The following is a 57066-nucleotide window of genomic DNA, read 5'->3' as shown; positions in this document are numbered from 1 at the left end:
CCGTGGGTCCGGGCCATGACGGCGCTGGCCCGCGAGCTGTCGGTGACCCTGCACGCCGGGTCCTTCATCGAGCTCCTCGCCGAGGCCGGGGCCGACGGCCGTCGCCTCGCCAACACCTCGGTGCTGGTCACCGCGGGGGGTGAGCGGACGGCATACCGCAAGATCCACCGGTTCGGGTTCGGGTCCGGCGAGCCCAGGCTCCTCGAGGCCGGCACCGAGGTCGTCACCGCGCGCCTCGCCCCGGCGACCGGGGGAAGCACGACGGTCGGGCTGTCGACCTGCTACGACCTGCGCTTCCCGGAGCTCTACCGGCAGCAGGTCGACGCCGGGGCCGAGGTCTTCGTCGTGCCCGCCGCGTGGCCGGCCGTGCGGGTCGCGCACTGGACCCTGCTCGGTCGGGCGCGGGCGATCGAGGACCAGGCGTTCGTCGTGCAGTGCAACACCGCCGGGACGCACGCCCGTACCGAGATGGGCGGGCGCAGCCAGGTCGTGGCGCCGAACGGCGACGTGCTCGCCGAGGCCGGCAGCGGCGAGGAGGTCCTCGTCGTCGACGTCGACCTCTCGCTCGTCGCGAGCGCCCGGGAGGCCTTCCCGGTGCTGGGCGACCGCCGCCTCTGACCGGCCCGGCGGGCCATTTTTGTAGAAAGTTTGTCGAAGGTGCATCCCTGGCGGGGTCCGGGGACGAAGTAGGGGCATGGACGTGCCCCGCGTCCCCGTCGAAAGGGAGCCCCACCATGAAGCCTCGCAGGATCCTCTCCGTTGCCTCGGCCGCCGGTCTCGCCGGCATGCTGTTCGCCCCCGCGGCGTCGGCCGCATCCACCGGCATCACCACGCCGACCGGCACCCGCAGCCTCGCCGCGGTCCTCACGGCTGACGGCAACCGGTTCGACCGCAACTGGTCCGACTACGACATCGTCACCGAGGCCGTGCTCGCGGTGGTGTCGGCCAAGCCGACCAGCCCGGTCGGCCTGCTCGCCGACGGCTCCGTCCCCCTCACCGCGTTCATCCCCAACGACCGGGCCTTCCGCTCGCTCGTCGCCGACGTGGCCGGCACGCGACTCTCGTCCGAGAAGGCCGTGTTCGAGGCCGTGGCCGGACTCGGGATCGCCACCGTGGAGACCGTGCTGCTCTACCACGTCGTGCCCGGCGCGACCCTGACCTCGAAGCAGGCGGCAGCGGCGAACGGCGCCAGCCTCACGACCGCGCAGGGCGGCACCATCGGCGTGCGCGTCTACCGGAAGTACGTGCCAGTCATCGAGCTGCGCGACAAGGACACCAACGACGCCAACCCGTTCCTCAACCCGTTCGCGCTCAACATCAACAAGAACAACGCGCAGATCGCCCACGGCATCACCGCCGTGCTTCGGCCCGTCAACCTCTGACACACCACCTGACCAGGAGAACCACCATGCGACACACCCGACCACTCACCGTCCTCGCCGTCTCCGCCGGTCTCGCCGCCGCGCTCAGCGCTCCGGCCCAGGCCGCGGACGCCTCGGTCTCGATCCTGCACGGCGTCCCCGGCGCCACCGTCGACGTCTACGCCAACGGAGACGCGATCCTCGAGGACTTCGAGCCCGGCACGCTCACCGACCCGCTGACGCTGCCCGAGGGGTCGTACGACCTCAAGGTCACCGCTGCCGGTGCCGGCCCCGACGGCGCGGCGGTCATCGAGGCCAACGACGTCGCCGTTCCCGGCGGTGCCAACGTCACGGTCGTGGCCCACCTCAACGAGGGCGGCACCCCGGTGCTCACCCCCTTCGTCAACGACACCAAGGCAACCGCCGCCGGCCAGTCGCGCATCACCGTGCGCCACACGGCGGCGGCTCCCGCGGTGGACGTCCGCGCCAACGGTGAGGTCGTCTTCCCCGGACTGACCAGCCCGAAGGAGGCCAAGGCCGACCTGCCGGCCGGCACCGTCTCCGCCGACGTCGTCCTCGCGGGCACCGACACGGTCGCCATCGGTCCGGCCGACCTCGACCTCGCGGAGGGCACCAACACCATCGTCTACGCGTGGGGTTCGGCTGCCGACGACAACCTCAAGCTCGCCGTGCAGACCATCAGCGGCCTGCACAGCGCACCCAGTGGTGTCCCCAGCGGGTCCGGTGGGCAGTCCGCCACCACGCCGTGGACCCCGGTCGGTGTCGCCGGTGGCGCGGCCTTCCTCGTCGGTGCCGTCGCCTTCGCGGCGACCCGCCGTCGCCAGGACGTCCGCGCCTGACGTGAGGCTCACCATGAGCTCCGGAGCGGGGAGAGCGGTCACCGTCGCGGTGGCCGCGCTCCTCGCCGGCGTGCTCGCCCTCGTGGCATATGCCGCCCTGTCACCGCAGAGGCTCACCGACCCCGCCGAGGCGCGCGCGGCGCTCGACCTGCCCTCGTCGACGACGGGGACGGTAGGCCCGCGCACCGCGACGCCCTCGCCGAGCGGGTCCGCCCCCACCCGGTCGGCCAGCCCGTCCGGCACCCCGTCCGCCACGCCGTCGCCGACGCGGTCGCCGAGCCGCGCCCCGGCCGGGCGGTCCGCGGCCCCGACGCCGGCTCCCGCCGTGCCGACGCGGCCCCCCACTCCGCCCGCGAGCTTCCGGGTGGAGATCCCGTCCCTGGACGTCGTCCTCCCCGTCGTCCCCGTCGGGGTCGCGAAGGACGGCCAGATGGCCCTGCCGAAGGACCCCGACCTCGGCGGGTGGTACCGCTTCGGCCCGAGCCCGACCTCCACGAACGGCGCGAGCGTCATCTCCGCCCACGTCGACTCGCGCGACGAGGTCGGGCCGCTCGCCAAGCTGCCCCGGCTCGACGAGGGGGCGCAGATCGTCGTCACGGTCGACGGCGCCCGGGTCGTGTACGTCGTCGAACGGGTCGACCAGTACGCCAAGACCGCCCTGGACGTTGACGCCCTGTTCTCTCGCTCCGGCCCGGCCCGGCTGCACCTCGTGAGCTGTGGTGGCGAGTGGAACCCGAGGACCCGCCACTACGAGGACAACGTCGTGGCCATCGCCAGAAGGGCGAGCGTCACCGAGGGGGTCGCCTATCGTGAGCACCGTGGTGAGTGATGCGCCCTCGGGGACCAGTGACACCGAGCTCATGCGGCTCGTCGCCGACGACGACCGCGACGCCCTCGCCGAGGTCTACCGTCGCTTCGGCGGGCTCGTCCACACCATCGCGCTCAGGTCCGTCGGAGGACACCACGACGCGGAGGACATCACCCAGCAGGTGTTCGTCGCCCTGTGGCGCAGTCGCCGGTCGCTGGACCCCCGCTCCGGTTCGCTCGCGGGGTGGCTGGCCACGGTCACCCGCCGTCGATGCGCCGACCACCACGCCGCACGCGCACGGCGTGAGCGTCACGAGCAGGTGTTCACGGTCGCGGTCCCCGACGGCGCGGTCGGCAACCACCCCGAGGACGCGACCGACCGGGTCGTTCTCGCGCACGAGCTGGAGGCCCTGGGCGACCCCCGCGCCACGATCATCCGGATGGCGATCATCGAGGATCGTCGACAGCAGGACATCGCCCACGCTCTCGACCTGCCGCTCGGCACGGTCAAGAGCCACATCCGCCGCGGTCTCCTGGACCTGCGCACCCGCCTCGAGGAGGTGACCGCATGACCCCCACGACCCCTGCACCCGGGGACCCCGTCGCCGCCGGCGGCCACATCGACGACGACCGCCTCGTCGACCTCACCCTCGACGAGGAGCCGTCCCGGGTCGAGCGCACCCACTTCGCCGGGTGCTCGACCTGTCGCGACGGGCTCGCGGCGCTGCGCCGCACGGTCGAGCTGACGCGGGTCTCGGCCTCGATCGCGACCGTCGTCCCCGGCCCGGACGTGTGGTCCCGCATCGAGGCCGAGCTGGACGACGACTCCCGGGTCGACGAATCCCGCCGGACTGAGGTCGTGGTGCCCCTGCGCGCGAGCACGCCGGCCGGGCCGCGGCGTCGACGCCCGCAGCTCGGGTGGCTCGCGGCGGCCTGCGCCGCCGGCGTCGTCCTCGGCGCCGGGGGGATCCTCGCTGCGGACCGCCTGCGCGACCCGGCGTCCGACCCCGGTGCCACCGTGGCCACGGCCGAGCTCGACACGCTCGACACCGGGCAGCGCCTCGGGTCGGCGACGGTCAGCCGGCAGGACGACGGGGTCACGCTCGCCGTCTCCGCGCGCGACCTCGAGGCCGGTCCCGACGGCTACGTCGAGGTCTGGCTCATCAACCGTGACGGCAAGCGGCTGGTGTCGGTCGGGGTGATGCGCGAGGGCGCGCAGAGCGCCTCGTTCCCGATCTCGCAGCGGCTCCTCGACGAGGGCTACGTCGTCGTCGACATCTCGCGCGAGCAGTTCGACGACAAGCCGCAGCACTCCGGCGACAGCATCGTCCGCGGGTCCCTCACGACGCCGGCCTGAGGCCGGACTCGGGCTCAGCGGTCGAGGTCGGCGAACGGCCAGCCGTCGACCATGCCGGGCGTGCGGCCGGGCTCGATGTAGAACTCGCTGCCGAACCACTGGACGAACAGCTCCGGCGGCATCTGCAGCATCATCCCGACGTCGCTGGTCTGGCTGGCGTGGCAGGCCAGGGCCCCCCGCTTGGCCTCGATGTCGGCGGACACGTCGACGCGCCAGTGGATCCCGGCCTCCGGTGTACCGATCGGCTCGCCGTCCTCCATCGGCCGGTCCGGGTCCCAGCCCTCGTCGCCCTCACCCTCGCCCGCGTCCATCTGCTCCCGGTAGGCCGCGCGCAGGGCGTCCCGGTTCATCGTGTTCTCGAGCAGGCGGGGCCGCTGCGCCGCGAGGTCGGCGGCGCGGTGGGCGACCCGGTGGATCTTGACGTGGTCGGGGTGGCCGTAGCCCCCGTGCCAGTCGTACGCGACGAGGACGTCGGCGTCCTCCTCGTCGAGCACCTCGACCAGGCGCCCGGCTGCCTCGTCGAGGTCGGCGCCGTGGAACGCGCCGTCGTGGGCGTTCTGCTCCCACCCGTGCATGCCGGAGTCGTGGTAGCCGAGCCAGACGAGGCGCTCGGCGCCGGTCACCGCCGCTGACGCCTCGGCCTCGCCCCGCCGGAACGCGGCGACGGAGAGGCCGTCGGGGAGGTCCTCGGGTGCCGTGCCGAGCTCGCCGCCGGTGCCGTAGGCCACGACGACCCGGTGACCCTCACGCGCCAGGCGCGTCATCGTCCCCGAGGTGCCGGAGGCCTCGTCGTCGGGATGGGCGTGCAGGAAGACGATCGTGGCCATGGCACCCATCCTGCCGGTGACCGCCGACAGGCCGGGGGGAGGCACGTCGCGCGCCGCCGGTCATCCCTCGAGGATCGCCGCCATGGCGGTCCAGCCCCTGGTCCGAGCGTGCTCAAGGGCCGTGACCCCGTCCTTGTCGGCGATCGAGCGGTCGGCTCCGGCGTCGAGCAGGACTCGGACGGCCTCCTGGTGGGTCGCCCCGCCGTCGCCGAGGACCACCGCCTCCAGCAGCGCGGTCCAGCCGAGGTCGTTGACGTGGTCGATGTCGATGCCCGTGCGCGCCACCCGGCGAACGTAGTCGACGTGACCGCGCTCGCTCGCGGGGATGATCGAGACCCCGCCGTAGCGGTTCCGGATGGTGAGGTCCGGCCCGGCGGGCAGCAGCGCCTCGAGCATCGGCACGCTGCCCGTCACCCCGGTGACGAGCCACGGGGTGTCGTGCCGGTCGTCGAGCGCGTCCGGGGAGGCCCCCATCGCCACGAGCAGCCGGGCCACCTCGATCCGGTCCATCGTCGCCGCGAGCAGCAGTGCCGTGCGCGCCTGCTCGTCGCGCGCCTCGATGTCGGCCCCCGCCCGCAGGGCGACGGCCACCCCGTCGGCGTCCCCGGCCCCGGCCGCCTCGAGCAGCTCGGCGTCGGGGTCGGCGACACCGACGTCGTTGCCTGGCGTCATGAGAACCCTCTCCAGGGCGTCGTGGCCGCGCTCCCTCGCCATCTCCAGCGGGGTGAGCCGTTCGGACCCGGACCGGCGGTCCAGCTCGACCCTACCGGCGACGAGCGCGCGCACCGTGTCAACGTATGCCGGGGTGTCCTCGCCCAGCCACACCGCCTCGTGGATGGCCTGGTAGCCGATCCGGTTGACATGGTCCCGGTCGATGCCTGCCCGGAGCAGCTCACCGACCACGAGGGCGTGCCCGCGCTCGGCCGCCCGGATGAGGCCGGTCCCGTTCCAGCCGTCCCGGGCGTCGACCTCGGCGCCGCGATCCAGGGTCAGGCGGAGCAGCTCGAGCCGTCCCTCACTCGTCGCGATGAGGTAGGCCGACTGGCGGGTCGAGTCCTGCGCGTCGACGTCGGCCCCGCGGTCGAGGAGCGCCCGTGCGGCGGGCACGTCGTCGTCCCACGCCGCCCGGCGCAGCGCCTCGTCGAGCTCGTCCTGCCCTGGGAGCGGCGGCGGGTCGCTGTTCGTGCAGGCCGTGACGGCCGTGGCCGCCGTGAGGCAGAGCGCCGCAGCGACGAGCATCGACCCGAGCCTGCGCACCACGCCGGACCTCCCTCGCCGACCGCTCACCGACACCCCCAGTGTGGAGGATTCCTAGGATGGCCGGGTGACCGATCGCAGCGCTGCCGTCGCCGAGCTCGTCTCCTCCCTGCCGGAGGGGGTGGTGGCGACGGCACCCGCGGCGCTGGAGAAGTACCGGCAGGACTGGGCCCGGGACCCCGGTGCCGGGATGCCCTGTGCCGCCGTCCGTGCCGAGGCGGCCGACCACGTGCAGAGGGCGGTGCGCTGGGCGGCGAGACACGGCATACCCGTGGTTCCCCGTGGTGCGGGAACGGGACTCAGCGGCGGGGCGTCGGCCGTCGAGGGTGGCCTCGTCCTCAGCCTCGAGCGGATGACGGCCGTCGAGATCGACCCGGACGCGCGGTGCGCCGTCGTCGAGCCGGGCGCGTTCAACGCCGCGGTCAAGGCGGCGGCGGCCGAGCACGGCCTCTGGTACCCGCCGGACCCGTCGTCGTTCGAGATCTGCTCGATCGGCGGCAACATCGCGACCAACGCCGGCGGCCTGTGCTGCGTCAAGTACGGCGTGACGACCGACTACGTCCTCGGCCTCGACGTGGTCCTCGCCGACGGGCGGCTCATCACCCTCGGCGGCAAGCGGGTCAAGGACGTCGCCGGGCTCTCGCTCCTCAAGCTCTTCGTCGGCAGCGAGGGCACCCTCGGCATCGTCACCCGGGCCACGTTGAGGCTCGTGCCGGCCCAGCTCGCGCCCTCGACGCTCGTCGCGACGTTCGACTCGGTGCGGGGAGCGGCCGACGCCGTCGTCGCGATGGGCCGGGTCGTGCGCGCCTCGATGGTCGAGCTCATGGACAAGCCGACGGTCAACCAGGTCGAGGACTTCGCACCCATGGGCCTGGACCGCGACCGGGCCCTGCTCCTCGTGCAGTCGGACGCCCCGACGGGCGCGCGTGAGTCCGAGATGGACGTCATCGAGGCGTCCTGCCGGGACGCGGGTGCCGTCGACGTCTTCGTGACCCACGACCCGGTCGAGGGCGAGTCGTTCGTGCGGGCCCGCCGGCTCGCCTTCCCCGCAGCAGAGGCGTCCGGGTCGCTCCTCCTCGAGGACGTCGGCGTCGCCGTCCCCCAGCTGCCCGACCTCGTCGCGCGGGTGGAGGAGATCGGCCGCGAGCGGGGAGTCGACATCGTCTGCGTCGCCCACGCCGGGGACGGCAACACCCACCCAATCGTCATGTACGACGCGGCCGACCCGGACTCGACGGCGCGGGCCCGGGCGGCGTTCGAGGACATCCTCACCGCGGCCATCGCGCTGGACGGCACGATCACCGGCGAGCACGGGGTCGGCCGGCTCAAGCGCGATGCCCTCCCGGCGATGCTCGGCCCCGACGTCATGGAGGTCACCCGGCGGATCAAGGACGCTCTCGACCCCACCGGGCTCCTCAACCCGGGCGCTCTCCTCCCGCTCGAACGTGCAGGTCAGCGGTAGAGTCGGGCACCGATCCGGGATCCCTTCACCCGGACACGGCCACAAGGAGTGACCATGTACATCGGACTCGGAATCGTCCTCATCGTTATCGGCGCGATCCTCGCGTTCGTCCTGCAGGTGGACATCCCCGGCATGGACGACGGCATGCTCGGCTGGATCCTCATCGCCGCCGGCGTCCTCGCGATCCTGCTGTCCTTCGCCATGCGCGGACGCACCCGCCCCGCCGGCTACACCGCGACCCGCTCCACGCAGGTCGACCCCGTGTCGGGCTCGCGCGTGGACGAGACCCGCGTCGACCCGGACTCGCGTCTCTGACCCGACTGCGCGGCGCACGTCCGACACCCCGGTGACCACGGTCGCCGGGGTGTCGCGCGTCCCGGGGTGGCTCGCCGCCACCGCCTCGTGCCAGTGCGGTCCCACCCGTCCGAGGGATGTTGGGCCCCGGGGGCGAGGTCCTACGTTCGACAGGTGGCCGAGCTGAGCATGAACGACATCATCCACGCGGCGGTGCGTCGCGACCTTGCGCGGTTCGAGTCCGCCCTGCGGTCCTTCCCCGACGGCGACGGCAGCCGGGCGCGCCAGCTGCGTCGTGCGTGGGCGACGGTGGACCGGCAGCTGCACCACCACCACGAGAGCGAGGACGCCTACGTGTGGCCCTACGTCCGGAGCCTCGACGTGGCCGACCCGGCCCTGCTCGACGCGATGGAGAGCGAGCACCAGGCCATGGCAGCCGGACTCGACGCGGTCACGTCGGCCCTCGACGCGCTCGTCGCCGACCCGACGGCCGCGACGGCGCAGGCAGCGGCGGACGCCGTCGCCGAGACGGCCCGCGTGACCGGACGGCACCTCGAGCACGAGGAGAACGAGGTCATGCCGATCATCAACGAACGGCTCGAGACCCCCGAGTGGAAGGCCGTCGAACGGCAGCTGCGCAAGGGCAGTCCCGCGATGGCCGGCGAGCTCTTCGCCTGGCTCCAGGACGGGGCGGACCCGACGGTGCTGGACGCGCTGGGCCGCACCGTGCCCTCGCCGGTGCGCTTCGTGCTGGCCCGGGTCATCGGGCGCAGCTACGGGCGGGAGGTGGCCCCGGTCTGGCGCCGGGCCTCCTAGGACACCTCGTCGCCGAGGTCGGGCTCGGGCCCGAAGAGCCGGAGCTCCTGCGGCCACCCGCACGCCTGCGCCAGCCGGCCCGCCCACATCTTCGCGGTCTCGATGTCGGGCACGTCGATGACGGTGAACCCGCCGAGGTGCTCGGCCGTCTCGGCGAACGGCCCGTCGGTGATCCTCACCGTCCCGCTCGTCGCGTCGGCCGCGAACACCGGGCCGTGCTCCTCGAGCCCGCCGGCGAAGACGTAGACCCCGGCCTCCTTCATCTCGTCGATCGCGGCCATCGATGGCGCCACCCGGCCGAGGAACCACTCCTCCGAGTGCTCGCCGACCCACTGCTGGTTGAAGTAGATGAGGTACGTCGCCATGTCTCTCTCCTCGCGTCGTCGACCGGGCCCGCTGCCCATCCCACCCCGTTGACGGTCGAGCCGGGGCGGAATCGACACCATCCACGCGACACCTGCCCCGAACGCCGGTATGCCGGCCGCGCAGGTGCGCGGCCGGCATACCGGGTCGGTCTGGGCGGGCTGGGTCAGAACGCCGACTCGGGCACGTCCATGAGGTCGTTGTCCGTGGCCTCGGCCATCGCGCGCTCGGCGGCGAGGCGGGGGAGGACCTGGCGGGCGTAGAACTGGGCCGCCGCGACCTTGCCGGTGTAGAAGTCGCGGTCCTTCTCCGAAAGGGACGTCCCGGCCCCCTCCCCCTCGAGCGCGGCCAGCGCGACGTCGGCCTGGCGCAGCAGCAGCCATCCGACGACGAGGTCGCCGGCGGACAGGAGCAGCCGCGAGGTGTTCTGCCCGACCTTGTACAGGTTCCTGATGTCGGTGTCCCCGGCTGCATCTCCTCCGCGCGGGTCGGACTTCATCAGCTCGCCGACCATGTAGCCGAGGATCCCCTGGACGTTCTCGAGGGCCTCGCCGAGCAGCTCGCGCTCGCGGTCGATCTTCCCGCCGTGCGCGCCCAGGTCCTTGGCGAACTCCTGGACCTGCATGGAGATCGTCGTCAGCGCCTGCGCCTTGTCCTTGATGATCTTGCGGAAGAAGAAGTCGAGGCCCTGGATCGCGGTGGTGCCCTCGTAGAGGGTGTCGATCTTGGCGTCGCGGACGTACTGCTCGACCGGGTAGTCCTGGAGGAAGCCGGAGCCGCCGAAGGTCTGGAGTGACTCGGTGCCGAGCAGCACCCAGGCGCGCTCGGAGCCGAGGCCCTTGACGATCGGCAGCAGCAGGTCGTTGACCCGGTTGGCCAGCTCGGCCGGCGAGCCGTGCTCGAGCGCCTCGGACCCGGTGCGCAGCTGCTCGGCGTCGACGACGTCCTGCTGGCTCGCGGTGTAGTGGACGAGCGCGCGCAGGCCCTCGGCGTACGCCTTCTGCAGCATGAGCGAGCGGCGCACGTCGGGGTGGTGGGTGATCGTCACGCGCGGCGCGGCCTTGTCGGCCTGCTGGGTGAGGTCGGCCCCCTGGACGCGCTCCTTGGCGTACTCGAGCGCGTTGAGGTAGCCGGTCGACAGGGTGGCGATGGCCTTGGTGCCGACGAGCATGCGGGCGTTCTCGATGATCCGGAACATCTGGGCGATGCCGTCGTGGACGTCACCCAGCAGCGCTCCGACAGCGGGCTTCTCGCCGCCGAAGGTGAGCTCACAGGTCGTCGAGACCTTGAGGCCCATCTTCTTCTCGACGTTGGTGACGTAGACGCCGTTGCGCTCGCCGAGCTCACCGGTCTCGAGGTCCACCTCGAACTTGGACAGGACGAAGAGCGACAGGCCCTTGGTGCCGGGACCGGCGCCCTCGGGGCGGGCGAGGACGAAGTGGACGACGTTGTCGACCATGTCGGACTCGGCGCTGGTGATGAAGCGCTTGACCCCGGAGAGGGTCCAGGTGCCGTCCTCGTTCTGGGCGGCCTTGGTGCGACCGGCGCCCACGTCGGAGCCCGCGTCGGGCTCGGTGAGCACCATCGTGCAGTGCCAGTCCTTCTCGACGATCCAGTGCGCGAGCTTCTTCTGCTCGTCGTTGCCGAGGACGTAGAGCAGCTTGGCGAAGCCGTACGAGGCGTTGAACATCGCGACCGCCGGGTTGGCGCCGAGGACGAGCTCGTTGACCGACCACCGCAGGCTCGGCGGCGCGACGGTGCCGTCGAGCTCGGCGGGCAGGTCGATGCCCCAGAAGCCGCTGTCCCGGTAGGCCTTGTAGGACTTCGCGAACGACGCCGGCATCGTGACCTGCTGGGTCTGCGGGTCGTAGACCGGCGGGTTGCGGTCGGCGTCCTGGAACGAGTCGGCGAGCTCGTTCTCGGCCAGCCGCGCGACCTCCTTGAGCATTTCGCGCGCGGTGTCGACGTCGAGGTCCTCGTAGGGGCCGGAGCCCAGCACGTCACCGCGACCGAACACCTCGAAGAGGTTGAACTCGATGTCGCGCAGGTTGCTCTTGTAGTGGCCCATGCCCTCATGGTGCTACCGGTGAGTAGCATTCGGCAAGGTGGGTTGCGGCATTGTGACTGAGCGCACGCTTAGTGGTGTGGGTCACACGCTGTGGGACGCGGCACCCGCGGATCGACCTCGTCCTCAGGACGGATGCCGTGTGCCGTTCGTGCGGACGGGCGCGGCGGTGTGGTTCGCTGGCTCTCATGCGCGACCAGGAGAGCCAGACCTCGACCGATGCCGCGCCCGACGCGCTGGCCGAGGCCACGGCGGCGATCGAGCGCCACGAGCTCTGGGTGGCCCGCGACCTGCTCGCGGCGCACGTGCGCGAGGAGCGCGACCTCAAGGCCCTCCGGCTGCTCGGCGAGGTCCACCACGGCATGGGCGACCTGCCCGCGGCCGGCGCCGTGTGGTTCGGTGCGGGCGTCAAGGGGCCCGAGGTCGACACGGCCGTCCGGGCGTGGCGCGAGTCGCACGGCGACGACTTCGGGGCGATGTGGCGCTCGGTGCCGCGCTCGGTCCGTCAGGAGCCGCGTTCCAAGAAGGTCGAGGCCCTGCGAGCCAAGGCGCTCGAGGCGCGGTCCGCCGGTGAGAGCACCCCGGACCCGGCCGGGTCCGCCGCCTCGTCCGGCGGTGGCATCGACGCGGCCCAGATCATCGCGTGGGTCATCGCGGCGTTCGTCATCGTCTGCGCGGTCGTGGGGCTCGTCGAGATCCTGCGCTGGATGGTCCCGGGAGGCTGACCCGGGCGACGGCACCCGCCTGCGATCGCGGGGATTTCGCCAATCCGTTGAGTCGCGTACGGCAGCGGGAGCACACTCGGGGTTGAGCCTCGACACACCACGGCCGGGGTGGGACGGAGACCCGCATGGGCGTGACCGAGGACGGGGAAGGGCCGGGAGCGGCCCCTGCGCCGGCGGGTGCGGCCGCGGTCGACGAGCACCGCGAGACCCGCCGGCAGCTGGCAGCCACGAGCGAGATCCTCGCGATCCTCGCCGCGTCCTCGTCCGCGCCGGAGGACGTCTTCGGGGCGATCGTCGAGCGCGCGCGCGTTCTCTGCCACGCCGACGCCGCCCAGATCCACCTCATGCGCGGCGGCGTGTTCCGACTGACGCGCGCCGTCGGGCTGAGCGCGGAGCTCATCGACCTGTACGCGGTCGAGCCCACGCCGCTCGACCGGAACTCGCTCATCGGTCGAGTGGGCCTCGACCACACGACCCAGCAGATCCACGACGTGCTCGCCGACCCGGAGTACAACCGGCCCGCCTTCCAGCGAATCGGCGGCTACCGCACCATCCTCGGTGCGCCGATGATCGTCGACGGCGAGGTCGTCGGCGTGCTGTCGGTGTGGCGCACGACGGTCTCGCCCTTCGACGACCGGATCTGCACGCTGCTCACGACGTTCGCGGCGCAGGGGGCGCTGGCCGTCCGCAACGTCGAGCTCATGCGCACGCTCGAGGCGCGCTCGGCGGAGCTGGCGCGCCGGGTCGACCAGCTCGAGGCGCTGTCGGAGGTGGGCAACGCGGTCAGCTCGAGCCTGGACGCCGACGAGGTGCTGGCCACCATCGTCAACGTCGCCGTCGAGCTCTCCGGCACGAGCGGGGGCTCGCTCGTGGACCTCGACGAGGAGTCCGGTCTCTTCAGCGTCCGCACGGCCACCGGGACCAGCGCTGAAGTGCTGCAGGCGTTGCGGGACAGCAGGATCCACATCGACGAGACGCTCATCGGGCAGGCCTGTCGTGAGCGCGCGCCGATCCAGGTGGCGGACCTCGCGTCCCTGGAGTCCGACCTCGACCCGCACCTGTCCATCCTGTATGCCGCGGGCTGGCGTTCCGTGGTCGCCGTCCCGCTCATCCGGTCCGGGAAGATCGTGGGCGCGCTCGTCGTGCGCCGCAAGACGCCGGGGGAGTTCAGCGAGGAGACGTGCGAGCTGCTGGAGGCGTTCGCCAACCAGTCCGCGATCGCCCTGACGAACGCCCGCATCCACCGCCAGCTGGAGGTGCAGAGCGCCGAGCTCGCCGAGGCCAGCCGGCACAAGTCGGAGTTCCTCGCGAGCATGTCGCACGAGCTGCGGACCCCGCTCAACGCGGTCATCGGCTTCTCGGAGGTGCTGCTCGAGCGCATGTTCGGCGACCTCAACGAGCGTCAGGAGGACTACCTGCGCGACATCCTCACGTCGGGTCGCCACCTCCTCGACCTGCTCAACGACGTCCTGGACCTCAGCAAGGTCGAGGCAGGTCAGATGGTGCTCGAACGGACGGACTTCTCGATCGAGGACGCCATCTCCTACGCCCTGTCGATGGTGCGCGAGCGGGCCGTCGACCACCGCGTCGCCCTGCGGACCGAGCTGCCCCGGGACCTCGGACTGGTCAACGCCGACGAGCTGCGCATCAAGCAGGTGCTGCTCAACCTCCTCAGCAACGCCGTGAAGTTCACGCCGGACGGCGGCACCGTCGTCGTCACGGCCGCCCATCGTCACGACAGCCTCGAGGTCACCGTGTCCGACACCGGGGTCGGGATCGCCGCCGCCGACCAGGAACGGATCTTCGACTCCTTCCAGCAGGGCAGCCGCGCCGCCCGCAAGGTCGAGGGCACCGGCCTCGGACTCACCCTCACCCGGCGCATCGTCGAGCTGCACGGCGGACAGGTCTGGCTGCGCAGCGAGCTCGGGCACGGCAGCACCTTCGGGTTCACCGTGCCCCTCTTCCGGGCACGCTCCGAGACCGCCTCGACGTCGCGGGACCCCCGGGGGCGGGTCGAGCCGGAGGACGCGACGGGACCGGAGCTCCCGGACGAGCGTCCTCGCGCCGTCATCATCGAGGACGACCCGAGCTCGGCCGAGCTGCTCTCGCTGCACCTGGGTGCCGCCGGGCTGCGCACCAGGGTGGTGTCCGACGGGCTGACCGGGCTGCAGGCGGTGCGCGACGAGCGCCCGGACGTCGTCGTCCTCGACATCCACCTGCCGGAGATGGACGGCTGGGACGTCCTCACCGAGATCAAGAGCGACCCGCTCGTGGCGGGGACACCGGTCGTCGTGGTCTCGGTGCTGCCCGACCGCAGCCGGGGCATGGCGCTCGGCGCGTCGGACTACCTCGTCAAGCCGGTCGCCCGGGACGAGCTCGTCGAGGCGCTCCGGCGGCTGGGGCCGCTGCGCACCGAGGAGTCGGGGCGCCGGGTGGCCGTGCTCGTCGACGACGACCCCACCGCCCTGGAGCTCGCCCGGCTCGCGCTCGACCCGGCCGGGTGGACGCTGCTCACCTGCACCGAGGCCGAGCAGGTCTTCGCCCTCGTGCGGGAGTCGCGCCCCTCCGTCGTGCTCGTCGACCTGCTCATGCCCCAGATGGACGGCTTCGAGGTCATCGACCGGCTGCGCAGCGACCCGGTCAGCGCGTCGGTGCCGATCGTCGTCCTCACGTCCAAGACACTGACCCCCGCGGACCGTCGCACGCTCGAGGGCCGGATCGAGTTCGTCACCTCGAAGAACGCGGTGGACCTCGGGCTCCTCGCGAGCCGGCTCAGCGAGGTCACCGTGCCGCGGGGGACGACGGGAGGTGCCGGCGCATGAGCGAGGGCCGGGCGCCGGGCAGCGTCGTGCTCCTCGTCGAGGACAACGAGAAGAACCTCAAGCTCGCGCGCGACGTCCTCGAGTTCGCGGGCTTCACGGTGCTCGTCGCGACGTCCGGGGAGGAGGCGGTCGACCGGGCCCGTGCGGAACGGCCGGACATCGTCCTCATGGACCTCCAGCTGCCCGGGATCGACGGGCATGCCGCCCTGGCCCGGCTGCGGACCGACGAGCGGACGGCCGACATCCCGGTCGTCGCCCTCACGGCCTTCGCGATGCAGGCCGACCGCGACCGGGCCGAGGCAGCCGGGTTCGACGGGTACCTCGAGAAGCCGATCAGCGTGCGCCAGTTCCCGGACCAGGTCCGACTCCATCTCCGAACGGAGCAGCCATGACCGCCGATGCCCCGGAAGGGGTCGTGCTCGTCGTCGACGACCTCGAACCCAACCGCAAGCTCATGGATGCAGTGCTCTCGCCGCGGGGCTTCGTCGTGCAGATGGCGGAGTCCGGGGAGGACGCGCTGGCCCAGCTCGGGGAGGCGCTGCCGGACATCGTGCTCCTCGACATCCAGATGCCCGGGATCGACGGCTACGAGACGTGCCGCCGGATCCGCGCGGACGAGCGGACGGCATACCTGCCAGTCGTCATGGTGACCGCGTCGGGTGGTGAGCAGAAGGTGCGCGCCATCGAGTCCGGCGCGGACGACTTCGTCACCAAGCCTTTCGACCAGTCCGAGCTCCTCGCGCGGGTGCGCTCCCTCGTCCGGATCAAGCGATACCACGACACGATCGAGCAGCAGGCGGCCGAGCTCGCGGCGTGGAACCGCGAGCTCGAGGACAAGGTGGCCGCGCAGGTGGACGAGCTGCAGCGGGTCGGGCGGCTGCGCCGCTTCCTCTCGCCGCAGGTGGCCGGTCTCGTCGTCGAGAGCGGGGACGAGGGGTTCCTCACGAGCCACCGCGCCGAGATCACCGCGGCCTACTGCGACCTGCGGGGGTTCACCTCGTTCGCCGAGACAGCCGAGCCCGAGGAGGTGATGGCCGTGCTGCGCGAGTACCACGAGGCCCTCGGTGAGCTCGTCTTCCGCTTCGAGGGGACGCTCGAGCACTTCGCGGGCGACGGTCTCCTCGTCTTCTTCAACGACCCGATTCCGTGCCCGGACGCGCCGGCCCGGGCCGTGCGGATGGCCGTGGCGATGCGCGGGCGGATCGAGCAGCTGGCCGAGGGGTGGCGTCGGCACGGGTACGACCTCGGGTTCGGGGTGGGCATCGCGCAGGGTTACGCGACGCTCGGCCGGGTCGGGTTCGAGGGGCGGTACGACTACGCCGCGATCGGCACGGTGACGAACACGAGCGCCCGGCTGTCCGCGTTGGCGCAGGCGGGCCAGATCCTCATCACGCAGAAGGTCGCGGCCCGGGCCGGGGACGTGGCGGTGACCCGGCCGGTCGGGGCGCTCGAGCTGCGCGGGATCACCAAGCCGGTCGAGACCTTCGAGGTCCTCGGCCTCGACGCCGCGCGGAGTGCCTCGTGAGCGTCGACGACCGCCTCCGGGGCGCTGAGCCACGGCTCCTCGCGGACCTCGACGAGGCCGAGCGGAACGCGGCCTTCGACGTGCTCCAGTCGCGGCTGCCCGACGTGTGGCGGTCCGTGCGGCTCAACGAGGCCGACGAGTCGGTCGTCGTCGTGCCCTCGGTGTCGCTGGACCGCGTCAACGCCAGGGCGGGGGCGGTCAACCAGGCCATGGAGGAGCGCTACCTCTTCCTCCTCCTGCTGCTGCGGCAGCCGCGGCTGCGCATGGTCTACGTGACCTCGGGGCCGGTCGACCCGGCGATCGTCGAGTACTACCTGGCATTGCTGCCCGGTGTCATCCCGAGCCACGCGTGGTCGCGCCTGTCGATGGTCTCGGTCGGCGACCTCACACCGCGACCGCTCAGCGAGAAGCTCCTCGAGCGGCCACGGCTGCTCGCCGACATCGCCGCGCTCATCCCGAACCCGAGACGGTCGCACCTCGTGCCCTACACGACGACGACGCTGGAGCGGGACCTCGCGATCGAGCTGGGGATCCCGATGTTCGGCGCGGACCCCCGCCACCTCGTGCTCGGGACCAAGTCGGGGTGCCGGAAGCTCTTCGACGAGTCGGGTGTCTCGTACCCCGTGGGGTTCGAGGACCTCGGCTCGATCGACGACATCGTCGACGCACTGGCCCGGCTGCGGGAGCGGCGACGGGACGCGTCGGTCGCCATGGTCAAGCTCAACGAAGGCGTCTCCGGGGCCGGCAACGCCGTCGTCGACCTCGCCGGCCTGCCCGCTCCCGGGGCCGCCGACGAGCGGTCCGCCCTGCTCGAGCGGGTGCGGGTGATGGAGCTCGAGGGCCGCACGGTCACGCACGACCTGTACTTCGCCAAGTTCGAGGAGAAGGGCGGGATCGTCGAGGAGCGGATCGTCGGCGACGAGGTCCTCAGCCCGAGCGTGCAGCTGCGGGTCACCCCGCTCGGCGAGCTCGAGGTGCTCTCGACGCACGACCAGATCCTCGGCGGGGCCACGGGCCAGTCCTACCTCGGGTGCACGTTCCCCGCGGCCCCGGGGTATGCCGTGCTCATCACGCGGGAGGCGGAGGCGATCGGAAGGCGGTTGGCCGAGCTCGGGGTGCTGGGGCGTTTCGCCGTCGACTTCGTCGTGGTCCGCAACGGCGGCGCGTGGACGGCCCACGCCATCGAGGTCAACCTGCGCAAGGGCGGCACGACGCACCCGTTCCTCACCCTGCAGTTCCTCACCAACGGGCGCTACCACGGCGACACGGGGCTGTTCACGACGCCGATGGGGCGCGAGAAGCACCTCGTCGCGACGGACCACCTCGAGGACCCGAGCCTGCGCGGGCTGCGCGTCGGCGACCTCTTCGACGTCGTCGCGCGGACCGGGCTGCACTTCGACCCGGCTCGTGAGACCGGTGTCGTCTTCCACATGATCAGCTCGGTCACCGAGGCGGGCCGGGTCGGCATGACCGCGGTCGGCGACTCCGCGCAGCATGCTCGGGAGGTGTACGACCGGGCCGAGCGGATCCTCCTCGCCGAGGCGCTCGCGTCGGTCGCCCCGCGGCCCGTGCGGGCGTGAGCGGCGGTCCCGGCCGGGTGTGACGGCATACGCCCTGCCTGAAAGGGTGAGGCGTGCACACGATCGTCATCGGCGGCGGGATCATCGGCCTCACCACCGCGTACCACCTCGCTCGTGAGGGCCGCGCCGTCACCGTCGTGGACGCCCGCGCCATGGGGCAGGGCGCCTCGGACGTCAACGCCGGCTGGGTCGTGCCCGCCGTCGCCGGTCCGGTCCCCGCACCGGGCATGGTGCTGTCGTCGCTGAAGTGGATGCTCCGTGCGGACAGCCCGCTCCACATCCGGCCGTCGGTCCGGCCCGACTTCCTGCGCTTCATGCTGGGGATGTGGCGGCACTCCAACGCACGCGACCACCGCCGTGGGTTCGAGGCGCACCTCCGGCTGGCGCACGGAGCGATGGACGTGCTCGACGAGTACCGCGCCGACGGTCTCGACTTCGAGATGCACGGCGACGGTCTTCTCATGGCGTTCCTCGACGAGGCGGGTCTGTCGCACTATGCGGCGGAGCTCGACCTGCCGCGCCGCCACGGGCTGGAGCCGCGGGTCCTCGTCGGTGACGCGGTGCGAGAGCACGAACCGATGTTGTCCGACCGGGTGCGGGGCGGCATCCACTTCCCGCACGAGCGGTACCTGGACCCGGGCGCCCTCGTGGCGGCGCTCCGTGCCCGACTCGGCTCCCTGGGCGTGGAGCTCGTCGAGGACGCGCGGGTCGACGACGTCACGGTGAGCGGCGACCGGGTCACGGCGATCTCGTCGCGCGGGCGGCGCCTCGACGCGGACACCTTCGTGCTGGCCGCGGGGGCGTGGACCGGCGAGCTCTCCGCGCGCTTCGGCGAGCCGCTGCCGGTGCGCTCCGGCAAGGGCTACTGCCTCGACACGGCACCCCTGCCGCTGCGCAGCGCCGTCAACCTGTCCGAGGCCAAGGTTGCGGTGACGCCGCTGGACGGGCGCCTGCGGCTCGCCGGGACGATGGAGTTCGGCGGGCTGGACGAGGCCGTCAACGAGGTCCGGGTCGCGGCGATCCGCAGGGCCCCCGAGGCGTACTTCCGGGACTGGGAGCCGGTCCCGAGCGCGACCGTCGCGCGGGCCGGGATGCGCCCCATGACGCCGGACGGCCTGCCGATCATCGGCCGGCTCGGACGCCTGACGAACACCTTCGTCTCCACCGGGCACGGGATGCTCGGCGTCACCCTGGCCCCGGGCACGGCCGCCGCGCTGACGGAGCTGATCGTGCACGGCAGGGCCACGCCGGTGCTGGAGCCCTTCGCGTCAGCCCGCTTCCGCGGCCGCTGAGGTCCACACCGGTGGGGGTGGAGCCGGGTGGCAGAGTCGAAGGCGCGTCCGGCACGCGAGCAGGATCGCGTTCCTTCAGCGTGAGCGCGTCTTCCGATAATCTCCGGGGGACGACGGCCCGGCAGTGGTGCCGATCAGAGGACGGTCAGGCAAGGAGACCTCATGCACGTCGTCCTGGCGTGGTTCGCCGACCGATCAGCTGCGCCACCCGGCGTGTCCCAGGGATTGCGCCGCTTCGATGACGCCGTCTCTTCGCTGGTGCCGGACACCTATGAGCGACACGACGAGGGCGGCGGTGACTGGGGAGTTGTCGTGCTGCACCCGCCGGCAACAGAGAGTGCGTGGCGTTGGGACACCTTCGCCGCGAACGCCCGCGTCACGGCGATCTCACTGGGTGTCCCGGTGGGCGCCGATGTTGCGGGCGGCCCCATCGCGCTCGCCCAGCGACTCCTCAACGGGGACGATGTTCACGCCGACGTGGTTCCGCCCTTCGGGCTGATGGCCCTCGGCGATGCCGGATTCGCGCTACAGCAGGATTGGCTGGGCATGTGTCGCGTCTTCACTGGCGAGGCCGACGGTGTGACGGCGTTCTGCAGTCGCCCGACGTTGCTGGCGAATTTCCTCAGCACGACCGTGACGCCTCACGACGAGGGGTGGGGGTCATATGCCGTCTGCGGTCACTTCGGTGGTGACTCGTCCCCCGTGGACGGAGTTCGTCTCCTTGGACCTGGTGAACGAGTCACCGGTCGACAGCGCGCCAGCGGCGGGTGGGACCTGCGGTCTCACACTCGATTCTCGGCAGACGACCTCGTTCTGCGCGGAATCGGCGTGCGCGAGCGAGGATCCGAGGAGGCGATCGAACTTGCTGCTCAAGGATTGATCAGCGCAGCAACGGGTGTTCATGACCTGTATGGAGGACCGATCACTCTTGGCTTGTCGGGTGGCAAGGACTCCCGGCTGATCGCTGCGTCGTTCATCGCCGCGGGCCACACCCTCAAATTCAACACCAACGTGGACGAGCCGGCCGAGGGCGAGATCGCCACGATCCTGACGGACATTCTCCGAGATCAGAAGGGCCTGGAGCCTGAACATCAGCTGGTCCGTGCTGGTACCCAAGAGGCCGTGAACGACATCGGGCTGCGTGAACGGATTCGTCGGCTGCAGTTGTTGTACGACTACCAGTTCCCGTCCACCTTCGTGGTCCGCTGGCCCGGGCCCGAGCGGCTGCCGGCGGCGGAGCGCCCCTTGTCGTTGACCGGCGCGGGGGGAGAATTGGCCGTCGGGTACTGGTACCCGAGAACCCCCGATGGCGATGGGCGGGAGACCGCTGAAACGGCAGTTTTCGCCCATCTCTTTGCGGCAGTCAATCCCTCAGTGGTGGTCGAAAGCGCCCTCGCGCGGGAACACACGCGCATCGTCGCTCTCCTTGATCATGGCGAGACGCTGGGTCTTGAGGGTGTGGAGCTGGTCGACTACGTCTACCTCATGGAACGGTGCCGTCGCTGGTACACGTCGGCTTACTTCGTGGGGATGGTCACGCCGTTCCTCGCGCCAGGCTTCGTCGCTGCGTCGTTCGCGCTGTCGCCGGATCAGAAGCGCGCTCGTGTTCTTCACTCAGAGCTCCTGCAGCGCTTCATGCCCGAATGGACGGACGTGCCGTACTTCACTGGCAAGACGGCACGCTCGACCGCGGCGCGGATCTGGGACGGTGATGGTGTGGAGGTCCTGCACACGTTGCTCGACACCACTCATGGAGACCTCACTCACCTCCTGCGACGCGATGTCGTGGCCACCACGCTGGTCCGATGCGCGACCAGTCCAGGTACGGCCGCACAGGAAAAGACACTGCAGCAGTTCGCCTGTCTGGCGGCCGCCTCTCAGAACTTGGAGCCCCACGGTGTGAGCGCCGCTGCTCAACCGCTCGCGCACTTCCTGGCGGCCAACGCGCGACCGCCCGTTCCCACGTGGGTGTCGTCCATCGCCCCCCGCCTGCGATTCCTCAAGGCCACCCGTCTGGGCAACTGGATCTGGACTGCGGTGCGCACCAGGACGATGAGAGGTTCCCTCTGATCACCGATCGCGTTGCGCTGGACGAGCAGGCCGAGACGGTCTTCGACGGGCGAACGAGTCGGTCCATGGACCGCCAGTCCGGGTGCCGGTCGGGAGCGGTGGGGAAGATGTCCTCTCGCTCTTGCCCTGGCCCCCACGTCGGAGCAGTGTTGGACCCGACGGTGGCACCGTCGGGGTGCTGCCCCGATCAGAGGAGATCGTCGTGTTTGCACGCACCACCACCATGCAGGCAGATCCCTCTCAGGTCGACGCCGGCATCGCCCATGTCCGGGACGAGGTCACGCCGGCGATCACCGCGATGGACGGGTGTGTCGGGATGTCGATGCTCGCGGACCGTGAGTCCGGCCGCTGCATCGCCACGTCGTCGTGGGAGTCGGAGGGGGCAATGCTGGACAGCGCGGAGAAGGTCGGACCGATGCGTGTGGGCGCGCAGACGAGCATGGGTGCCAGCACCAGCACCGTCGACACGTGGGAGGTCGCCGTCGTCCACCGTGACCACGCGATGCCCGACGGCGCCTGTGCCCGCGTCACCTGGCTGGGCGGCATGGACGACCACGCCGACCGCGCCGCGGACGTGTTCAGGATGGTCGTCCTCCCCAAGGTCCAGGAGCTCGACGGCTTCTGCAGCGCCAGCCTGCTCATCAGCCGCGAGACTGGTCGCGCGGTGGGCACGGTCACCTTCGAGCGACGCGAGCACCTCGAGGCCAGCCGCGAGGCCGGTGCCGCTCTCCGCGAGGCAGCGAGCAAGGACATCGGCGCGACCATCGACGACGTGGCCGAGATGGACGTGGCGTTTGCTCATCTGCACCTGCCCGAGATGGCGTGATGGCCTGACGAGGTGAAGGTCGAGGAACCGGGCGCGACGTGAGCCGTACAGCGGGGCCGCCTGTGGCGACGTCGTCGTGGCTGGTTGCGCGCCCGGGCCCTGTGAGTACGTGCGCTCCGCCCGCGTCCTCGTCGACCTCGGCTTCGCGCCGCTGAAACAGGACCCGAAAAAGACGGTGAGTATGCCGCCTGCTCGAGCGGGCGGCATACTCACCGTTTGTTCGTGGTCGGGTCGATCAGGCGAGGGCGGAGACTTCGTCCTCGCTCGACGGGCGGAGCACGATCCGGGTCCAGGAGCCCACGTAGATCCGGTCGTCGGCGTCGACCTCGCGCTTCTGGCCGGTCGGAATCGAGGTCGCGGGGAGGTCGCCGACCGAGTCACCGATGTAGGTGCCGTTGGACGAGGCGAGGTCCTCGACCCACCAGCGGGTGCCGTCGGTCGTCAGCTGGGCGTGACGCCGACTGACGCCGTTGTCGACACCGCAGTCGATGTCGGGGTGGATGCCGCGGCTGCGCGACACCCGGCCAATGAGGAGCGAGGTGTTGCGCAGGGCAAAGACTGCCGGCGGACCTTGGCTCGGCAGCGGGTCCGAGCTGCCCTGAGCGCTGTACCAGGCGGGGTCGATCCAGAGCTCGGCCACCCACGGCGTGGGAAGGCTCTTGGAAGTGTTGGCCGGTGCCTCAACTGGAGGGGTAGCCGCGGGGCCGCTGCCCGCGGCACGCGGGAGAGTGCCGGTCGTGTGGTCGTAGCCGCAGACCTCACAGAACAAGGCGTCGGGTGAGTTGGGTCCTCCGCAGTTGGGGCACGGCCGCGTCCCTGAGTCCGGTTCCGGAGCGCTCGCCGGGGTCGACGAAGCGGAAGAGTCAGAAGGAGGGGTGGCACCAGCCTCCATGGCGGCCCCGCAGACGTCGCAGTAGTCGGTGGCCGCGGAGTCGTGGCCATTGGGGCACGTCATGGCTTGCGGACCCGCGTGGTCTTCGTCGACGCGGTGTCCAGGGCCATCTCGTCGGCCTTCTCGACAGCCTTCTTGAGCTGGACCGTGCCGGCGTCGGCGTCCTCGATGTCGACGACCTTGCGCAGCTTGGCGGTCGCCTCGTCGTTGCCGGTCTCGGCAGCCAGCTGCACGGCGCGACCGAGCTTGGTCGTCGCGGTCTCCTCGTCGCCGACCGCCTTGGCGGCCAAGCCCTCCTGGATCACCTGGGCGAGCTCGGTCTGGCCCGTGAAGTGGGCGACCTGCTGGTCGATCCGGGTGGTCAGTGCGGAGTCGTCGGACCACTTCGCCTTGACCAGGCCTTGCGCCTGGACCTCGCCACCCGCGAACACCTGGACCCGCGCGGCCAGCTGCTCCTGACCGATCGCCTTGGCTGCCAGCCGGATGGCCACGTGGTAGTCACGCGACTCGTCGGACCACGCACCGGTCGGGTAGCCACCAGTCAGGTCGTTGACGACCGCACGCCGGCCGGTGAGGTCGTCGACGGTGGGCGAGACCTGCTTGACGAAGACGACCTGCGAGCCCTGCGGAGCCCAGACCCGCAGCTCCGCGTCGGCCACACCACGCGACATGGACGTGCGCATGATCGCCTCGAACTCGGCCCGCAGCTGGGCGGGCGCCGGGATGATGTCGATGGTGCCGAGCAGGGCCTGGGCGATCGGCCTGATGTCGGCCACCCTCCAGTCGACGCCGATGCCACGGCAGTCGCACTGATAGTGGCCGGTGGCTCGGTCGATGGCCTTCTGGAGCACCCCGGGAGCCTCGTTGTTCTCACCGTCGGTGAGCAGGATCGCGTGGCGTTGCCGGACCTCGGGCACCGAGGCGAAGAGGACCCCGGCGAGGTCGAGCCAGGTGCTGATCACGGTCCCGCCGCCAGCTCGCAGCTGCGCGACCGCAGCGGACGCCTCGGCGCGCGAGCTCGCCGACATCGCGACCATCCCGGGCCCGCTCGACACGAACGGGTAGACGAGGAAGGCGGCGCCGTTGCCGGAGACGACGGCGAAGTAGGTGCCGTCGACGATCTCGGCCAGCGCTGCCGTCGCCGCCTGCTTGGCGGCCTCCATCGACTCCACGCCCATCGACCCCGACGTGTCGATGATGATGATCTCGCCAGCCGCTGCCGAGCCATCCTGACCGGCCAGGCCAGCCCCCGAGCACGTGACCGAGACGATCGCGTTGACGTCGGTGCCTCCGTCGGGGAGGAACTCGTTCTGGTAGACCGCCGCGGTGAACTCAGCCATGGACCTGCCTTTCGTCGTTCGTGACATTCTCCGGCACCGGGCCGACCCGGGCCAGCGCGACGGTGATGTTGTCCTGCCCGCCCTGCTCGTTGGCCCAGGCCACGAGTGTCGAGGCGAGGGCGAGCGGCTCCGTCGTGCCTGCGGCGTCGATCCGAGCGCGCAGAGCCGCCGGCTCCGAGGCGTAGTTCCACAGGCCGTCCGAGCAGACGAGCAGCCAGCCGGGCTGGTCGACCGTCACGGTGACGACCCGAGGGACGACGTCGGGGCTGTCGGTGCCGAGCCACTTGGTGATCGCGTGGGCCTGAGGCGATGCCTCGGCCTGCAGCCGCGGGTGCCCGGCATCGATGAGGGCCTGGGCCATCGAGTCATCGGTCAGCAGCTGGGTCCCGCCGCCTGCATCGGGGAGGAGGTAGGCACGGGAGTCGCCGATGACGGCGCACCGCACCGTCGGACCGTCGACGAGGCCGACGACGAACGTGCACGACGCGGGTCTGCGCGAGGACGGCTCGGTGTGGGCGATGACCGCGGTGTTGGCGGCGGCGGCCGCCGTCGTGAGGACCCGGGTGGCCGCGGCATCGGCGCTGGCCGCACCACCGATGCCCCTGGGCAGTGGCGGCCGAAGCACCTCGAGGGCGGCGCGCGCGGCCGCCAGCGACGCAACGTCGGAGTCGTCGGAGTTGGAGACCCCGTCGCACACGATGAGGACGGCACGCCCGCCCTGGGCCGGCTCGGCATACAGCGCCATGGCGTCCTCGTTGCGGGAGTGCTTGATGCCGCGGTCGCACACTCCGGCAACCCACGCCGCCGGTGCCTCCTCGAAGTGGTCGCGCTCCGACGGAGCCTTGGAGCCGCAGACCGTGCAGTACCCGTCGTCGCCGACCGGCGACCCGCACTCGGAACAGCCGCGCGGTCCAGCGACCGTGCGCGGCGCAGAGGCGACCGTGTTGCGCGCCGTGGGCGTGCTGATCGGGCTGAGGTCGTCGAGGGGCGACTGGGGCCCGGACTCGACTGCATCCGAGACGCCGGCCACGCTGGCGCCGCATGCCTCACAGAACTGGGCACCCGCCGCCAACGTGGCACCGCACGACGGGCAGGTCGACCGGGCCGCCTGCGCCGGGGCGTGCGGAGTCAGGTCGTCGGGCGCCGGCACCTGGGTCACGTGCGCGTCCAGGGGCGCACCGTGTTGGCCCGGTCGACGAGGGCGATCCGCTCCTCGCGGGTGCGAGCCTCACGGGCCAGGGTCCGATAGCTGCCCTCGAGCGCGGTGCGCAGGGTCTTGTCGTGGGCGGCATACGGCCCGATCGTCACGGGTTGTGGACCGGTCTCGCTGATGATGGCGATCGCCTTCTCCAGGATCCGGGCGGTGAGGCCCTCGCGCTCGACGGTGTCCAACCGGACCCCGTCGACGCTGGTCAGCGCCTGGCCCAGTCGGCCGAGGTCCTTGCCGGACCCGGCGAGGAGCACGTCGGCGCGCAGTCGGCGGGCCTCGCCGTAGCCGCGGCTCGTCGACGGCACGAGGTCGAGGGCCCGGACAGCGCCCTCGGTGTCGCCCGCCGCCGCGCGGAGCCGGGCCATCCCGAAGGCGGCGGGGGCGACGTAGGCCGCATCGGTCTGGGCGCACGTGCGGTAGAGGCCTTCGGCGACGTCACCCTGGCCTCCCGCCTCACAGGCGACGGCCAGCGCCAGCTTGGGTGCCAGCTCCCCGGGGACCTGTTGGTAGACGGCGCTGAACGAGGCCTGCGCATCCGCCCAGTCGGCGGACTGCAGCGACGCCAGTCCCTGGAGCCACAGCGCCCGCCAGTCCCACGGGTCGAGGGTGAGCAGCTGCCGGGCCTGCTCCTTGGTCGCCGAGCCGTTGCCGTCGAGGAGGTACTCGGCGCCGCGGGCGAGGTGGACCTCGGCCGTCGCCTCGGGGGCCTTGGCGAGGTCGGCGAGCCGCTCCGTGGGCTCACCGGGGGCCAGGCTGACCAGCCACGCGTACTGGGCGTCGGTCGTGTCGGGGCGCAGGGACGGCAGCTGGTGCCAGTCGATGCGGGCCGTGGAGACCGCGGGGGTCGTGAAGCTCACCGAGGCGGCGGAGGTGGTGCTCGTGCCCACGGTGCGGGCGGCGACGACCTCACGCAGCACCCCAAGGGCCTGCGACCGCAGCTCGTCGGCGGACGCGAACCGGTCGGCCGGATCGGGAGCGCAGCACTTGGCGACGAGCCAGTAGAACGAGTCGTGCTCGCGGAAGACCGGGGTGGTCGCCGGGTCGGGCAGCGTCGACAGGTAGGTCGACTGGTAGCCGCGGAACTCCATCGTGAGGACGACGAGCGTGCGGCCGATCGTGTAGATGTCCGAGGCGATCGACGGCCCGGACTCGGCGACCTCGGGCGCCTGGTAGCCCACCGTCCCGTAGATCGCCGACTCGTCGTCGTCGATCCGCCGCACACCGCCGAGGTCGATCAGCTTGACGGCGTCCCCGACCTGGATGAGGTTGTCCGGCTTGAAGTCGCAGTAGACCAGCCCGAGGTCGTGCAGGTACTGGAAGGCCGGCAGCATCTCGACGATGTAGGCGAGGGCCTGGTCGACGGGGAACGGGTCGTAGGAGCCATGGGCGCGCATCCGATCCTTGAGCAGCCCCTTGAGCGACTCGCCGCCGACGTACTCCATGACGATGTAGCCGGCCTCGTCGTGGGTGACGAAGTTGTAGATCTCGACGATGCTCGGGTGCTCGACCTGGGCGAGGAACCGCTGCTCCGCGATCGCCGCGGCCAGCGCGTCCTTGTCGCCGGAGTTGAGCAGGCCCTTGAGGACGACCCACCGGTCGGAGACGTTGCGGTCGCGCGCCAGGTAGATCCAGCCGAGCCCGCCGTGCGCGAGCGCGCCCGCGACGAGGTACTGGCCGGCGACGAGGTCGCCCGACGTGAGCTTGGGCGTGAAGCTGTATGCCGTGCCGCACTTGGGGCAGAAGCCCTCCGGTCTCCCGGGCTGGCCGTCGATCGAACGGCCGACTGGCGCACCGCAGTGGGCGCAGCTGCGTTTGTCCTCGGGCACCGACGGGTTGGTCTTCACGGCCTTGGCCGCGTCGACGGGGGGCGCCGGCGGGATCGTCGTGAGGCCCGCTCCGAGGCGGGCGGCGCGGGTTCGTGACGACCCGACCCGGCGGGTCGCCGTCGAGCCGGAGCCGACACGACGGGAGCCGATGGCGGCCGACTGGATCCGGTGCGAGGTGGAGGCCGTCGAGGCTGTACCCGCGACACCCGCGGGTGCGGATCCGGCCCCGCTCGAGGGAGTTCCGCCCGGCGTGCCGCAGACGTCGCAGTAGCCGTCGACGACGGTGCCCGAGCAACCGGGCTGACCGCACCGGGTGCCGTCGGTCGCGGTGGACGCGGTGGACGCGTTGGACGCGATGGGCGCCGCAGTGGCGGCCGCGGCCAGCTCGGACGGCGGCATCCCGCAGACGTCGCAGTAGCCGTCGACGACAGTGCCCGAGCATCCGGGCTGCTCACACTTCACGAGGTGGTCCTCCCAGCACGGGTCGCCGGTGCGGACTGCCCGGCGAGATCGATCCACGCGAGATAGGCACCCACGAGGTGCTCGACCACGGCGACCGGGGTGGGTCGCCGCTCGAGCAGGTCTTTCGCCAGCCGACCGGCAGCCACGACGTCGGGCTGGTCGGTGACGCCGGTCGCCTCGGCCTTGACCCGGGCGGCCGCGAGCCGGTCGACGAGGGCCGACCGGGCGGCCAGCGCCGCGGCATACCGTTGCTCGGCAATGTCCATGGCCTGGCCGACGCGGACAAGCCGTTCTCCGTATGCCGCGAGCGCACCCGGGTCGGTCGGTGCGTGACCGAGGAGGGAGACATCGGGTACGGCGTTGCGCGGGGCCGGGACAACGGTGGCGACCGCTTCGTCGGCCAAGGCGGTGACGTGCGCCTCGCGGGTCGTGAGGTCGGCGCGCAGCCGCTCGAGCGCAGCGAACTGGTCACGAGCCTCACGGCGTTGCACCCCACCGACGATGAGGTCACGCTCGGTGCGGGAGGCGTCGTTCTCGAGCGGACCGAGCAGTCCGCCGATGTCGCCCCCGCGCTCGAGCCGGATCACGACGTCGGCGACACGGGCTGCCAGGGCGTCGAGCCGGCGCTGGGCGGCGGGCCGGGCGGTCGGGGGCTCGAGGGCGACCTGGTCGTGCAACCGGTCGAGCTGGGCGCGCAACGACCGCAGCCGACGCGCGCTCTCCTCCACTGCTGGGGCCAGACCGAGCCGGGCCCGCAGCGCGCCGGCGAGGGCGTCGGAGAGGCGACACGCCTCTGGCACCGAGACCAACGCGCCGGCGGCGGTGGCCGCCGCGCTGTCGAGACGGCCCCAGATGAGCACGGCGATCCGGTCCAGGTCGCTGGCGTCGACACGACCGCCCGCGAAGGCTGTCTCGATCTGGTCCCGGCGGTCGGCCACCGACTTCCACAGGGCCATCGAAAGCACCACATCACCGGAGACCTCGTCGCGCCGCGGCGACGTGAGCGCGGCCCTGTCGATGTCGTCGAGCTCGGCCCGACGCCCGGCAACCCAGGCGTCGAGGTCGCCAAGGTAGGCCAGAACCGCTGCGGGAGTGGGCCGCTCAGCCAGTCCACCCGGAGCGGCGGGCGCGAGGACGTCGCTCACGGTGTCGGCCGGCCGTAGGACGGCGTCGGCTGCCCGGTGCCCTTGCCGAGCTCGGGCGCGAGCCAGGTGTTGTAGGACTTGGTCCACTCACCCGACGTGCGCTCGTTCTCGAGGACCGCGTTGACGAACCTGACCATGTCGACCTGATCGGCGGGGATGCCGACGCCGTAGGGCTCCGCGGTGAACGCCTTCTCGCTCAGCACCACGGCATACGGATCCTGGGAGGCGAGCCCGGCCAGGACCGTGTCGTCGCCGGTGATGGCCTCGACCTTGCCCTGCTGGAGGTTGACGAGACACTCGGTGTGGGTGGTCGCGGGGACGGGGGTCGCCGTCGGCGCGAGTCGGACAAGGTTGCTCAGGCTCGAGGTGCCGGTCGGCGCGCAGACCTGCTTGCCGGCGAGCGAGGCCAGGCCGGTGATGGTCGAGCCCTTGCGGATGAGGATCTTCTGGCCCGCGCGGTAGTACTCAGCGGAGAACGCGATCGTCTTCCACCGGTCGCAGGTGATCGTCATGTTGCGGACGACGACGTCGACCTCCTTCTTCTCCAGGACGGGGAGCCGGTCGGCGGCGGTGATGACCCGCAGCTCGACCTTGGCGCCGGGGCCGAGGATGGCGTCCGCGATCTGCTGGACCAGGTCGATGTCGAAGCCCTCGATCCTGCCCAGGAGCGGGTTGCGTGAGCCCAGAAGCCTGGTGTCGGCCGAGACGCCTGCGATGAGTCGCCCGCGGGCCCTGATCCTGCCCATCGTCGAGGTGGCGGCGATGGCGCCAGGGGCGGGCAGCGCGCCGTCCGGGGCGTAGGACTGGACCGCGTTGGTGCAGGGCTGCGCGGTCGGGGCCCCGCCGGCGGTGGCCGTCGCGGACGGCGTCGCGGATGGCGTCGCGGATGGCGTCGCGCTGGGCAGTGGTGTGGGCGTGACCGTCGAGCACGCTCCGACCCCGACGGCCATGGCTGCCGCGAGGGCGAGGGGTGCGGCGACCCGGGTCAGCCTCATGCGTACTCCTCGATCCGCGTGGTGACCCCGCGCCAGGCGGAGGCCGCCCCGGCCAGGCCCGCTGCGAGGGCGAGGACGAGGGCACCGAGGAAGAGGAACCGACCGCTGTCCAGGTCGGCCGTGGTGCGGCTGCCGGCGGCGTCGACGACCTCGCGCAGGGAGGAGTCGAAGGCGGTGAAGCTCGCGGTCGAGCTGCCGCCGGCCGAGCTGGTTGCCGCCGCCACTGCCTGGTCCCAGTTGCCCTCGGTGTCGAGCGCAACGATCTCGGCGTGGTCCTCGGCATACGTGCGCCACTGGCCCGCGACCGACCCGAGGGCACTGCCGGAAGTCTTGGCGGCGACGGTCGTGGCGGCCGCAGACCACTTCTTCTCGTAGGTCGCCCCGCTGCCTCGGGAGACGAGTCGCAGGGACTCGTTGGCCTTCGCGTCGTTGGCGGCACTGCGGGCGATGACTCCGTCGACGACCGTCGCATACGAGCCCTTGAGCAGCCTGCTGTCCTCCGAGCCCTGGTTGGCGGCGGCGACACCAGCGAGCCCCACCATGGCCAGGGTCGCAGCCCCGGCCGCGACGATGCCGACGTTGAGCCGACGCTTGAACCGACGGGCCAGCTGCTGGTTCAGGTAGCCGAGCGCGAGGAGGGCGAGGAGCCCGGGGATGACGACGAGGATCCAGGGCAGTGGCGACATCGCGTCGCGGGAGCGCTGCTGGTTGGCCGTCACGAGGTTGTCGACGAGCGGCAGGGCGGTGCTGCGCAGGCCGGTGCTGGCCTGGTTGAGGTAGGCGGCGCCGACCGGGAACCCCTGTCGGTTGTTGGCCCGCGCGAGCTCCATCGACGAGGTGTAGGTGAGAACGGCCTGGTTGAGGGCGGCGAGCGCGGCCCGGTCGGCCGGCTGGGCCTGCGCCGCATCGGTCAGCGTCCGCTCGACCTCGGCCAGCGCGGAGTCGTAGGCCGCGCGCTGCTCGGCGGGCTCGAGCCCACCGACGAGGAAGGCGTTCGTGGCGAGCGCGTCGGCACGCAGCAGGTTGACCTTGATGGTCTGGACCCGGACGAGCTGGGCCGTGTCGGCGGAGGCGGCTCGGGTGGCCTGCCACGTGCTGAACAGCATCAGAGCCGTGAGGGCGGAGGCGACGATGCAGACGGAGGCGATGACCAGTCGCCACTGGGCCATCCAGCCGGGGGTGGTGGTCGCGGTGCCGGCCAGCCGGCCGGCACCGGCTGCGGGTGCGGACGGCGCCGTTGCGGCGGGAGCCGGCGGACCGGCATACGGCGTCGTCGACGTCGCCTGCGCGACCCCTGCCGACTGACTCATGACGCCTCCTCCCCAGTGGCCTTCGGCCCAGTCTGCAACATGTCGGCCGGCACGGGTGCCGGTCCGTCAGACAGGTCCTCGGCCTCCAGTGAGCGCAGCTGCTCGACGGTGGGCTCGTCGATCTCCCGCAGCCGCCAGGCCTGGTGACCGACGGCCGCCTCGAAGGCGTTGCGCGCATAGCGGCCATTGCCGAACGACGCGTCCCGGGCCTGCTGGGCGAGCAGCTCGCGGAAGCGGGCCTCGACGGCGTCGGTGACGTCGTAGTCGGCACCGGTCGCGATGCCGCGGAAGATGGCGACGAGCTCGTCGTCGGTGTAGTCCACGAAGTCGATCGTCGTGCGGAACCGGCTGGCCAGGCCGGGGTTCTGGGCGATGAAGAACTGCATCGGAACGGGGTAGCCGGCAACGATGATGACGAGGTCGTCGCGCTGGTCCTCCATCTCCTTGACGAGGGTGTCGACGGCCTCGGTGCCGTACTGGTCGCCGGCGAGGGAGTACGCCTCGTCGATGAACAGGACCCCACCGATCGCGGACTTGACGACCTCCTGGGTCTTCATCGCGGTCTGCCCGAGGTAGCCGGCAACCAGCTCGGAGCGGTCGACCTCGACGAGTTGGCCCTGGGAGAGCAGTCCCAGGGCCCGGTAGATGCCGGAGACGAGCCGGGCGACGGTCGTCTTGCCGGTGCCGGGGTTGCCGGTGAAGACGAGGTGCCGGGTCAGGTCGGGGGTCTTCAGGCCGGCGGCGGCGCGCTTGGCCTCGATCCGCAGGACCGCGACCTGGCGGTGGATCTCGCCCTTGACGCCGGCCAGCCCGGTCAGGGCGTCGAGATCCGCGAGCAGCTCCTCGACCGACTTCTGTGGTTCCTCCGGTTTAGCCTGCTCCGGAGCGGGCGCCTCCGGCGGCGAGCCTGCCGTCGCGGTGTCGTTGGCGCCGCTGGCGTCGCTGGCGTCGCGGGGACTGGTGAGGTCGGGGAAGGCACCCGGACCCCACGGGTCGGCCCGGGGGTCGAGGTCGAACGGCGAGCCCGCGCGGTCGCCGCCGAGTGCCGGACCGCGGCGGACCTCCTCGGTGCGGGTGCGCAGGGTGTCCAGCTGACCCATGACGTCGTCCCAGAGACCACGAACCCCGCGGGTGAACTCGTCGGTCGGGCCGGGCGAGGTGGCCACCGGATCCACGAGGTCAGGTGGGGTCGGCGGCGGCACGGTCGGCGTGGGCTGGAAGGCACCGAGCTGGGCGGCGGCGGCCTGCGAGGCGTTCCCGATGGTCCGGGTCGTCGGGCTCCCGAGACCGGCACCGGCCGTACAGACCAGGGCCAGGGCCTTCGCGTATGCCGTTGCCTCGGGTGACCGCTCCGCGGCCAGTCGGGCGAGGGTCGGGGTGGGTGTCGATCGCCACCGACGGCCGCGGGACGCTGCCGCCGTGAAGTCCTCCGCCGACCGGTCGCCGCCGGTCTGGGCGACCCAGTCGACCCACGCACCGGTTGCCGCCTCGGCCACCGTTGCTGCCAGGGCCTCAGCCTCGCCGCGGGCGTCGGTCTCCGGCACACCGGCCGCTCTCGCCACCTCCAGCAAGGACGCCAGAGCGACAGACAGGGTCGGGACGGAGCTGGCGGAGTTGGTCATGGGGTCGCTCACTCCAGGTCGAGACTGTTGGTCGACGGTGACCGTGGTGATCCTTCAGACGACGGGCCGGGGAGGGGAGTTCCCGAGGGCACCTCGAGCGCGCCGCCACCACTCGGTGCGCCGAACTTGGCCTCGAGGAACCTGCCGTGGGCAATGAGCGCCTGGGCGTCGGAGCGGTTGGCGGCGTCGAGCACCTTGTCCATCGTCGAGCCGAGCAGCTCGAGCTGGTCGACGAGCACCATCAGGGCCGTGCGGCCGGCGTCGATCGGCCGCGTGTCGGCCCAGTCGCGCGGCAGCCGCAGGTAGCCGGCCACCGCCTCGGGGAGGTAGCTCGTGGCCGTCGCGACCACGGCATACGCATCGGCACTGCCCAGCCCGAGCGCGGCGAGACGGGGCAGCGTGGCTCGCACGAGGCGGTCGATCCGGGCCACGCGCGACCGGATGAGCGCGGACGCCCGGGCGTCTACGAGCGCCGCGGACACCGCGTCGAGGGAGCTGAGGACGTCGGCCTCGGTGGGCGCCGGGGGCACGCTGGAGGCCGGGGGCTCGGGTTCCCCGCGCAGCCAGTCCCGAAGGCCCACCGCGGCTCAGGCCCCGTCGAGATCGAGGTTCTGGGTCCCGCGCGCGTCCTGGTTGCGAGTACGGGCGAGGTACTCCTTGGACTTGTCGACCTCGGTCTCGAGCACCCCGATCGTCTGGGCCATCGTGTCGAGGGCCTTGAGCTTGAACTGGTCGATCGAGTCCATGGTCTGGTAGATGTTCTGGAACGCGGCCTGCAGCTCGGCCACCCCGATCGTCGAGGACGCCGCCTGCTCCTGGATCTGGGCCGAGTTGTCGCGCAGCATCTCGGAGGTCCGCTGGATCATGCCCGACGTCGTGACGTTCAGCGCCGTGATCTGGTCGAGGACGAGCTTCTGGCTGCCGAGGGCCTGGGCGACGATGACCGCGGTCCGCAGGGCCGAGATCGTGGTCGTCGAGGCCCGGTCGACACCCTTGATCAGCTCGATGTTGTTCTTGATGATGATGTCGATCGCGAGATAGCTCTGGATCGAGACGGCGAGCTGGGTGAGCAGGTCCTGGTGCTTCTGTCGCACATAGAACAGGACGTCCTGGGACAGCGCCTTTGCCGTCTCGGGGTCGCTCAGCTCGAGCTCGGCGACCTTGGCCGCGAGCCTGGTGTCGAGCCGCTCGGCGATGTAGATGTACTGGTTCAGCCGGCCCATCGCGGCCCAGAGGTTGGTCTTCTCCAGGTTGAGGGCGACGTTGTCCTTGGTCAGCTCGTCCTGGCCGCTGCGCAGGCTGTGCAGGATGCCGTTGAGCTGGCTCTGGGCGGACTGGTAGCGACGGAAGTAGTCGGTGACCTTGTCGCCGAACGGGATCATCCCGAGCAGCTTGCGGCCCCCGGTCATCCGTCCCGGGTCGAGGTCCTCGACCGTCCGACGGAGCTCGAGCAGGGTCTTGCCGACGTTGCTCCCCTGCGACAGCGCACCCTCCTTGAGCGCCTGGACCGGCTTGTCGAGCAGCCGGTTGGACGTCTCTGCCGCGCGCCTGATGTCGGCGTCGCCCATGGTGCGGACGTTGTCGGCCTGCTGGGCGAACTCGGGGCTGCGGGGCGCGGCCCTGGTCAGGGCGTCCATGAACGACTCGACCTTGGCGTCCAGACCGGGCACGGCTTCCGCCGTCACCTGGGGCGCCATCTTGGGGGCCTGGGTCTCGACGACCTGCTTGGGCGCCTCCGGAGCGGTCAGGGTGAGGGTCTGGTCGGGCGGCTGGAGTGGCGCGACGGCTGCGGATTCGTCAGTGGCTGACATGGTGAGTCTCCTTGCGGGAGTAGACGATCGCGTATGCCGGTCAGACCGGCGGTTGCTCGGACGAGGGCTGTGACTGAGGCTGGGCCTGGCTCTGGGGCGCGGCAGGAGCGCCCGGCGCGGCCGGAGGCACTGACTGCGGCGCGTCGGACCCGACGTGCGACTGCGGCGGTGGGATGGTCGTGTCGCGCTGGCCGAAGTCGACCTTGACCGCCTCGCGCGCCTCACCCTCGGCCTCGAAGTACTCGGCCCGCTCGATGTTGAACAGCCCCGCGAAGATGTTGCTCGGGACCGTCTCCACCTTGGTGTTGAGCTGCTTGACGGCGTCGTTGTAGTGGCGCCGGGCCGAGGCGATCCGGTCCTCGGTGCTGGTCAGCTCTGCCTGCAGCGCGAGGAAGTTCTGGTTGGCCTTGAGGTCGGGATAGGCCTCCGCGACGGCGATGAGGCGGCCGAGGGCCTGGGTGAGCACGCCCTCGCTCTGGGCCTGCTGGCTAGGTGACTGGCCGCCGGCCATGGCGGCGCCGCGGGCACTGATGACGTCCTCGAGGGTGCCTCGTTCGTGCGCGGCATACCCCTTGACCGTCTCGAGGAGGTTGCCGATCAGGTCGTGGCGGCGCGTGAGCTCGACGTCGATCTGCCGCCAGGACTCCTCGACGAGGTTGCGAAGCTTGATCAGGCCGTTGTAGATCGCGACCGCGACGAGCACGAGCAGAACGACGATGACGAGAGCGGTGATGAGCGCCTTCACATGCCCTCCCCTCTGGCTAGGTGACCTGTCCGAACTCGATCCTATGCGTGGCGCACGGGACCGCATCGGGTTCGGGCGGCATACGTCAGCGTGACGCGCTCTGGGCCACAGCTCAACGGGTGGCGGTAGGGATTGGTCTCCTTCACGTCGCGGAGATGGACCATGGCGTCGGAGAGCTGCTCGGACGTCATGAGCGGCGCGGCGATCGGGTGTGCCCGCTCAGCCCGGGAGGCGTCGAGCATCAGGTGGAAACACCCGGCCGTTCGCCCAGATGAGGTTGCCGATCGAGCCAGGTCTCAGCCCGATGCGCGGGCTGCTCCGCGAGTCTGCGACCTGCGCTCACGTGCTGGAGCCGGTGACGGGAATCGAACCCGCGTGTCCAGCTTGGGAAGCTGGCGCTCTACCATTGAGCTACACCGGCAGGCGCCCCCCGAGCGGTCGTGCAGGCCCCGGGACGGTGGCGCGGCAGGAAGTCTAACCCGATGACCCACCGCCACCACGAGGTGACCCGACCACGCTCGGCGAGCACCCGGCACACGCCCTCGGGTTAGTCTCTCCCCGTGCTGCTGAGTGACAAGGACATCAAGGCCGAGGTCGACGCCGGGCGCGTGACCCTGGACCCGTGGGACCCGGAGATGATCCAGCCGAGCAGCATCGACGTGCGGCTCGACCGCTACTTCCGGCTGTTCGACAACCACAAGTACCCCTACATCGACCCGCGCGAGGACCAGCCCGACCTCACGCGCCTCGTCGAGGTCGAGCCGGACGAGCCGTTCATCCTGCACCCGGGCGAGTTCGTGCTCGGGTCGATCTACGAGACGGTCACCCTCCCCGACGACGTCGCCGCCCGCGTCGAGGGCAAGTCGAGCCTGGGCCGCCTCGGGCTGCTCACCCACGCGACCGCGGGATTCGTCGACCCCGGCTTCAGCGGCCACGTCACGCTCGAGCTGAGCAACGTCGCGACGCTGCCGATCAAGCTGTGGCCGGGCATGAAGGTCGGCCAGCTCTGCTTCTTCCGCCTCTCCAGCCCGGTGGACAACCCCTACGGGTCCGCCGCGTACGGCTCCCACTACCAGGGCCAGCGGGGCCCGACCGCGAGCCGGTCCTTCAAGAACTTCCACCGCACCCAGGTCTGAGGCCATGACCAGCGATCACGGCATCCTCGAGGTGCGCATCGCCGCGCCGGCCGAGCACGCGGCGCACATCGCGCAGCTCCTCGTCACCGAACGTCTGGCCGCCTGCGCCCAGGTGCTCCCCGGCATGACGTCGACCTATCGCTGGGACGGCGAGGTCGTCAGCTCCGACGAGCACCTCGTCATCGCGAAGTCGCACCGCGGCCGCTTCGACCGCATCTGCGAGCGGGTGGGCGAGATCCACCCCTACGAGACGCCCGAGATCATTGCCGTTCCCGTGATCGACGCCAGTGCCTCGTATGCCGCGTGGCTGCTCGCCGAGATCAGCGCCGGCGAGCCCTTGTGACAGACCCGACAGGCCAGCCGGACCCGACGGACGACGCGGTCGCGCACGAACTCAAGGGCAGCACCCCGGACGCACCCGAGGCCGTCGTCCTCGTGCTCCACGGCGGCGGCGAGACCGGCTACGGCCCGGTCGAGTGGATGCGGGGACCCGTCCTGCGGATGTGGCCGTTCGCCAAGGCGATCGAGCGCCGGGCTGGCGACCGGCTCGCCGTGCTGCGCCTCAAGAACCGCTACTTCGGCTGGAACGGCTCCGACGCAACGCCGTTGGTCGACGCACGTTGGGCGCTCGACCAGGTGAGGGAGCGGTATGCCGGGTTGCCCGTCGCGCTCGTCGGCCACTCCATGGGTGGCCGGGTCGCACTGCACCTGGCCGGTGAGCCCGACGTCACCGTGGTGGCCGGTCTGGCGCCGTGGGTGAACGGCGGGGACCCGGTCCACGGACGCCCCGGCCTCGACGTCCTGCTCATGCACGGCGTGCGCGACCGGATCACCGACCCGCGGCGGAGCAAGGCGCTCGCCGAACGCCTGCGGGCCCAGGGCGCGAGCGTCACGTGGCGGCCGGTCGACGGCGACGGGCACGCGATGCTCCGGCACCCGCTGACGTGGCACCGCGAGGTCGCGGACTTCGTCGCCGGCTCGATCCTGCCCTGAACGCGCGCCTCGTGTGCCCCTGAGGGTGCTAGAGCGCGCCCTCAGTCACACGAGGGGAGGTCTTGGCGAGGCCGAACCAGCTCACGACCCCTCCGACAGTCAGCAGCCCGGCACAGATCACCATCGCCGCGCGGAAGCCCGACGTCATCGCGCCGGGGTCGAGGTAGTCGTCCCCGGACAGCCCCACGAGGGCCGGGAGCGCGGCGACGGCGAGCAGTGAGCCGGCGCGCGCGACGGCGTTGTTCACCCCACTGGCGACACCGGCATACCGGTCGGGTGCAGCGGCGAGCACGGTCGCGGTGAGCGGGGAGACGAGCAGTGCCAGACCGAGCGAGAACACGATGAGGCCGGGCAGGACCGTCCACCACGTCGCACCTGCGCCGGCGGGAAGCAGGAGCAGCACCCCAGCCGCGCAGATGGCCGGGCCGAGGGCCATGGGGATCCGTGGACCGATCCGCTCGGAGAGCTGGGCGGCCCTCGAGGACAGGAACATCAGCGCGATGGTCGTGGGCAGCCCGGTGAGCCCGGCCGACAGCGCCGACCAGCCCGCCGAGACCTGCAGCTGGAGGACGAGGATGAAGAAGACGACACCGAGCGCGCCGTAGACGACCAGCGTCATGCCGTTCGCCGCCGAGAAGACCCGGTCCCTGCAGAGGCCGAGCTGCACCAGCGGTGTGCGAGAACGCGACTCGACGACCACGAAGCCCACCGCCGCCGCGACGGCAAGCACCGACAGGGCCACGAGCAGGCTGCGGCTCATCGACGCCGACGCGGTGAGGGCGTAGGTGAGCGCACCCAGCGACAGCACGGTGAGGCCGCCACCGAGGACGTCGAAGCCCCGCCCGGTCGCCTCGGTGTCGCGGGTCTCGGGTGTCGTCCACAGCGTGAGGGCGATGACGGCGAGGCACAGCGGCACGTTGATCCCGAAGATCCACCGCCAGCCGCCGTTGTCGACGAGCCACCCACCGACGAACGGGCCGATCGCCGCGGAGATGCCCGACAGCCCGGCCCACGTGCCGATGGCGGCGGCCCGGTCCTCGCGGGCGAAGACCGACTGGATGATCGCCAGCCCACCGGGGGTGAGGAGCGCCGCGCCGATTCCCTGCAGCACCCGGGTGGCGATGAGCTGCCCGGGCGTCTGGGCGACGGCGCACAGGACGCTCGCGACGAGGAACCAGCCCATCCCCCAGAGGTAGACGCGACGGCGTCCCAGGCGGTCACCGAGCGCGCCCCCGACGAGGACGAGCGAGGCGAGCGCCAGCATGTAGCCGTTGATGACCCACTGCAGCTGCTCCAGTGACGCGTCGAGCTCGGTGCCGATCGTCCGCAGGGCGACGTTGACGACCGACCCGTCGAGGATCGCGATCCCCGAACCGAGGGTCACGGCGGTCAGGGTGAGGCGGCCACGCCGCGAGTCACGGGTGAGGAGTTCGGTCACGCGCTCATTCTGGCCCCCACGGGGACACACGAACGCCCCCTCGAGATCCGGGCTCTCGAGGGGGCGTTCGTGTGCTCGGGAGGGTCAGCCCACCGAGTCGTTGTACTGCTTGATCTGCGCGCTCAGCGACTCCGCGGCCTTGGTCATGGCCTGCTGCGGGTCGGTGCCGTTGAGGGCGGCCTCGAGACCGTCCTCGGAGGCCTTGCGCGCCTGCGGCATGACACCGAGGAGGCAGCCCTGCGTCGCCTTGCTCAGCTTGGTGTTCTCGAGCTGCTGCACGGCGACGTCGAAGAGCGGGTTCGCCTTGCGGTAGGTGACGTCAGCGGGCTCCTCGAGGGCGCCCTTGCTGATCGGGAAGTAGCCGGTGCCGATGTGCCACTGGGCCTGGCTCTTGGGGTCGGCGAGGAACTTCACGAAGCGCCACGCGGCCTCCTTGTTGGCGTCCTCGTGGTTCTCCCCGTTGATCCACAGCGAGGCGCCGCCGATGATCGGGCCGCCCTCGGTGCCGGCCTTGATGTGCGGGTAGTTGGCGGCGCCGAGCTCCCAGCCGCCCTCCTTGGCCGCCTTGCTGTAGCCGCCGAGCTGGCCGGTCGACTCGAGCGTGATGGCGAGCTGACCGGACTTGAACGCCGCCTGGGCGGCCTTGGTGTCGCGGCCGGTGTTGGAGGCATAGCCGTCCTTGACCATCTGCTGCCACCACTTGACGACCTCGACGGCCTCGGGCTGGTCGAAGAGCACCTTCGTCGCCTTGCCGTCGCGGCCGTTGCCCTGGTCGCAGTACTCCTTGCCGTCGGTCGCGATGAACTGCTCGAGCAGCCAGCCGTAGATGGCGGCGCCGAAGCCGTAGTCGGCCGGGCCGCCGCCCTTCTTGGACAGCTTCTCGGCGGCGGTGCGGATCGCGGCGAGGTCCTGCGGCGGCTTCTCCGGGTCGAGCCCGGCGGCCTTGAAGAGGCTCTTGTTGTAGTAGAGCACCGGCATCGAGGTGTTGAACGGCATCGAGTTCAGCTTGTCGTCGATGCTGTAGTAACCGGTGATGTTGGGCTGGAGGTCGGTGACGTCGAGCTTGTCGCGCTCGATGAACGACTGCATCGGGATGGTCTGCTTCGCGTCGATCATGAAGCGGCTGCCGATGTCGTAGATCTGGATGACGTCCGGCGTCGACTTGCTCTGGATCGCCGCCTTGTACTTGGTGATCGCGTCGTCGTACTTGCCGGCGTACGTCGCCTTGACCTCGATCTTGCCCGTGTTCTGGGCGTTGAAGTCGGTGACGAGCTTGGTCAGCGCCTCGGCGTTGGTGCCGTCCATCGCGTGCCAGAACGCGACCGTCGTCACGCCGCTGGCCTTGTCGAGGACGTCGGCGGCCGGAGCCCCTCCGCTGGCCTTGTCGCCGCCCTCTCCGGTGCTCCCGTCACCGGTGTCGCCGCCGCCGCAGGCGGCGAGGAACAGCGACGCGGACACGATCCCCGCCGGCACGGCATACCTCAGTCGGCGTCGGCTGTGGACGCCCCTCGTCGTGGTCTTCACGTCGAACTCCTTCATTGACTACTTGACGGCGCCCGTGGTGAGCCCACGAACGATGAAGCGCTGCCCGAAGATCACGAGCAGAAGGGTGGGGAACAGCGCGAGCATGACTCCGGCGAGGACCATCCCGGGGGAGTCCGAGTCCGAGCTCTGCAGCTGGCTGATCCCGATCTGGATTGTCTGGTTCTCGGGGGCCTCGGTGGCGAGAAGCGGCCAGAAGTACATGTTCCAGGCCGAAAGCGCCGACCAGATGCCGAGGGCGGCGAGGCTGGGACGGCTGAGCGGCAACAGGATCGAGAAGAGGAACCGCACGTGCCCGGCCCCGTCGACTCGCGCCGCGTCGCGCAGCTCCATCGGGAACGAGAGGAAGGACTGGCGCAGCAGGAACGTCCCGAAGCCGGTCGCGAGGAACGGCAGGGTCAGCCCTGCGATCGTGTCCTTGAGTCCCCACTGCGAGATGAGCAGGTAGTTCGGGATGATGATCGACTCGAACGGGATCATCATCGTCGACAGGAACACGGCGAACCAGAACCCGCGCCAGCGCAGGTTGAGGAAGACGAACGCGTATGCCGCGAGCGCGCTCGTGATCATCTGGCCGAGCGTGATGCCCAGGGTCTGCAGGACGCTGGTGAGGTACTGGTCGCCCAGCGGGATGATGTCGAGCGCGTTCGAGTAGTTCTCCGGGTGGACGCCGTTCTTGGGGTAGAGCGCCGGCGGGAAGCTGTTGGTGTCGCGCTCGCCCATGAGCGAGCCGACGAGCCCGTAGTAGACCGGGAACAGCACGATGAGGAAGAGCACCCCGAGGATGAGGTAGGTGCCGATGTTGCTCTGGCGCCGACCGGCCCTGGCCTTCTTCGGCGCGGCCTTCCCGGGTGTGGCGACCGGTTCCTTCGTCACCGATGTCACCGGTAGAACACCCGCCTCTCGAGCACGCCGAACTGCAGCGCGGTGATGATGAGCACGATGACGAGCAGGACCATCGCCTGTGCCGACGCGTAGCCGTAGTTGCTGTTGTTGTTGGCGAACGCCTGCTCGTAGATGGAGTAGACGAGCGTCGTCGTCCGGTCCTCGGGCCCACCGACGGTGAGGATCTTGATCTGCCCGAAGCTCTGCAGCGAGTGGATCGTGCCGACGACGACGAGGAAGAACAGCTGCGGGGTGAGCAGCGGCATGACGATCGAGCGCTGCAGCCGCAGACCGGAGGCACCGTCGAGCCGCGCCGCCTCGAGGACGTCCTCGGGCAGCGCGCCGAGCCCCGCCGAGAGGACGAGCAGGTTGTAGCCGATCTGCATCCACACCGTCGCGCCCGAGACCGACCACAGGGCGAGGTCGGGGTTGGTGAGCCACTGCACCTTGTCGATGCCGAAGGTGTTGAGGATGCCGTTGAGGACACCGGATGCGGGGTTGAACAGCACCCCGAAGATCACCGACGCCGTGGCCACCGAGAAGGCGAACGGCAGCGCGAAGGCGGTCCGGAAGAACCGCACACCCTTGATCCGCGACTGCAGGAGCAGCGCGATGAGCAGGGCGATGGCAATGCTCGGGATGACCGTGAGGATCGTGAACGCGAAGGTCACCCACAGCACCTGGAGGAAGTCCGGGTCGCTGAACAGTCGCGTGTAGTTGACGAGGCCGACGAACCCGCTCGGGTTGCCGAGGATGTCGGTGCCCTGGACCGACAGCAGGATCGACTTCACCAGCGGCCAGAAGATGAAGACCCCGAAGACGACCAGCGCGGGCAGGAGGTAGAGGAGGGCGACGAAGGGTTCGCGGCGCGCCTCGCGGCCCACGGGGGTCGGCGAAGGGGTCCCGCTGCGCTCTCCGGGATCCTCACCGGAGTCGTGCTCGGGGAGCACCTTTTCGCCGGACGTCGTCGTCACGTCGTCTACCTCGTCCCTCTTCGTTGCGGGTGTGGCGTCATGCTAGGCGGAATTGGGGATTTTCTGTCCACCCGTGCGTGCCGCGGTGTGATTTCTTCGGCCGCGATTCCCGGTCCCTGAACAGCGCGTATGCCGTCCCTCCCGGTTAGTTTGGTCGGACCATCCGCTCGGCGAGGGACTGACGCATGATCCGGTTCGACGATGTCACCAAGCAGTACCCGGACGGCACCGTGGCCGTCGACCACCTGACCCTCACCGCGCCGACGGGCAAGATCACCGTCCTCGTCGGACCGTCCGGCTGTGGCAAGACGACGTCGCTGCGGATGGTCAACCGGATGATCGAGCCCTCGAGCGGCACGATCACGCTCGACGGCCAGGACACCGGGCGCATGGACGAGGCCGAGATGCGCCGCGGGATCGGCTACGTCATCCAGCACGCCGGACTCTTCCCGCACCGCACCGTCCTCGACAACGTCGGCACCGTCCCGCGCCTGCTCGGCTGGGACAAGAAGAAGACCCGCGACCGCTCGCGCGAGCTCCTCGAGCGGGTGGGCCTGGCTCCCGAGCTGGCCGACCGCTACCCGTCCCAGCTCTCCGGCGGGCAGCAGCAGCGGGTCGGTGTGGCCCGGGCGCTCGCGGCCGACCCGCCGGTGATGCTCATGGACGAGCCGTTCAGCGCGGTCGACCCCGTCGTGCGCGACCAGCTCCAGGACGTGTTCCTCGACCTCCAGTCCGAGCTCGGCAAGACGATCATCTTCGTCACCCACGACATCGACGAGGCCATCAAGCTGGGTGACCAGGTGGCGGTGCTGCGGGTCGGCGGCAAGCTCGCGCAGATGTCCGACCCGGCCTACCTGCTCGCGCACCCGGTGGACGACTTCGTCGCGGACTTCGTCGGACGCGACCGGGGCTACCGCTCGCTGCAGTTCCAGCCGGCTCCGCGGCTGCCGCTGCGCTCCGAGCGCACGCTCGTGGTCGGGGAGTCGACCGAGGGACTCTCCGAGCCGTGGGTGCTCGTCGTCGACGACGAGCGCCGACCTCTCGGCTGGGTCGAGCCCGCTCGCATCAACGGCGACGTCACCTCCGAGGCGCTGCACCGCGGCGGCACCGTCGCGCGGGCGTCGGGTTCGCTGCGCGGCGCGCTCGACGCGGCGCTGTCGTCGCCGTCGCGTCGCGGCGTCATCGTCGACGACTCCGGGACCCTCGTCGGGACGGTGCGCGGACACGAGGTCCTCTCGCTCATCGAGTCGGCCGATCGCCCGGACGTGGACCGACCGGACGCCCTGGCCGGACACCGCGGTGAGGGCCCGGCGTGACCTGGGTCAACGACCACTGGGGCGAGATCTTCACGCTCGCCCGCAGCCACGTCTGGCTGTCCGGGGTGCCGCTCGTCCTCGGACTGCTCATCGCGCTGCCGCTCGGCTGGGCGGCGCGACGCTGGTCGCGGCTCTACCCCGTGCTCATCTCGACGTCGGGCCTGCTCTACACGATCCCGAGCCTCGCGCTCTTCGTCCTCATGCCGATCCTCCTCGGCACCAAGGTGCTCAACCCGGTCAACGTCGTCGTGGCCATGACCATCTACACCGTGGCCCTGCTCGTGCGCACCGTCGCCGACGGTCTCGGGTCCGTCCCGGACCACGTCCTCCAGGCGGCCCAGGCCATGGGATACGGCGGACTGCGCCGCTTCTTCGGGGTCGAGCTCCCGCTGGCCGTGCCGGTCATCGCGGCCGGGCTGCGGGTGGCGGCGGTGAGCAACGTCAGCATCGTCTCCGTCGCGTCGTTGATCGGGGTGCCCCAGCTCGGCAACCTCCTCACCGACGGCTACGACCGCTTCATCACGGCCGAGATCATCGCCGGCATCGTCGCGTGCGTCGTCCTGGCACTCGTGTTCGACGGCCTCATCCTCTTCGGGGAACGCCTGCTCACCCCGTGGCGTCGAGCCCAGGGGGCACGGTCGTGATCCCCAGCATCCTCGAGTGGCTCACCTCGTCGGCCACGTGGTCGGGTGACTCCGGGCTGGGCGCCCGCATCGTCCAGCACCTCTGGTACAGCCTGCTCGCCGTGGCGATCGCCGCGGTCGTCGCCATCCCGCTCGGGCTGTGGGTGGGACACACCGGGCGCGCCAAGTGGCTCGTGACGCTGGCCAACTCCCTGCGCGCGGTGCCGACCCTGGGGCTGCTCTTCGCGGTGGCGCTGTGGCTCGGACCGAAGTTCTCGTCCGACCTCGCGTTCCTCATCCCGAGCGTCGTCGTCCTCGTCGTCCTCGTCATCCCGCCGATCCTCTCCGGCGTGTATGCCGGCGTGGAGGCCGTCGATCCGGCCGCACGGGACGCGGCGCGCGGGATGGGGATGCGGGGGATGCAGGTCGTCCGGCAGGTCGAGATCCCCAACGCCCTGCCGCTCATCCTCTCCGGGCTGCGTTCGGCGTTCCTCCAGGTCATCGCGACGGCGACGGTCGCGGCATACGTCGGTCTCGGGGGTCTGGGGCGCTACCTCATCGACGGCATCAAGACGGGCGACTACGTGTCCACGGCCGGTGGGGCGATCGTCGTCTCCCTCCTCGCCCTGGCGGTCGACGGACTGCTCGCCCTGGTCCAGCGGGCTGTCGTCTCGCCCGGCCTGACCCGCGGGACGGGCGGTCGCTCCCGCCGTGGGCGCCTCCTCCCGGAGGACGCCACGGCCACGGGCGCGGTGGGTGAGCAGGCAACGGAAGGGTCGCGGGGCCCTGCCGATGGAATGTCCGAGGCCGGAGGAACAGTTGACACCCCCAAGGCCTGATCACGGGTCGCCCTCGACCGTGCCTGCGGGCGCGGCCGTGGTCGCACGACGTCGCACCACTGCTCGACGAGCACCACGCCACAGCACCGTCTCAGCGAAGGACACCACATGAAGCGCATGACCTCGGTACTCGCAGTCACCACGGCCGCCATCCTCGGACTGAGCGCCTGCGGCGGCGGCTCCGACCCCCTCGACACGTCCTCGCCCGCGGCCAGCGGCAGCGCGTCCAGCGGTGGCGCGGTCGTCATCGGCTCCGCCGACTTCCCCGAGTCCGAACTGCTTGCCGAGATCTACGCGGGCGCGCTCAAGGCGAAGGGCATCGACGCCTCGACCAAGCCGCGTATCGGCTCGCGCGAGATCTACCTCAAGGCGCTCGAGGACGGCTCGATCCAGGCCGTGCCCGAGTACACCGGAGCCCTCGGCTTCTTCTACGACAAGGCGTTCGCCGAGACCGACCCGGAGAAGGTCTACACCTCGGTCCAGGGGCTCCTCCCCGCCGAGTTCGCGATGCTCGAGAAGTCGGCCGCGGAGGACAACGACTCGATCGTCGTCACCAAGGAGACGGCCGACTCCCAGAAGCTGAAGACCATCGCGGACCTCAAGGACAAGGCCGGCGAGCTGTCGCTGGGCGCGCCGCCGGAGTTCAAGGCGCGTCCGCAGGGCGTCCCGGGGCTGACCAAGACCTACGGCGTCACCTTCGGGTCCTTCCGTGAGCTCACCGGTCAGGCGCTCGTCCAGGCCTTGAAGAACGGTCAGGTCGACGCGGCCAACATCTTCACCACGGACCCGTCGATCGCCGAGAACGGGTTCGTCTCGCTCGAGGACACCGACAAGCTCTTCGGGTCGCAGAACATCGTCCCGCTCGTGGCGAAGGACCGGTCCGAGGAGCTCGCGCCGGCGCTCAACGCCGTCTCGAAGGCGCTCACGACCGAGGTCATCTCGGGCCTGCTCAAGCAGACGGTCACGGACAAGAAGGACGCCAAGGACGTGGCGGCGGAGTTCCTCAAGAGCAACAACCTCGGCTGACGCGACGCACAGATCCGTCACCCACGGCGCCCCTCCCGACTCCGGTCGGGAGGGGCGCCGCTCGCGTCCCGGAGCGTGCAGCACCGCAACCCCGGCGCCGAGCGCGTCGGGGTTCGGGTCGGGGTCATCGTCGGTGGTGGGTGTCGTCGCCGGAGGCGCGGTCGAGGCCGGAGTCGAGCCGGGCCAGCGCGTGGTCATAGGCACCGCGGGTGCGGTCCCAGACGATCTGTTCTCGTCCGTGGGGGTCGCGGTCGAGCCACCCGTGGAAGCCTTGAGTGTGGACGGTCGTGTGGTGTCGTTGGCAGAGCAGCGCGGCGTTGGTGATGTCGGTGGCTCCGCCGTCGACCCAGTGGATGAGGTGGTGGGCGTCGCACCAGGACGCGGGGGCGTCGCACCCCGGATAGGTGCAGTGCCGGTCACGCAGCCAGAGCCGCTTGATCTGCGCCGGGGTGAACCACCGCTCGGCTCGACCGAGGTCGACGACCTCCCCGCGGCTGCCCAGGACCGTCGGGATGATCGTCGCGTCGCAGGCCCAGCGCCGGACGGTCTCAGGGGTGGCCAGCTCGCCGGTGGTCAGTCCGCCCAGCAGGGTCGCGCTCCCGGCCCGCCGCTGCAGGTCCTCGAGGGAGATGGTGACGAACACCTGGGCCTTCGTCGAGGACCACGTGCGATCGCCGGCGGCCTGCGCGCGGGCGATGACCGTGAGGAGGGCCTCGGCGCGGCGCTGGTCGTGCGGACGCAGGTCGGGCTCGCCGTCCACGGGCGCCGGAGCAGAGAGGGGCCCGATGGCTGCCTCGAGGATGGCCCGCCCCGACCGGGAGACACGCAGGAGGTACTCCCACAGTCCGGGCGCGATCTCCTTGCCGGCGGACAGGGACACTCCTCGGGCGGCCCGCTCCTCGCTGTCGTCGAAGGAACCCTCCGCTCCGTACCGCGCCAGCAGTGCCTCGCGCAGCCGCCGGACCGTGCGGGCGTCGTGACGTTCGCCGAGAGTCATCAAGCCCTCCCACACGCTGTCGACGGCCTCGGGGTTGAGGTGGGGTTTGAGCAGACGCATCTCCGAGAGCGCGACCTGCGCGGTACCGACGCTGACGCGACCGGACACCACCGCGTCACGAAGGATCCGGTGGCGCGACTCCCGGCAGGCCGCAGCGACGTGGACGAGTCGGCTCGCACCGGCCGCCGCGTAACGGCGGTGGTGAGCCGCAACCCACTCGCGCGCGCTCTGTGGCGGGGCCTGCGTCCCGGGTTCACCGCGCTCGAGGGCCTCGATCGTGATGGCGACCTCGGCACCTTCGGCGACCGCTGACAGCTCGCCCAGGGCCTCCATCCCCTGCGCGAGCTCGGTCCCACTGGCCTGCCACAACACGGACGGGAGGGTCGCCGCGGCCTCCCGCGCAGCCCGCATCCGCTCCACGCACTCCGCGTAGGTCAGCTGCGTCCCCGTTGCCATGAAGAACACACTAGGGGTGCCCACTGACACTCCCCTGACCGCGAGCAGGACTGTGTCGCAGGTGTATCCGGCCGGTCGCATGCCAGAAACCTCACTCGTCACAGGTGGCTCAGGCGTTGCGCATCATCCGGGAAACGTCACGAACGAGACGCATGGAAATTCATCGAGCCCCACCGACGCGGCGGTCGGTGGGGCTCGAAAGTGTTGACGGCGAGTCAGTCCCAGGGGTCAGGAGCCGCGAGGAGCTCGTCGGCGTTGGCCGGCTTCTCCACGCCGGAGCTCGACGCCCCAGGCGCCTCCTCGGACGACGCCTTGGGCGCCTCTGACGCCTCGATGGTCTCGGCGGTCGGCTCGGCCCGGACGGCCGGGTCCTTGTCGTCCTCCGCGGGTGCCGCGTCGTGCGCCGTCGTGTCTTCCGAAGCGGCCGACTGGGTCGCCGCCTCGGTCGTCGCCGCGGCACGCTCGGCGAGGCTGCCCGCGTCATCCCACGGGTCGGGCGACGAGAGGAGGGCGTCGGCATCAGGCGTGGGCCGGTCCTTCGCCGGCTCGATCGTGGCCGGAGGCTCGGGCGCGGCGTCGTCGGCTTCCTTGAGGGCGCGCGATGCAGTGACTGGCGCCGCAGGTGCTGAGCCGGTGGGCTCGTCCCACGGGTCGACGTCGGCGGGAGTCGGCGCGGACTGCGAGGTCTCCGCCTTGGGCTCGGAGTCGGTGTCCGCAGCCTCGCCGGCGTCGGCGACCGTGGACGCCGCGGCAGGTGCTGAGCCGGTGGGCTCGTCCCACGGGTCGACGTCTGCGGGAGTCGGCGCGGACTGGGCGGTCTCGGTCTCGGTTTCGATCTTGAGCTCGGAGTCGGTGTCGGTGTCGGCAGCCTCGCCGGCGTCGGGGACCGCAGGCGCCGCGGCAGGTGCTGAGCCGGTGGGCTCGTCCCACGGGGCGGGAGTCGGCGCGGACTGGGCGGTCTCGGTCTCGGTTTCGATCTTGAGCTCGGAGTCGGTGTCGGCAGCCTCGCCGGCGTCGGGGACCGCAGGCGCCGCGGCAGGTGCTGAGCAGGTGGGCTCGTCCCACGGGTCGACGTCTGCGGGAGTCGGCGCGGACTGGGCGGTCTCGGTCTCGGTTTCGATCTTGAGCTCGGAGTCGGTGTCGGCAGCCTCGCCGGCGTCGGGGACCGGGGACGCCGCGGCAGGTGCTGAGCCGGTGGGCTCGTCCCACGGGTCGACGTCGTCACTCGACGCGGTCGCCGCCTCCGGGTGCGTTGCTGCCTCGGTACCTGCGACGGGCGCCGACGGCGACGCCGGCGTACCCGCGGGCGCTGCGGTGCCGGGGCTGTCCCATGGGTCGACGTCGTCCGTCGAGGCTGCGGCCGCCCGCTCGGCCTTCTCGGGGGAGGGCTCACCCTCGGAGGCGCCGGCTTTCTCGGTGGGTGTGGCGGGTGCGTCCCAGGGGTCGGCTTCGGCGGTGGGTGCCGGGGTGTGGACGTCCGTGGTGGTGCTCGGGGTGGGTGCGTCCCAGGGGTCGGCCTCGACCGTCGGCGTCTCGCCGCTCGGTGTCGCCGGTGTCGCAGCGGCGGCACCGGCGTCGCTGTCGGCTACGACGACGACCGCTGCACCCGCGCCAGGGGTCGCGGCGGCAGGAGCGGGACCGGAGGGAGCAGCGTCACCGGACGTGACGGCATACGCGGGTTCGGTGACCTCGGTCGCGTCGACGTCGTCCTGACCGCGACGCACCGCGGCCAGCAGCATCTGCGCGACGTCGACGACCTCGACGTCCTCGCCGACCCCCTCGGCCTGCTTGGCGGTGAGCCCGTCGGAGATCATCACGCGGCAGAACGGGCAGCCGATGGCGATGCGGTCGGCACCGGTGGCCAGGGCCTCCTCGGTGCGGTTCATGTTGATCCGCCCGCCGAGCTTCTCCTCCATCCACATGCGCGCGCCACCGGCGCCGCAGCAGAACGACTTCTCCTTCGAGCGCTCCATCTCGCGCAGCTCGACGCCGGGCAGCGCACCGATGAGCTCGCGCGGCGGGGCGTAGACGTTGTTGTGACGGCCGAGGTAGCACGGGTCGTGGTAGGTCACCGTCGCCGCCGTCGACGCCGCGTTCTTGGCCGACGACATCCCGGGAGCATCGGACGGACGGGCCACCGGCACGAGCTTCTTGTCCCGGACGAGCCGGTTGAGCAGCTGGGTGTGGTGGACGACCTCGAACGAGCCGCCGAGGTCGGGGTACTCGTTCTTGATCGTGTTGAAGCAGTGCGCGCACGTGACGACGATCTTCTGGGCGCCGACGCCGGTGAGCGTCTCGACGTTCTGCTGGGCGAGCATCGAGAAGAGCATCTCGTTGCCGGCGCGCCGCGCGGAGTCGCCGGTGCAGGTCTCGCCGTCACCGAGGACGGCGAACGTCACACCGGCGGTGTCGAGGAGCTCGGCGACGGCGCGGGTGGTCTTCTTGGCGCGGTCCTCGTAGGCACCGGCGCAGCCGACCCAGAACAGGTAGTCGACCTCGGACGCCGACTCGACGTCCTTGCCGAGGATCTTGACCTCGAACGGGAGGTCCTTCGCCCAGTCGAGCCGGGCCCGCGCACCCATGCCCCACGGGTTGCCCTTGGACTCGAGGTTCTTGAACAGCCCGCCGAGCTCGGAGGGGAACGCCGACTCGATGAGGGTCTGGTAGCGCCGCATGTCGACGATGTGGTCGACGTGCTCGATGTCGACGGGGCACTGCTCGACGCACGCGCCGCAGGTCGTGCACGACCAGAGGACGTCCTCGTCGATGATCGCGCTCGGCTCCCCGTCCGGTCCGATCCCGAGAGGGTTGTATGCCGTGCGAGGGTCACCGATCTCGTAGCCGGTCTTGCCGATGAGGGGCCGCTCCGCGAGCGCCGTGAATGCGCCGGGCAGGGACGCGCGCGCCTCGTCGGAGGCGGTCAGCCACGGCGACTTCGCGTCGACGTGGTCGCGCAGCGCCATGACGAGCATCTTGGGGGAGAGCGGCTTGTCGGTGTTCCAGGCGGGGCACTGCGACTGGCAGCGCCCGCACTCGGTGCAGGTGGAGAAGTCGAGCAGGCCCTTCCACGTGAAGTCCTCGACCTTGCCGACCCCGAGGACCGGCTCGGGCGCGTCCTCAACGTCGTGCATCGCCTCCATCGCCTCCATGGAGAACGGCGTGCCGTCGCCCATCGTCATCGGCTTGAGGTTGCCGAGCGCGGTCCGGCCGGAGGCCTCGCGCTTGAACCAGATGTTGGGGAAGGCGAGGAAGCGGTGCCAGGCCACGCCCATCGTCGGCTGCAGCGCGACCGTGATCATCCAGGCGAACGAGATGATGATCTTGATCGCGGCGACGAGGACGACGAGCGTCTCGAGGGTCGAAACCGACAGCCCCGACCAGAGACCTGACATCCAGCCGGTGAGCGGGAAGTGCAGCGCGATGCTCTCCTCCGGCTCCACGGCGGAGACCAGGGCGGCCTCGAGCGTGCGCAGGAGGAGGATGCAGAGGGTGACGCCGAGGATGGTGGCCTCGACGTAGTAGGCCTGCCACCACGTGGACCCGAAGAAGCGCGACTGGCGGCCGTTCTCGCCCGCGGCCGAGCGGGGGTGCTGGCGCTGGCGGATCGTGATGAGGACGATGATGCCGATGAGCCCGCCCCAGGCGAAGAGCTCGGTCATCCACTCGAACGGCGGGAAGTGCCCGACGAGGGGGAGGCGCCACATCGGTTCGATGAGCTGTCCGAACGCGTTGACGAGGGTGCCGAAGAGCAGCATGAACGACAGGGCCGTGAACCAGTGCGCCACCGCGACGACCGGGAGCCGCGACATGCGCGTGTGCCCGAGGAACTCCTTGGCCAGGGTCCAGGACCGCGCCAGCGGGGCGTCGGTGCGGCGCGGGTCGGGCTGGCCGACCCGGTAGAGCGTGACGAAGCGCCCGATCTGCCGGAAGAGCAGCGCCCACCCCACGAGCATGAGCGGGAAGCAGAGCGCGATGGCGACGATCTGGAGCGCGGACATGCCCGCGAGTCTACTGAGCACTAAGCGCTCGCATACTTCTCGGTGACAGGCCTCGCACGAGGTGTGTCAGGACTCACGTGGCCACGCTCGACCCGGCCCCTGACGCCACTCCGACGTCCCGCCCCCGACTTATTGCGCTTTCCGGTCAACAGCTTTCGGCGACCGGCCACGCCAGTACTGACCGGAAAGCGCAATAAGTCGGCCCTTGCTGACGGCGGCAGGTCGGCATGCGGCACGCGGGAGGCGGATCTGCGGATTGCGGACGCGGACTTCGGGCCTCCTACGAGGAGGTCCGCCGGACCGTGAATAACGCGGTGTTGGAATAGACATAAGTGACTCAGGTGTTTCTGAGACACTGGGCGCGACCAGCCCAGCCATCCCGTCGCGCCCCGCGCGCATTCACGAGAAGCAACGGAGACCTCATGCCCATCCTCGAGGACGTCACCCACGCCGTCGGCAACACCCCGCTCGTCCGGATCAACCGGATCATCGACGCCCCCGAGGGCACGACCGTCGCCGCGAAGCTCGAGTTCTACAGCCCGGCCAGCTCGGTCAAGGACCGCATCGGTGTCGCGATCATCGACGCGGCCGAGGCCTCCGGCGACCTCCAGGCCGGGGGCACCGTCGTCGAGGCCACCTCGGGCAACACCGGCATCGCGCTCGCCATGGTCGGGGCGGCCCGCGGCTACAAGGTCGTCCTCGCCATGCCCGAGACGATGAGCAAGGAGCGCCGCGCGCTGCTGCGCGCCTACGGCGCCGAGCTCGTCCTCACCCCCGGCTCCGAGGGCATGAAGGGCGCCGTGAGCAAGGCCGAGGAGATCGTCGCCGAGCGCGAGGGCGCCGTCCTCGCCCGCCAGTTCGCCAACGTGGCCAACCCCGAGATCCACCGCCGCACGACCGCCGAGGAGATCTGGCGCGACACCGACGGCAAGGTCGACATCGTCGTCGCGGGCATCGGCACCGGCGGCACCATCACCGGCGTCGGTCAGGTCCTCAAGGAGCGCAAGCCCGGCGTGCAGATCATCGCCGTCGAGCCCGAGGAGTCAGCCATCCTCAACGGTGGTGCCCCCGGTCCGCACAAGATCCAGGGCATCGGCGCCAACTTCGTCCCCGAGATCCTCGACACCGACGTCTACGACGAGGTCATCGACGTCAACGCCCAGACCTCCGTCGACTGGGCCCGCCGGGCCGCGACCGAGGAGGGCCTGCTCGTCGGCATCTCCTCCGGCGCCGCACTGGCCGCCGCCAACGAGGTCGCCACCCGCCCCGAGAACGCCGGCAAGACCATCGTCGTCATCATCCCCAGCTTCGGCGAGCGCTACCTGTCCACCATCCTCTTCGAGGGCCTCGTTGACTGACCTGCCCCGGTTGTCCGGCCTGCCGGGCGCGCTACTGCGGTCGCGTGTCCGGCGCGCCGTCGCGAGGGTGCGCGAGGACGTCGACGCCGCGGTTGCCCGCGACCCGGCGGCGGCCTCGCGCACCGACCTCGTGCTCAACTCGCCCGGGCTGCACGCGATCTGGTCGCACCGCCTCGCGCACAAGCTGTGGCTGCGGCCGCACCTCAAGCCGGTCGCGAGGTCCCTCTCCACCGCGACCCGGGCGGTCACCGGCGTCGAGATCCACCCGGGCGCCACCATCGGCCGGCGCTTCTTCATCGACCACGGCATGGGGGTCGTCATCGGCGAGACGGCCGAGGTGGGCGACGACGTCATGCTCTACCACGGGGTCACGCTCGGCGGCCGCACGCTGGCCAAGGTCAAGCGGCACCCCACCGTCGGGGACCGCGTGACGATCGGCGCCGGGGCGCGGATCCTCGGTCCCGTCGAGGTCGGTGACGACGTGCAGATCGGCGCGAACTCCGTCGTCGTCAAGGACGTCCCGTCGGGAGCGGTCGCCACCGGCATCCCCGCCACCGTGCGCTTCCCCGCCCACCCGGGCGACGACCCCTACGAGGCGCTCTTCAACTCACCGGCCATCTTCATCTGAGTCGGGGACGGGACCAGGTGCTGCCGTAGGCGCAGAACGCCTCGGCCCCCTCGACCGCACGCGCGGTCGCCCGCAGCGCGGTGGCGACGTCGGTGCCGTCGACGAGGCGGTGGTGCAGGTCGACCATGGCGGCCGCCGCGACGTCGTCGTGCACCGGATTCGTCGCCGCGACGACGCACTGCACGCCGAGGATGAGCAGCGCCGCGGCCAGCCCGAGCGGCTCGTCGCCGGCCCGTCCGCGGCTTCGGCCCACGTCGCACGCCGAGAGCACGACGAGCTCGGCGGCGACCGGTGCCGCGAGCTCGTGCGCGAACACCGGCCCGTCCGCCACGTCGAGACTCGAGAACAGTGGGCTCTGGTCGGCGTGGTGCCCGTGCGCCGCGAGGTGCACGACGCTCGACGTGGCCAGCGCGGAGCGCACGTCCGCGCTGACGGCGTACCCGGGTGTCGTGGTCACCTCTCCCACCCCCGTATGCCGTGACCACACCCGGGCGACCGCGTCCACCTCCTCGTGCCCTCGCGGCAGGCCGGGGCCGACGAGGGCGGCGACGGAGGGCGGGCGGTCGGAGGTGACTGCGCGGCGCACCCAGGCGGTGACGGACGGGCTCGCCACGACCGGGTGGTCAGCCAGTGACGGCAGCGCCCGCCAGGGGAGGGACGCCAGGGCGACGGTGGGGACGACGACGACGGTGCCGTCCGGGTCCAGGCCGCGCAGGAGTGCCGCGTCGACGTCCCGCAGCGACGCGGCCCGGGCGTGCCCGAGGAAGGCCGCCATCGACGGGCGGGAGACGGCCGCGGCGCGCACGTCCGACGTCGCCCGGGAGGCGATCGCGGCGAGCTCGTCGACGGGTCCGAGGACGCTCTGCCGGAGGCCGGACCTGTCGAGGACGAGGCGCACGACCGTCCCTCGCACCTCGTGGAACGTCACCAGGGTGGCGTGCCGCTCCTCCGTGGCGCGCCTCGCCTCCGGCGCCGTCGCCGGGGAGTCGTCGGTGTCGGTGTCGGCGTGGGAGGCGCGCACGGTGCGCAGCCGCCGCGTGATCTCGCTCTGGAGCATCGACACCTCGGTCTGGGTGCTCGTGTCCTCGTCGGCGGCACCGTGGTGGCGCACCCGACGCAGCCGGCGGACGAGCTCGGCGGTCTCGGGGTCGTCGGGTGGCCGGAGCGGCGGGACGCGGTGCGACGCCGCGCGCCAGCGCTCGACGCTCTCGAACAGCTCCTCCGGGGTCCCGGCGTCAGTTGCCTCGCCGACGTCGACGTCGCGGATGCGGGCGGCGTGGAAAGCGAGCCCGGCCCGCACCTCGAGGCTGTGGACGTCGCCCTGCTCGCGGGCGAGCCGCTGGGCCGCCTCACGCAGGATCCGGGTCGCGCGCTCCCGGTCGCCCTCGGCAGCCGCGAGCCGCGACGCCAGCAGGTGCTCGTGCAGGAGCGCGCCGAGGGGTCGCGGGTGGGCGGTCTCGAGCCGCTCGAGCTCCGCTCGCGCGCTCACGAGGTCGGCCCGGGCGAGGGCGACCTCGGCCCGGATGCGGGCGGCGAGACGGTCGGCCGGGAGGACCGGCACGGGGGTGTCCCACCGGGCCGCGACCCTGGCCGCCCGAGAGAGGTGGCGCCCGACGCCGAGGTCGACGGCGGCACCGAACAGCTCGACCTCCTCGGCCCGGGTCGTCGCGCGCAGCGCCCGGAAGGTCCGCGCCGCGTGGCCCGCCCGCACGCGTGCCTGCCTCGGGTCACCCCGGAGCAGCGCCGCCCGGGCCAGGTCGAGGTGGAGGTCGCCGCGCTCCAGCCGCTGCCGGTCGCGACGCGCGGCCTCGAGTCCGCGGTGGAGCACCCCCTCGGCCTCGTCGACGAGGCCGGCGTCGAGGAGGACCCTGGCGTGGTCGAGGTGTGCCTGCGCCAGCCCGACGTCGGTGTCCATCCCCGCGGCCTCGGCCATGAGCCGCAGGGCACCCGGGATGTCACCGGCGAGGTAGGCGACACAGCCGAGGTTGTGTCGCGCCTTGAACTCCTGGTGGCGGAAGCCGTGGCGGACGGCGACCTCGAGGGCCCGCTCCAGGTCGCGGCGACCGCCCTCGAGGTCCTGGAGGGACACCGCGGCCAGCCCACGGTTGATGAGGGCCGAAGTGCGCTCGCGCGGCACGAGCTCGTCGAGGTGGGGCTCGACGTGGGCGAGCTCGTCGAGGGCCTCGATCCAGTTCGAGCACATGACGTGGATCGCTCCGGCCTGGAGGTGCGCCTGCACCTCGAGGATGGGTGACGAGCGAGCGCGGGCGAGGTCGCGCACCCCGTCAAGGAGTGCGAGCGCGGCCTCCGGCCCGTCGATCCCCAGGCGGGAGACCGCCCGCGTGATGAGGATGCGGGCCCGCAGCCGTGAGACGTCGTCCTCGTCGCCGATGCCCCCGTCACCCGAGCCGTCGAGCTCGTCCAGCGCCGTCAGCGCCCGGGACAGGGCAGCGTCCGCCCGACGGTAGTGTCCCGCCGAGTTCTCGGACTGGCCCTTCGCGTGAAGGCTGAGGATGCGTTCGATCGTCGTGACGGGGCGCTCCTCAGAGCTCGATCCCGGGCGTGATGACCGGGCGGGCGCCCGGCTCGTCGTGGAGCCGGATGACGAGGTTCACGGTGCCCCGCTCGACACCCTCGAAGACGAAGCGGCCCTCGTCGTCGGCCGTCGTCACCGAGCTCCGCGAGCGCTCGCGCAGCTCGACCTCGGCGCCGGGCGCCGTGACCCACCCCCGCAGCCTGGTGGCGGTGCGCTCGCCCGCCTCGAGCGTCACCATGATGCTCAACGATCCGCTCTCGAAGGTCACGGTCGTCGCGCGGTCGTACTCGGTGGTGCGCACCGCCGCGAGCTCCATGGCGTCGCTGATGAGGTGCGCCACCTCCGCCTCGAGGCTGGCGACGGTCATCGCGAACTTCACCCGCTCCGCCAGGTCGGCCGGGACGGGGTCGACGACGTCGAGGTGGGCCCGCACGAGCCGGAGGGCGCGCTCGTCGTCGGCGTCGATCGGCATCTCGGCGAGGAGGTCCTCGTCGTGGGGAGCGGTCATGCCGTCACCTCCCAGGTCGGGTCGGACAGCAGGGCCATCCGCAGCTTGGCGAGGCACCGGCCGCGGGTGGGGCCGATGCTGCCCACGGGGATGCCGAGGGCGGCGCTGACGACCGCGTAGTCGGGGCGGTCGACGAAGGCGACGAG

Annotated in this window: 50 protein-coding genes and 1 tRNA gene (2 of these 51 running past the window's edge); 26 read left to right on the top strand and 25 right to left on the bottom strand. The window is 71.4% G+C overall.

Going from position 1 to position 57066, the window contains the following annotated elements; genetic code table 11:
- From AC3EU2_RS06235 to AC3EU2_RS06210, 6 genes are all read left to right on the top strand, one after another.
- Positions 1–618: the 3' portion of a carbon-nitrogen family hydrolase gene (locus AC3EU2_RS06235; RefSeq protein WP_488178848.1), read on the top strand. It extends 204 nt beyond the left edge of the window; 618 of the gene's 822 nt are visible here — the last part of the coding sequence; the start codon falls outside the window, past its left edge; the stop codon is at positions 616–618.
- A 116-nt stretch (positions 619–734) separates the two neighbouring features.
- Entirely contained in the window at positions 735–1382 is a 648-nt protein-coding gene (locus AC3EU2_RS06230; RefSeq protein WP_488178847.1) for a fasciclin domain-containing protein, read from the top strand.
- A 26-nt stretch (positions 1383–1408) separates the two neighbouring features.
- Positions 1409–2221 (top strand): DUF4397 domain-containing protein, encoded by an 813-nt coding sequence (locus tag AC3EU2_RS06225; protein WP_488178846.1) that lies wholly within the window; start codon positions 1409–1411, stop codon positions 2219–2221.
- A 13-nt stretch (positions 2222–2234) separates the two neighbouring features.
- Positions 2235–3050, top strand: coding sequence for a class F sortase (locus tag AC3EU2_RS06220; RefSeq protein ID WP_488178845.1), 816 nt, complete (start codon positions 2235–2237; stop codon positions 3048–3050).
- A complete protein-coding gene (locus AC3EU2_RS06215; RefSeq protein WP_488178844.1) occupies positions 3043–3600 on the top strand; it encodes an RNA polymerase sigma factor in 558 nt (185 codons plus the stop codon). Before AC3EU2_RS06220 ends, AC3EU2_RS06215 begins: the two co-directional genes overlap by 8 nt.
- Positions 3597–4385 (top strand): anti-sigma factor, encoded by a 789-nt coding sequence (locus AC3EU2_RS06210; RefSeq protein WP_488178843.1) that lies wholly within the window; start codon positions 3597–3599, stop codon positions 4383–4385. The genes AC3EU2_RS06215 and AC3EU2_RS06210 overlap by 4 nt, the downstream gene beginning before the upstream one ends.
- A gap of 14 nt (positions 4386–4399) precedes the next feature.
- On the opposite strand, the gene AC3EU2_RS06205 is transcribed toward AC3EU2_RS06210, so the two are convergent.
- Positions 4400–5212, bottom strand: a complete 813-nt coding sequence (locus AC3EU2_RS06205; RefSeq protein ID WP_488178842.1) for a PIG-L deacetylase family protein — start codon at positions 5210–5212, stop codon at positions 4400–4402.
- Between the two features lie 60 nt (positions 5213–5272).
- Positions 5273–6472 carry an ankyrin repeat domain-containing protein gene (locus AC3EU2_RS06200; RefSeq protein ID WP_488178841.1) on the bottom strand — a complete coding sequence of 400 codons (1200 nt, stop codon included), beginning with the start codon at positions 6470–6472 and terminating at the stop codon, positions 5273–5275.
- Positions 6473–6536: 64 nt separating this feature from the next.
- On the opposite strand from AC3EU2_RS06200, the gene AC3EU2_RS06195 reads away from it, so the two are divergent.
- The 3 genes from AC3EU2_RS06195 (at position 6537) to AC3EU2_RS06185 (ending at position 9041) form a co-directional block, all read left to right on the top strand.
- Entirely contained in the window at positions 6537–7931 is a 1395-nt protein-coding gene (locus AC3EU2_RS06195; protein WP_488178840.1) for an FAD-binding oxidoreductase, read from the top strand.
- A gap of 54 nt (positions 7932–7985) precedes the next feature.
- Positions 7986–8246: a DUF6458 family protein gene (locus AC3EU2_RS06190; protein ID WP_436003299.1), complete on the top strand. Its 261-nt coding sequence runs from the start codon at positions 7986–7988 to the stop codon at positions 8244–8246.
- Between the two features lie 153 nt (positions 8247–8399).
- A complete protein-coding gene (locus AC3EU2_RS06185; RefSeq protein WP_488178839.1) occupies positions 8400–9041 on the top strand; it encodes a hemerythrin domain-containing protein in 642 nt (213 codons plus the stop codon).
- On the opposite strand, the gene AC3EU2_RS06180 is transcribed toward AC3EU2_RS06185, so the two are convergent.
- Together AC3EU2_RS06180 and AC3EU2_RS06175 are read right to left on the bottom strand one after the other, a co-directional pair.
- A complete protein-coding gene (locus AC3EU2_RS06180) occupies positions 9038–9406 on the bottom strand; it encodes a YciI family protein (RefSeq protein ID WP_488178838.1) in 369 nt (122 codons plus the stop codon). The two genes, AC3EU2_RS06185 and AC3EU2_RS06180, sit on opposite strands and share 4 nt — an antisense overlap.
- A gap of 164 nt (positions 9407–9570) precedes the next feature.
- A complete protein-coding gene (locus tag AC3EU2_RS06175; RefSeq protein ID WP_488178837.1) occupies positions 9571–11472 on the bottom strand; it encodes an acyl-CoA dehydrogenase in 1902 nt (633 codons plus the stop codon).
- A 185-nt stretch (positions 11473–11657) separates the two neighbouring features.
- On the opposite strand from AC3EU2_RS06175, the gene AC3EU2_RS06170 reads away from it, so the two are divergent.
- The 8 genes from AC3EU2_RS06170 to AC3EU2_RS06135 all read left to right on the top strand — a co-directional run bounded on the left by AC3EU2_RS06170 (position 11658) and on the right by AC3EU2_RS06135 (position 22309).
- Positions 11658–12194: a hypothetical protein gene (locus AC3EU2_RS06170; protein ID WP_488178836.1), complete on the top strand. Its 537-nt coding sequence runs from the start codon at positions 11658–11660 to the stop codon at positions 12192–12194.
- A gap of 125 nt (positions 12195–12319) precedes the next feature.
- On the top strand, positions 12320–15016 hold the full coding sequence (locus tag AC3EU2_RS06165; RefSeq protein ID WP_488178835.1) for a response regulator: 2697 nt from the start codon (positions 12320–12322) through the stop codon (positions 15014–15016).
- Entirely contained in the window at positions 15013–15408 is a 396-nt protein-coding gene (locus tag AC3EU2_RS06160; protein WP_488178834.1) for a response regulator, read from the top strand. The genes AC3EU2_RS06165 and AC3EU2_RS06160 overlap by 4 nt, the downstream gene beginning before the upstream one ends.
- Positions 15405–16541: a response regulator gene (locus tag AC3EU2_RS06155; protein ID WP_488178833.1), complete on the top strand. Its 1137-nt coding sequence runs from the start codon at positions 15405–15407 to the stop codon at positions 16539–16541. The genes AC3EU2_RS06160 and AC3EU2_RS06155 overlap by 4 nt, the downstream gene beginning before the upstream one ends.
- Positions 16538–18121 carry a peptide ligase PGM1-related protein gene (locus AC3EU2_RS06150; protein WP_488178832.1) on the top strand — a complete coding sequence of 528 codons (1584 nt, stop codon included), beginning with the start codon at positions 16538–16540 and terminating at the stop codon, positions 18119–18121. The genes AC3EU2_RS06155 and AC3EU2_RS06150 overlap by 4 nt, the downstream gene beginning before the upstream one ends.
- A gap of 53 nt (positions 18122–18174) precedes the next feature.
- Positions 18175–19413 carry an NAD(P)/FAD-dependent oxidoreductase gene (locus tag AC3EU2_RS06145; RefSeq protein ID WP_488178831.1) on the top strand — a complete coding sequence of 413 codons (1239 nt, stop codon included), beginning with the start codon at positions 18175–18177 and terminating at the stop codon, positions 19411–19413.
- Between the two features lie 162 nt (positions 19414–19575).
- A complete protein-coding gene (locus AC3EU2_RS06140) occupies positions 19576–21483 on the top strand; it encodes a hypothetical protein (RefSeq protein ID WP_488178830.1) in 1908 nt (635 codons plus the stop codon).
- Positions 21484–21685: 202 nt separating this feature from the next.
- Positions 21686–22309, top strand: a complete 624-nt coding sequence (locus AC3EU2_RS06135) for an antibiotic biosynthesis monooxygenase (RefSeq protein ID WP_488178829.1) — start codon at positions 21686–21688, stop codon at positions 22307–22309.
- Positions 22310–22544: 235 nt separating this feature from the next.
- Here the strand turns inward: AC3EU2_RS06135 and AC3EU2_RS06130 are convergent, their stop codons facing one another.
- The 12 genes from AC3EU2_RS06130 to AC3EU2_RS06075 form a co-directional block, all read right to left on the bottom strand.
- Complete coding sequence (locus AC3EU2_RS06130; protein ID WP_488178828.1) at positions 22545–22949, bottom strand: FHA domain-containing protein; 405 nt, start codon at positions 22947–22949, stop codon at positions 22545–22547.
- Positions 22950–23260: 311 nt separating this feature from the next.
- Positions 23261–24541, bottom strand: a complete 1281-nt coding sequence (locus AC3EU2_RS06125) for a VWA domain-containing protein (protein WP_488178827.1) — start codon at positions 24539–24541, stop codon at positions 23261–23263.
- Positions 24534–25700 carry a PP2C family protein-serine/threonine phosphatase gene (locus AC3EU2_RS06120; protein WP_488178826.1) on the bottom strand — a complete coding sequence of 389 codons (1167 nt, stop codon included), beginning with the start codon at positions 25698–25700 and terminating at the stop codon, positions 24534–24536. The genes AC3EU2_RS06125 and AC3EU2_RS06120 overlap by 8 nt, the downstream gene beginning before the upstream one ends.
- Entirely contained in the window at positions 25697–28039 is a 2343-nt protein-coding gene (locus tag AC3EU2_RS06115) for a serine/threonine-protein kinase (RefSeq protein WP_488178825.1), read from the bottom strand. The genes AC3EU2_RS06120 and AC3EU2_RS06115 overlap by 4 nt, the downstream gene beginning before the upstream one ends.
- On the bottom strand, positions 28036–29184 hold the full coding sequence (locus tag AC3EU2_RS06110) for a hypothetical protein (protein ID WP_488178824.1): 1149 nt from the start codon (positions 29182–29184) through the stop codon (positions 28036–28038). The genes AC3EU2_RS06115 and AC3EU2_RS06110 overlap by 4 nt, the downstream gene beginning before the upstream one ends.
- Positions 29181–30179: a glutamate ABC transporter substrate-binding protein gene (locus tag AC3EU2_RS06105; RefSeq protein WP_488178823.1), complete on the bottom strand. Its 999-nt coding sequence runs from the start codon at positions 30177–30179 to the stop codon at positions 29181–29183. Before AC3EU2_RS06105 ends, AC3EU2_RS06110 begins: the two co-directional genes overlap by 4 nt.
- Positions 30176–31489: a hypothetical protein gene (locus tag AC3EU2_RS06100; protein ID WP_488178822.1), complete on the bottom strand. Its 1314-nt coding sequence runs from the start codon at positions 31487–31489 to the stop codon at positions 30176–30178. Before AC3EU2_RS06100 ends, AC3EU2_RS06105 begins: the two co-directional genes overlap by 4 nt.
- The gene (locus AC3EU2_RS06095) at positions 31486–33111 is read right to left on the bottom strand and encodes an AAA family ATPase (RefSeq protein WP_488178821.1); all 1626 of its coding nucleotides are present in this window, start codon (positions 33109–33111) and stop codon (positions 31486–31488) included. The genes AC3EU2_RS06100 and AC3EU2_RS06095 overlap by 4 nt, the downstream gene beginning before the upstream one ends.
- Positions 33112–33119: 8 nt before the next feature.
- Complete coding sequence (locus AC3EU2_RS06090; RefSeq protein WP_488178820.1) at positions 33120–33641, bottom strand: hypothetical protein; 522 nt, start codon at positions 33639–33641, stop codon at positions 33120–33122.
- A gap of 57 nt (positions 33642–33698) precedes the next feature.
- The gene (locus AC3EU2_RS06085) at positions 33699–34922 is read right to left on the bottom strand and encodes a toxic anion resistance protein (RefSeq protein ID WP_488178819.1); all 1224 of its coding nucleotides are present in this window, start codon (positions 34920–34922) and stop codon (positions 33699–33701) included.
- A gap of 40 nt (positions 34923–34962) precedes the next feature.
- Complete coding sequence (locus AC3EU2_RS06080) at positions 34963–35667, bottom strand: LemA family protein (protein ID WP_488178818.1); 705 nt, start codon at positions 35665–35667, stop codon at positions 34963–34965.
- A gap of 347 nt (positions 35668–36014) precedes the next feature.
- A tRNA-Gly gene (locus AC3EU2_RS06075) sits at positions 36015–36088 on the bottom strand.
- Between the two features lie 139 nt (positions 36089–36227).
- Between AC3EU2_RS06075 and dcd the strand changes: the two genes are divergently transcribed.
- From dcd to AC3EU2_RS06060, 3 genes are read left to right on the top strand one after another with little or no spacing between them, the layout of a single operon-like run.
- Positions 36228–36803, top strand: coding sequence for a dCTP deaminase (gene dcd, locus AC3EU2_RS06070; RefSeq protein WP_488178817.1), 576 nt, complete (start codon positions 36228–36230; stop codon positions 36801–36803).
- Between the two features lie 4 nt (positions 36804–36807).
- Positions 36808–37146, top strand: a complete 339-nt coding sequence (cutA, locus tag AC3EU2_RS06065) for a divalent-cation tolerance protein CutA (RefSeq protein ID WP_488178816.1) — start codon at positions 36808–36810, stop codon at positions 37144–37146.
- On the top strand, positions 37143–37796 hold the full coding sequence (locus AC3EU2_RS06060; RefSeq protein WP_488178815.1) for an alpha/beta hydrolase: 654 nt from the start codon (positions 37143–37145) through the stop codon (positions 37794–37796). The genes cutA and AC3EU2_RS06060 overlap by 4 nt, the downstream gene beginning before the upstream one ends.
- A gap of 28 nt (positions 37797–37824) precedes the next feature.
- On the opposite strand, the gene AC3EU2_RS06055 is transcribed toward AC3EU2_RS06060, so the two are convergent.
- The 4 genes from AC3EU2_RS06055 to AC3EU2_RS06040 all read right to left on the bottom strand — a co-directional run bounded on the left by AC3EU2_RS06055 (position 37825) and on the right by AC3EU2_RS06040 (position 42635).
- A complete protein-coding gene (locus AC3EU2_RS06055) occupies positions 37825–39234 on the bottom strand; it encodes an MFS transporter (RefSeq protein WP_488178814.1) in 1410 nt (469 codons plus the stop codon).
- An 84-nt stretch (positions 39235–39318) separates the two neighbouring features.
- Complete coding sequence (locus AC3EU2_RS06050) at positions 39319–40758, bottom strand: ABC transporter substrate-binding protein (protein WP_488178813.1); 1440 nt, start codon at positions 40756–40758, stop codon at positions 39319–39321.
- Between the two features lie 18 nt (positions 40759–40776).
- Entirely contained in the window at positions 40777–41652 is an 876-nt protein-coding gene (locus tag AC3EU2_RS06045) for a carbohydrate ABC transporter permease (protein WP_488178812.1), read from the bottom strand.
- A 5-nt stretch (positions 41653–41657) separates the two neighbouring features.
- A complete protein-coding gene (locus AC3EU2_RS06040) occupies positions 41658–42635 on the bottom strand; it encodes a carbohydrate ABC transporter permease (protein WP_488178811.1) in 978 nt (325 codons plus the stop codon).
- Between the two features lie 185 nt (positions 42636–42820).
- Between AC3EU2_RS06040 and AC3EU2_RS06035 the strand changes: the two genes are divergently transcribed.
- From AC3EU2_RS06035 to AC3EU2_RS06020, 4 genes are all read left to right on the top strand, one after another.
- A complete protein-coding gene (locus tag AC3EU2_RS06035) occupies positions 42821–43951 on the top strand; it encodes an ABC transporter ATP-binding protein (protein WP_488178810.1) in 1131 nt (376 codons plus the stop codon).
- Positions 43948–44595 carry an ABC transporter permease gene (locus AC3EU2_RS06030; RefSeq protein WP_488178809.1) on the top strand — a complete coding sequence of 216 codons (648 nt, stop codon included), beginning with the start codon at positions 43948–43950 and terminating at the stop codon, positions 44593–44595. Before AC3EU2_RS06035 ends, AC3EU2_RS06030 begins: the two co-directional genes overlap by 4 nt.
- The gene (locus tag AC3EU2_RS06025; RefSeq protein ID WP_488178808.1) at positions 44592–45413 is read left to right on the top strand and encodes an ABC transporter permease; all 822 of its coding nucleotides are present in this window, start codon (positions 44592–44594) and stop codon (positions 45411–45413) included. The genes AC3EU2_RS06030 and AC3EU2_RS06025 overlap by 4 nt, the downstream gene beginning before the upstream one ends.
- A 108-nt stretch (positions 45414–45521) precedes the next feature.
- On the top strand, positions 45522–46439 hold the full coding sequence (locus tag AC3EU2_RS06020) for an ABC transporter substrate-binding protein (RefSeq protein ID WP_488178807.1): 918 nt from the start codon (positions 45522–45524) through the stop codon (positions 46437–46439).
- A 124-nt stretch (positions 46440–46563) separates the two neighbouring features.
- Here the strand turns inward: AC3EU2_RS06020 and AC3EU2_RS06015 are convergent, their stop codons facing one another.
- Complete coding sequence (locus tag AC3EU2_RS06015; protein WP_488178806.1) at positions 46564–47892, bottom strand: HNH endonuclease signature motif containing protein; 1329 nt, start codon at positions 47890–47892, stop codon at positions 46564–46566.
- Between the two features lie 215 nt (positions 47893–48107).
- Positions 48108–51890: a heterodisulfide reductase-related iron-sulfur binding cluster gene (locus AC3EU2_RS06010; protein ID WP_488178805.1), complete on the bottom strand. Its 3783-nt coding sequence runs from the start codon at positions 51888–51890 to the stop codon at positions 48108–48110.
- 422 nt (positions 51891–52312) lie between these two features.
- Between AC3EU2_RS06010 and cysK the strand changes: the two genes are divergently transcribed.
- Both cysK and epsC read left to right on the top strand, forming a co-directional pair.
- Positions 52313–53248 carry a cysteine synthase A gene (cysK, locus tag AC3EU2_RS06005; RefSeq protein ID WP_488178804.1) on the top strand — a complete coding sequence of 312 codons (936 nt, stop codon included), beginning with the start codon at positions 52313–52315 and terminating at the stop codon, positions 53246–53248.
- Positions 53249–53315: 67 nt separating this feature from the next.
- Complete coding sequence (gene epsC / locus AC3EU2_RS06000; protein WP_488178803.1) at positions 53316–53876, top strand: serine O-acetyltransferase EpsC; 561 nt, start codon at positions 53316–53318, stop codon at positions 53874–53876.
- On the opposite strand, the gene AC3EU2_RS05995 is transcribed toward epsC, so the two are convergent.
- From AC3EU2_RS05995 to AC3EU2_RS05985, 3 genes are all read right to left on the bottom strand, one after another.
- A complete protein-coding gene (locus AC3EU2_RS05995; RefSeq protein ID WP_488178802.1) occupies positions 53869–56157 on the bottom strand; it encodes a CHAT domain-containing protein in 2289 nt (762 codons plus the stop codon). The genes epsC and AC3EU2_RS05995 overlap by 8 nt on opposite strands.
- 262 nt (positions 56158–56419) lie before the next feature.
- Positions 56420–56920, bottom strand: coding sequence for a hypothetical protein (locus AC3EU2_RS05990; RefSeq protein WP_488178801.1), 501 nt, complete (start codon positions 56918–56920; stop codon positions 56420–56422).
- Positions 56917–57066, bottom strand: partial view of an RNA polymerase sigma factor gene (locus AC3EU2_RS05985; protein ID WP_488178800.1) — the final stretch only. Its footprint extends 483 nt past the window's final position; 150 of the gene's 633 nt are visible here — the last part of the coding sequence; the start codon falls outside the window, past its right edge — the gene reads right to left on this strand; its stop codon occupies positions 56917–56919. Before AC3EU2_RS05985 ends, AC3EU2_RS05990 begins: the two co-directional genes overlap by 4 nt.

It is taken from the genome of Knoellia sp. B-D-2 (assembly GCF_057714695.1).
This window is presented reverse-complemented; position numbering and strand designations above follow the sequence as displayed.

Bases quoted from the DNA above. Each gene is read 5' to 3' on its own strand.
- AC3EU2_RS06230 (WP_488178847.1), top strand. From the start codon at position 735: ATGAAGCCTCGCAGGATCCTCTCCGTTGCCTCGGCCGCCGGTCTCGCC.
- AC3EU2_RS06225 (WP_488178846.1), top strand. From the start codon at position 1,409: ATGCGACACACCCGACCACTCACCGTCCTCGCCGTCTCCGCCGGTCTC.
- AC3EU2_RS06220 (WP_488178845.1), top strand. From the start codon at position 2,235: ATGAGCTCCGGAGCGGGGAGAGCGGTCACCGTCGCGGTGGCCGCGCTC.
- AC3EU2_RS06210 (WP_488178843.1), top strand. From the start codon at position 3,597: ATGACCCCCACGACCCCTGCACCCGGGGACCCCGTCGCCGCCGGCGGC.
- AC3EU2_RS06205 (WP_488178842.1), bottom strand. From the start codon at position 5,212: ATGGCCACGATCGTCTTCCTGCACGCCCATCCCGACGACGAGGCCTCC.
- AC3EU2_RS06190 (WP_436003299.1), top strand. From the start codon at position 7,986: ATGTACATCGGACTCGGAATCGTCCTCATCGTTATCGGCGCGATCCTC.
- AC3EU2_RS06180 (WP_488178838.1), bottom strand. From the start codon at position 9,406: ATGGCGACGTACCTCATCTACTTCAACCAGCAGTGGGTCGGCGAGCAC.
- AC3EU2_RS06175 (WP_488178837.1), bottom strand. From the start codon at position 11,472: ATGGGCCACTACAAGAGCAACCTGCGCGACATCGAGTTCAACCTCTTC.
- AC3EU2_RS06170 (WP_488178836.1), top strand. From the start codon at position 11,658: ATGCGCGACCAGGAGAGCCAGACCTCGACCGATGCCGCGCCCGACGCG.
- AC3EU2_RS06165 (WP_488178835.1), top strand. From the start codon at position 12,320: ATGGGCGTGACCGAGGACGGGGAAGGGCCGGGAGCGGCCCCTGCGCCG.
- AC3EU2_RS06160 (WP_488178834.1), top strand. From the start codon at position 15,013: ATGAGCGAGGGCCGGGCGCCGGGCAGCGTCGTGCTCCTCGTCGAGGAC.
- AC3EU2_RS06155 (WP_488178833.1), top strand. From the start codon at position 15,405: ATGACCGCCGATGCCCCGGAAGGGGTCGTGCTCGTCGTCGACGACCTC.
- AC3EU2_RS06140 (WP_488178830.1), top strand. From the start codon at position 19,576: ATGCACGTCGTCCTGGCGTGGTTCGCCGACCGATCAGCTGCGCCACCC.
- AC3EU2_RS06125 (WP_488178827.1), bottom strand. From the start codon at position 24,541: ATGGCTGAGTTCACCGCGGCGGTCTACCAGAACGAGTTCCTCCCCGAC.
- AC3EU2_RS06105 (WP_488178823.1), bottom strand. From the start codon at position 30,179: ATGAGGCTGACCCGGGTCGCCGCACCCCTCGCCCTCGCGGCAGCCATG.
- AC3EU2_RS06100 (WP_488178822.1), bottom strand. From the start codon at position 31,489: ATGAGTCAGTCGGCAGGGGTCGCGCAGGCGACGTCGACGACGCCGTAT.
- AC3EU2_RS06095 (WP_488178821.1), bottom strand. From the start codon at position 33,111: ATGACCAACTCCGCCAGCTCCGTCCCGACCCTGTCTGTCGCTCTGGCG.
- AC3EU2_RS06085 (WP_488178819.1), bottom strand. From the start codon at position 34,922: ATGTCAGCCACTGACGAATCCGCAGCCGTCGCGCCACTCCAGCCGCCC.
- cutA (WP_488178816.1), top strand. From the start codon at position 36,808: ATGACCAGCGATCACGGCATCCTCGAGGTGCGCATCGCCGCGCCGGCC.
- AC3EU2_RS06035 (WP_488178810.1), top strand. From the start codon at position 42,821: ATGATCCGGTTCGACGATGTCACCAAGCAGTACCCGGACGGCACCGTG.
- AC3EU2_RS06020 (WP_488178807.1), top strand. From the start codon at position 45,522: ATGAAGCGCATGACCTCGGTACTCGCAGTCACCACGGCCGCCATCCTC.
- AC3EU2_RS06015 (WP_488178806.1), bottom strand. From the start codon at position 47,892: ATGGCAACGGGGACGCAGCTGACCTACGCGGAGTGCGTGGAGCGGATG.
- AC3EU2_RS06010 (WP_488178805.1), bottom strand. From the start codon at position 51,890: ATGTCCGCGCTCCAGATCGTCGCCATCGCGCTCTGCTTCCCGCTCATG.
- cysK (WP_488178804.1), top strand. From the start codon at position 52,313: ATGCCCATCCTCGAGGACGTCACCCACGCCGTCGGCAACACCCCGCTC.
- AC3EU2_RS05990 (WP_488178801.1), bottom strand. From the start codon at position 56,920: ATGACCGCTCCCCACGACGAGGACCTCCTCGCCGAGATGCCGATCGAC.